This window comes from Aurantimonas aggregata (assembly GCF_010500835.1).
Classification (GTDB): Bacteria; Pseudomonadota; Alphaproteobacteria; order Rhizobiales; family Rhizobiaceae; genus Aurantimonas; species Aurantimonas aggregata.
In genome coordinates this window covers 1-57671 of record NZ_JAAAMJ010000018.1, presented here as the reverse complement: position 1 = coordinate 57671, position 57671 = coordinate 1, and the positions used below count along the sequence as shown (strand labels likewise).

Below are 57671 nucleotides of genomic sequence, written 5' to 3'. Positions count from 1 at the left end.
TCTCGCCGGGATCAGGCGCTCCTTCGAGCGCTACCTCCGCTTCGGCGACGGGCCGCAGGACGCCCTGATGGTCGACAACGCCGACTGGCTCATGGACATCAACTATGTCGCGTTCCTGCGCGATGTGGGACGGCATTTCTCCGTCAACCGCATGCTGTCCTTCGATTCGGTCAAGCTGCGGCTCGACCGCGAGCAGTCGCTGTCGTTCCTCGAATTCAACTACATGATCCTGCAGGCCTACGACTACGTCGAGCTCAGCCGGCGATATGGCTGCCGGCTGCAGATGGGCGGCTCCGACCAGTGGGGCAACATCATCAACGGCATCGATCTCGGCCACCGCATGGGCACGCCGCAGCTCTATGCCCTGACCTCGCCGCTGCTCACCACCTCGTCCGGCGCGAAGATGGGCAAGACCGCCAATGGCGCGGTCTGGCTGAATGCCGACATGCTGAGCCCCTACGATTTCTGGCAGTACTGGCGGAATACCGAGGACGCCGATGTCGGCCGCTTCCTCAAGCTCTACACCACCCTGCCGCTCGACGAGATCGCCCGGCTGGAGGCGCTCGGCGGCTCGGAGATCAACGAGGCCAAGAAGATCCTGGCGAACGCGGTGACGGCCATGCTGCACGGCGAGGCGGCGTCCGACGAGGCCTCCGAGACCGCCCGCAAGACATTCGAGGAGGGCACGCTCGCCGACACGCTGCCGACGATCGAGGTCGACCCGGCGGAATTGCAGGCCGGCATCGGCCTCCTGTCGCTGATCGTGTCGGCCGGCCTTGCCGCCTCCAACGGCGAGGCGCGGCGGTCGATCAAGGGCGGCGCGGTGCGGCTCAACGACCAGCCGGTGGTCGACGAGCGGCAGACGATCGGTCTCGGCGATCTGAACGACGGCGTCGCCAAGCTTTCGGTCGGACGCAAGAAGCACGTTCTCGTCCGCCCGGCCAGCTGAACGCCAGGCCAGACGCAGCCGTCGGTCAGTACTCGAAGATCCGCCGGAAGATCCCGGGCGCGATCGCCGAGATCGGATTGACGGCGAGCGTCGGGTCGCCGAACGGGCCCGCGAGGCGGTAGGTGATCCCGATCAGCCCGCCTTCCGCGCCATTGCCGAGAATGCCGCCGACGAAGGGGATCGCCCCGAACAGCCGGTTCACGCCATAGGCCGGCATGAACGAGCCGGACATGTCGATCTGCCGCGCGGTGTCGTAGATCACGCCCTCGAAGCTCGAGCCGAAGATCGGACCGCGCAGGATGCCGTCATAGGCGACCAGCCGGTTGCCGTCCCAGGAGAGTCCCGTCGAGGCGGTATCAAAGTAGGCCTGGGACACTTCGAGGTCGCGCCCGAGCGCGCCGGCCAGGCTGTTCGGGTCGGCGCGAGATGTACCCACGAGGCTGGCAAGCCTTGGTTCGTCAACCAGCGTGAAGTCGCGGAGCGACAGCGGGCCGCTGATCCTGCCCTCCGGGTTGCCGGTGAGCCGCAACCCCAGCGAGCCGCCGGCCATGCGCTTGTACAGGCCGGCAAAGCGCAGCAGCGCGCCGGCATCTCCCGCGTCGAGCCGGATGGCGCGCCCGACCTCCCCCGGCTCGACGGCCAGGCTCACCGGGCTGCCGCGCGGCGTCGTGGCGGTCAGCGACGTCGCAAGGCCAGCCCGGCCGCCGTTACGGTAGCTGATGGCGGCATCGCGCAGTTCCTCGCCATCGAAGCCCAGAAGCCGGTCGACCTTCACCGAGACGGTCAGATTGCCGGCGGAGCCTCCTCCGCTCGAGCCCGACCAATCCGTCTTCAAGCGTCCCAGCATGGCGCGCGCATCAAGGCTGCTGCCGGACACGGTGACCGCGTAGCCCGAGTCGCTTCGCTCGATCGTCGCCGCGACGGAATCGTCGCGGTTGAAGGCAGCACGCCTCAGCTCCATCCGGCGCAGGCCGGCGGAGTCCAGCTCGACCGTCCCCTGCGCCGAAAAACCTTCGCCCTTCAGCTCCGCGGTCGGCAGGACGATCCGATCGCCCTCCATCGCCATCTCGAAATCGAGTGTCGCCGGCACGCCCGGCCCCTTGCTCCAGCCGATCGCCGGCACCGACAGGCGCGCCGAACCGAGATCCACAGATCCGAGGAATCGCTCGCCGGAGCGGGTAAGACGCGCCGAGACCGGTCCGTCCAGCATGTCGCCGAGCTTCGGCAGCAGGGTCTTGACCTGCGCCCCCTCGAGCGAGGCGGTGACGGTGAGGCTCGGCTCGCCCACCGGGTTCGGTGCTAGCGGCTGCGAGAAGTTGATCGTCGCCGGGACGCCGTCGACCATCGCCTCGACGTCGCCGATTGCCGAACCGGGGGCGACGCTGACGATGCCGGTCATGGCCGAAATGCTGCGGCCGGCGATCGGGCGCTTCAGCGCGACGGCGTCGACATCGGCGACGACCGACCAGCTTTCGAGCCGGACCGAGCCGGCGGTCTGTGGCGCGGCCGGGTCAGCCCGCAAGGGCGGTCGCGGCAAATGGAACGCGACACCGACGCCGAGCTCGGCCCGCCCGGACACCTCGTCGGGCTGCCAGTCGGTCTGGCGAAGTGCCCGCACCGGATCGCGGTTCGCCAACTGCAGCAAGGTCGTCGCGTCGCCGGCAAGGTTCAGTGACAGAAGGGCCGCGGTGCCCTCGTCGGTTCGTCCGAATTCGATCGACGATGGCAAGATCATCACGTCCGCCTCATCGAGGAGCGCTGCAGATTCGATGCTGACGACGGTCATGCTGCCCTTGGCATCGATACGGCCCGTGGCGGATTTCACCAGCGGCATCTCGCCAATGGTGCGGAACGACACGTCCGCGAGGTCGAGCGCCAGTTTGAATTCGTCCTCGGTCGGCCCGGAATCCGGCGTCATGATCGCGCCAAGCCGCTCTATGCTGAGATCGAGGCCGACCGAACCGCTGGTCACCGAGCCACCGGAATCGATATGGGCCAGCACCCAGTTGCGGGCGCCGTCGGCCAGGAAGAACGGCCAGAACGCCTTGACGTCGGGTACCGCCAGGTCGTTCGCGTCCATCCTCAACGTCAGCCGGTCGGTGGGCTCGAAGCCGCTGACCGCCCCGTGCCCGGAAAGCTCGCCGGCACCGACCCGCAGCGCCAGATGCTCCAGATCGATCCGCCCCGTGGCGGTCCGGACCGAACCTTCAAGACCGAACATGGCCGACCGGACAGGTCCCGTGTCACTGCCGATGGTCGACGTCAGCCGCGTCGTCGCGATCTGCACCGGTAGAGCGCCGTCCGCATCGGCAACGAGGCCAATCCGGCCGCCGAATTCCGCGTGTGCGTCGCCTAAATCAAACGCCCCATCCTTCAGGACGATTTCGTCACCGTCCTCGTGGATTGCCAAGCTCAGGGATGCCGAGGGAATGTCCACCGCTTGGCGGCCGCGAAACGTGCCGTCCTTCATGGTGACCGTCGCAACTAGTTCGCGGCCCGCGCCGTCGCTACGCATCGTCACGCGCAACGTCGCGGGAATGTGGATATCAGGAGCGGGCGATTCGCTCGGCGGCTGACTGGTGTCGGTCCCGAGCGTCACTCGGGAAGTTTCAAATTCCAGCCCCGAAAGCTCTCGGCCCGCCGCGTCAAGCTGCACCTCTCCGGATGCTGCAACCGCCTGCTCGCCGAACGTCCCGTTCGTCTCGAGCGTGAAACGCCCGTCTCCGGTTTTCCGGATCGTCAGTTCGGAAATCCCGCCAATCTCGGGGGCATCGATGACAGAGAGATCGGAAACCCTCAGCCGTCTCAGTCCCGTCCTGTCGAGATCGCGAATCGATCGGCCGAGGGAAGCGAATATCGTCGCGGGCGTGGGCAGCGCGCCTGAAGGCTTGGCGTTGATAATCTCCGAAGCGATGCGGACGCCCGAGACCCCTACCCGGTCGACGACGAGCCCGTCGTCGAAGAGCGCCCCCAGACCGATGCCCACCCCGATCCGGTCTGCAGTCGCCACGACCGCGCCGCTGGCCCTGTCGCGCAGTGTCACATCCGCGAAACGCAGACCGAGACCGGCACTGGCGTCGAACCCGACCCGCTGCCGGTCCATCTCGACGATGAAATCGGGACCGAGTGCCGTCGAGATGATCCGCTCGGTCTGCGCCTCGAGTATCTCCTGTCCCGTGTCCGTCCAGAGCAGCAGGGCGATGGCCGCGGCCGCGACGACGAGCAGGATGACCGCGAAGCTGGCGATTCCCGCCAGCAGCCGGATGGCAGCCTTCATCGGGACCGCACGCGGGCGTATAAGCGGACCTCACTGGCGTTTGACGCTGATTGCAGGCTTGGCCGCACGCCGGCAGGTCCTTTCATCGCCGGCCTGAACGCGTCAGGCAACGGCCGGAAATCATCGGAACCCGGGCAAAGCGGGTCGGTCTGCTGCCGGTGACTGCATGTCGCTCCTTTCGCGACTTGCAGATCGATGCCGATCTGTTCGACATGGCCTTCCGTCGTTCCCCATTATGCCGAAAGGATGACTTCATGGCGCTTTCCGTGGGCGATCCCTGCCCTGACTTCTCCCTGCCCGACGATCGAGGCGAGATCGTCTCGCTCGAACAGATGAAGGGCAAGGGCTTTGTCCTCTATTTCTACCCGAAGGACGATACGTCCGGATGCACGCTCGAAGCTGTCGAGTTCGGGGCGCTCAAGCCGGAGTTCGACGCGATCGGCGTGCCGGTATTCGGTGTCTCGCCCGATCCGGTCAAGAAGCACGGCAAGTTCCGCGACAAGCACGATCTGCAGGTCCGTCTCCTGTCGGATGAGGAGAAGTCGCTGATCGGTGCGTTCGGCCTGTGGGTCGAAAAGAGCATGTACGGGCGCAAATACATGGGCGTCGACCGGGCCACCGCTCTGGTCGACAAGGCAGGGACCATCGTCCGCCTGTGGCCGAAGGTGAAGGTGCCGGGCCACGCCGAGGAAGTTCTTGAAGCCGCGCGGCAGATGGCCGCCGACGCATGAGCGATACCGGCGCCATCGACCGGATGCCGTCGACGCTCCGTCAGGCAGCGATCGAGGCGCTGCTTGAGGCCGATCTCGATCGCAAGGTCGAGCGCACCAACACCGCCTGCCGGCTGTGGTTCGGCCGGCGGCTCGGCGTCCACGCGCCGACCGACCCGGCACTGCCCGACCGCCCGGGCCGGCCCGCCGAGCCGATGCTCGTCTCGCCCCGCACCGTCAAGCGCCGCTCCGTCCATACGCCGGCCGGACGCATCGCGATGATCCATGCCCTCGCCCATATCGAGCTGAACGCCATCGACCTTGCGCTCGACATCGTCGCGCGCTTTGCCGCCGAGAAGGTGCCGCGCTCGTTCTTCGATGGTTGGATGACTGTGGCACAGGAGGAGGCCAAGCATTTCGGCCTTTTGTCCCGGCGGCTGGCGGAGCTCGATTCGCACTACGGTGCCCTGCCCGCCCATGATGGCCTGTGGCAGGCGGTGGAAGCGACGTCCCACGATCTCGGCGCCAGGCTGGCCGTCGTGCCGCTGATTCTCGAAGCCCGCGGCCTCGACGTGACGCCGTCGCTGCTGGAAAAGCTCCACGCCGTCGGCGACCGCGAAACGGCTGCGATCCTCGAGATCATCTACAACGACGAGAAGAAGCACGTGGCGATCGGCGCCAAGTGGTTCCGGTTCCTCTGCGCCCGCCAGGGGCACAATCCCGCCGAGCGATTCCAGGAGCTGGTACGCGCCTGTTTCCGCGGCGAGGTGAAGGCGCCGTTCAACGACCGGGCCCGCGCCGAGGCCGGCCTGACGCCGACTTTTTATCGTGCTCTGTCGCCACTTTCGCGCTGATCGCGCGGCTCAGCAGACGGATTGTTAACCCTAACGATCTCTAATCCAACCGTCAGCCGCAGGGACTTCTCCTGCATCGACCCCCGGATTGGACGATGGCAGCAGCACGACACGACCGGACATTCGGCGCGTTCCGGCAGGCGCACACCGTGATCATCGCCCGTGGCGATGAGGTCCGTCATTTCACCATCACCCCGCGTCGTCTGGCCGTCGGCGTGGCACTGGCGGCGACGCTCGCCGTCGCGGCCGTCGCGACGCCCACCTGGTATATGCTGCAGAGCCAGAAGAGCGCTCCCGCTGTGGATGCCCGAATGTCGCTGCAGCGTGAGTACGAGCAGCGGATCGCGGCGCTGCGGACGCAGGTCGATTCGCTCACCAGCCGCCATGCCCTGTCGCAGCGGCTGGTGGAGACCAAGGTCGACGTCCTCCTGGGACAGCAGGAGGAACTGGCGGCTCGCTACGACAGGCTGCTGCCGCTCTTCAATCGTGCCGAGGCATCGGGGCTGATCGCCAAACCCGTGCCGCTGCCGACCGCGAAGCCGGCGCTCGCGGAAGAGCCGGAACTCTCGGCCGACATCGTGCCCGCGACAGACAACGGCGGGCGGGCAGGGTCTCTCGGCGGGAATGTCGATCAGGACCTGCGCACGGGATCGATCACGACCGATGAGCGCCCCGCGAATGGACATGTCGCCGATGCCACGCTTCGCGAGATCGGCCGGGCAATCGACATGGTCGAGTTTCACCAGATTGCCGAGTTGCAGCGCCTTGCCGATTCCGCGCGGGTGCGGACCGTGAAAATCGCAACCGCCCTCAAGACGGCCGGCATCGCGCTCGGCGACAGCGCACCGGAGGCGGCAACCGGCGGCCCGTTCGAGCCGGTGCCCGCCGGATTCGATTTCGACGCGACGGTTTCCGAACTCGACACGGCCTTGACGGCCCTGCAAGCGGTCGGCTCGCTCGCCGCCAGCCTGCCGCTGACCCCGCCGATGGCGCACCGCTACGTTTCCAGTACCTACGGCGTCAGGCCGGATCCGTTTCTGGGCCGCACCGCGCTGCATGCCGGCGTCGACTATGCCCTGCCTCAGGGCACGCCCGTGACGGCGTCCGCCCCCGGAAAAATCGTCCGGGCCGGCCGCGCCGGTGGTTACGGCAACATGGTCGAGATCGACCACGACCGCGGCATCACCACGCGCTACGGCCACCTGTCGAGGATCAGCGTCCGGGTCGGCCAGGAAATCGCCAAGGGCGCGCCGATCGGTGCGGTCGGCTCCACCGGGCGCAGTACCGGTCCGCATCTGCATTACGAGATCCGCCGCGGCGGCAACGCGGTCGACCCGGAACGCTTCTTCCGCATCGGCGACCGGATCGGCACGGTCTCCTGAACGAAAAGAGGGGCCGAACAGCCCCCCTTTCCTGCCTCAGTCGAGATCGCCGGCGGCTTCGTCGCCGCCACGGACGCGGTGTGCCAGGGCCGCTTCCATGAACTCGTCGATGTCGCCATCCAGCACGTCCTGCGGCGAGGTGCATTCGACCCCCGTCCGCAGATCCTTCACCATCTGGTAGGGCTGCAGCACGTAGGAGCGGATCTGGTGGCCCCAGCCGATGTCGCTCTTTGACGCTTCGGTGGCGCTGGCCGCCTCCTCGCGCCGCTTCAGCTCTTCCTCGTAGAGGCGCGAGCGCAGCATTTCCCAGGCCTTGGCCTTGTTCTTGTGCTGCGACCGCTCGGCCTGGCACGACACCGCGATGCCGGTCGCCAGATGGGTGATGCGCACCGCCGAGTCCGTGGTGTTGATGTGCTGCCCGCCGGAGCCCGACGCCCGGTAGGTATCGATGCGCACGTCCGATTCCGACACGTCGATCTCGATCGAATCGTCGACGACCGGATAGACCCAGACCGAGGCGAACGAGGTGTGGCGCCGCGCCTGGCTGTCATAGGGCGAGATCCGAACCAGCCGGTGGACGCCGGATTCGGTCTTCATCCAGCCGTAGGCGTTGTGGCCCTTGAACAAGAGCGTCGCCGACTTGATGCCGGCCTCTTCGCCCGCGTGCTCTTCGAGCACCTCGACCTTCATGCCGGACCGCTCCGCCCAGCGCATGTACATGCGCTGCAGCATCGCCGCCCAGTCCTGACTCTCGGTTCCGCCGGCGCCCGAATGCACTTCGACATAGGTGTCGTTGGCATCGGCCTCGCCGGACAGCAGCGTCTCGATCTGGCGCTTGGCGACTTCGGTCTTGACGTCGCGAATCGCTTTTTCAGCCTCCGAAACGATGTCCGGATCGCCCTCCTCTTCGCCCATGGCGATGAGTTCGACGCTGTCGGCGATCGTCTGCTCGAGACGGCGGATGGAAGCGACGGAGGTCTCGAGCTGCTGGCGCTCGCGCATCAGCGCCTGCGCCTCGGCCGGATCGTCCCAGATGGTGGGATCCTCGGCCTTGTTGTTCAGATGGTCGAGACGCCTGAGGGAGCTATCCCAGTCAAAGATGCCTCCTCAGCAGGCTTACGGCCTGCTTGGTCTCGTCGACAATGGTCTCGATCTCGGCTCGCACGCCGCCATCTCCTGAGGTTCATGCTGATCAATCACGCGACGTCGGGCTTCGGGCCGCGACCGCGCTTCGGTCCGGCGACACCGGCCGAAGCCTGCGTCGCCGGCGGCGTCTATAACGCCGTTCGGTTCAGATGGCTAGAACAGGCCGCCGCCGCCGCCCTGGACGATCGCTTGCTCGGCCTCCTGCGACACCTCGCCGGTGCCGAAGTCCGAGGCGACCTCGTCCATGCCGATGATCTCGTAGGCATCGGACGGACCCGTCCCGGGCTTGAACGCCTCCATGATGACGTCGGCGCCGGTGCCCTCGGCACGCATGCCGGTCGTGCGGTTCACGGCAATCAGTTCCATGCCCTCGGGGGCCTTGAACTCGACCGGCGTCTGCCCCTCGACGGCGTGCTTCATGAACTCGACGAACACCGGTGCGGCGAGCCCGCCACCAGTGGCGCCGTCGCCCATCGGCTGCGGGTTGTCGTAGCCGATGAAGACGCCGGTCACGAGATCCGGCGTAAAGCCGACGAACCACACGTCCTTCTCGTCGTTGGTCGTCCCGGTCTTGCCGGCGATCGGTACGCCGACTTCCTTGACCCGCGTGGCCGTGCCGCGCTGGACGACACCTTCCATCATCGAGGTGATCTGGTAGGCGGTCATCGGATCGAGGACCTGGTTGCGCTCGTCCACCAGTTGAGGTTCGGCCTGGCCATTGTAGTCGCCGACGTTGCACTCGGCGCACTGGCGCTGGTCGTGCTTCAGGATGGTGCGGCCGTAGCGATCCTGCACCCGGTCGATGAGCGAGGGCTGCAGCGAACGCCCGCCATTGGCGATGACCGCATACGCCGACACCATGCGCAGCACGGTCGTCTCGCCGGCACCGAGCGCCATCGGCAGGTAGGGCAAGAGCTTGTCGTAGATGCCGAAGCGCTCGGCATACTGGGCGACGAGATCCATGCCCATGTCCTTGGCGAGGCGCACCGTCATCAGGTTGCGGCTCTTCTCGATGCCGAGACGCAGCGTCGAGGGACCGGCCGAGCCACCGCCGTAGTTCGACGGCTCCCAGAACCCGCCATTGCCATCCGGCAGCGAGATCGGCGCGTCGAGCACGACCGATGCCGGCGTATAGCCATTGTCCAGCGCAGCGGCATAAACGAACGGCTTGAACGAGGAACCCGGCTGCCGATAGGCCTGCGACGCGCGGTTGAACTCGGATTCGGCGAACGAGAACCCGCCGACCATGGCGACGACGCGGCCGGTCGACGGCTCCATCGAAACCAGGGCACCCTGCACCTTCGGCGGCTGGCGCAGCAGCCAGGCCGTCCCCTCGCCCTTCGACTGGACGTAGACCACGTCACCGCGCGACAGCACTTCTGCGGCGGTCCGAACGGTACCCTTGCGCTCTTCGGTGTTGAGGCGGAGCGCCCATTTCATGTCCGGCAGCGCGATCGTCCCGATCTCGCGCTCGGCGCCCCTGGCTCCGGACATGCCGCGGGGCGGCTGAAGCCCGATGTCGACGCGTTCGGATTCGGTCGAGAGCACGACTGCGAGGCGCCATTCCGGCACGTCGGCCAGCGGCTCGACCTTGTCGATCGCCGCCCCCCAGTCGCTGCCGACGTCGACATGCGTCACCGGTCCGCGGAATCCGCGGGCCTGGTCGAACGTCACCAGCCCGTGGTGCAAAGCGGTGCGGGCATGCGCCTGAAGGTCTGGGTCGAGCGTGGTACGGACCGAGAGACCGCCTTCGTAGAGGGCATCGACGCCGTAGCGCTGAACGATCTCGCGGCGCACGTCCTCGGTGAAGAATTCCGACGACGCGAGGTAGGTGCCGGTCGGGCGCGGATTGACGTCGAGCGGCTTGCCTTGCGCTTCCTGCGCCTCGGCCACTTCGATGAAGCCGTTCGAGGTCATCTGGTCGATGACCCAGTTGCGGCGCTCCAGGGCGCTGTCGGTGTTGCGGAACGGGTTGTAGTTCTCGGGCGCCTTGGGGAGCGCGGCCAGATAGGCCGCCTCCTCGACGGTGAGCTCGTTCACCGACTTGTCGAAATAGGCGAGCGATGCGGCAGCGACGCCGTAGGCGCCGAGGCCGAGATAGATCTCGTTGAGGTAGAGCTCGAGGATCTTGTCCTTGGAATAGGCCTGCTCGATCCGCAGCGACAGGATCGCCTCCTTGATCTTGCGATCGAAGGTCCGTTCGTTGGTCAGGAGGAAGTTCTTCGCCACCTGCTGCGTAATCGTCGAGGCGCCCTGCATGCGACCGCCCTTGGCCAGCACCAGCACGGCGCGCGCCACGCCCTCGATGTCGATGCCGGGATGGCTGTAGAAATTCTTGTCCTCGGCCGAGAGGAAGGCGTTCTTGACGAGATTCGGAATCGCCTGGATCGGCAGGAAAAGCCGCCGCTGGCGCGCGTATTCGGCCATCAGCGAGCCGTCCGAGGCATGCACCCGCGTCGTCACCGGCGGCTCGTAATTCGCCAGGACCTGATAGTCGGGCAGGTCTTGCGCCGTCCGCTCCAGGTACCAGGCGATGCCGCCGGCGACGAGGAGGAAGAACACCGCGCCTATCCCGAAGAAATAGCCGAGCAGTCTGATCATCGAAACTCCGTCCGGTCCGGCCTGACGCCTCTACCGGTCCCCAACGCGTCGTCCCCTTGACGAGGCGACCGGCTGCCCAGTGATCCGGCATCGAAGACCTCGACGCGGATCGTGCATTCCGTTGGCTAACCTCTGGGCGTCAAATGCGGCAAGCCCGTGGATGCCACTATGTCCGCCAATCTGAAAGCGGCGAACGTGACGATTTTATCACAGCTAGCCGACTTCCTGCCACTGGCGGCGTCATTCGGTGCCGGAAGCCCGTGCCGCCTGTTCGCCGCGGAAGAACCCGACGATCGCGTCGGCGATCGCTTCCGACACGTCGGCGCGCCATGCCGCATCGGTCAGAAGCTTTTCGTCCTCCCTGTTGGAGAGGAACCCCATCTCGACAAGCACGGAGGGTACGTCTGGCGCCATCAGCACCTGGAAACCGGCCGATCGCTTCGGATTCTTGATCAGCCGGACGTCATTGCGCGCCAGGTCCTCGACCAGCGAGGCGGCGAAATGTTCCGAAAAGCTTACGGTCTCCCGGCGCGTCAGGTCGACCAGTATGTCCACCACGTCAGGCGCGCTGCGTTGCCACTGGGCGCCGGCAAATCGGTCGGCGGCGTTCTCGGTCGCCGCGATCTGCCGCGAGAGTTCGTCCGAGGCGTTTTCGGACAAAGTGTACACCGTCGCCCCGCGCAGCCCCGCGGCCCGGATCGAATCGGCGTGGATCGACACGAACAGATGCGCCTGTTCGCGCCGACCGATCGCGGCGCGCTCGTCGAGCGGGATGAACACGTCCGACTCGCGGGTCAGCACGACCTTCACCCTGGGATGCGTCAGCAGCGCGTCGCGCAGCGAGAACGCCGCGGCGAGATTGATCTCCTTCTCGTAGGTGCCGGATTTGGATACCGCGCCGTTATCGACGCCGCCATGGCCGGGATCGATGACGATGATGAGGTCCCGATCGGCTTCGATGTCGCGGCGCGGTGCCGGCGCCTCCTGCGACGCTGCGGGTGCCGCATCGGCCACCGGCTCCGGCGACGGGACGACGTTCGCCGCGTTTCCGATCGTTAATTTCACGATCTCGCCGCCGGATCGCGCCTGCCGCTCGATTGAACTCACGGCGTCCTGCTTCAGCTCATAGATGAAGCGGTACCGGTCGCTCGCCGCGAGGCCATGGCGAACCGTTGCGACGAAGGCGTTGTCCGGCGGGGTCACGATCGGCACGACGGGCAGCGTGTCAATGAAGTCGATCGCAACCCGGTCGGGATTGACCAGTCGGAGCAGCCGCGTCTCTGCCGCCCCGTTCAGGTCGAACCTCACGCTGTAGCCGGATTCATCGACGCTCTGGTCGAGCCCGGTGATCAGCTTCTCGTCCGCCTCCGCCACCATCGAGGTCGGCGCGACGAGCATCAGCGCGACAAAAAGCGCTGAGCCGAGGCGGATCGCATGAGAGCGGACGTTGCAGGTCATTCCCACCATTTGCTTCGGATGGACCGTAGGTGCCGGCGGCGAATCGTGCGGACCGGCTACGCTTCGAAACCGGAGAAAGATGATCACACTGGGGCGGGCGACGCAGCGGCGCAGACGCAAGCCCTGTCTGTATGTGCCAGTATCCACCGGAACTTGCCTCGGGCTTGGCCCACAGGGCCGCCGCGCAAGGTCCATCACGGTATCGCCCTTGTCTCTTGGTGCTGCGCAGCCTAAAAGCGGAAGTGAGGCTTAGTGTGACACGGATATGTGTCGTCGCCGAGTCGGAGCCCCTGCCGCAGCGGATTTCCCACTGTCCGACGGCGATCTTCATGGGCGCGACGACCCCCCGCGGCATTCGACCACGTCATCGGGCCTCGTGGAAGATTTTCGACCGACGCTGGAGCCTTCGTCCAGCCGGTTGTTCAGCGATGCGGACATGCACTGTGCCAACAGCAACGGTCCGCTCGTTCCGTCGGCCGCCACAGCGGCCATCCAGTTGTTGCAGGTCGTGATTTTGTCGCCAGCCTCCAGATCCCCATCGACGCAGCCAGTCCGGACCTCACGGCCCGGATTTGCGTCTTGCCGGGGACGGACGCGGTTGACGCTAGCGGCCGATACGGGCTCGCGCCCAGCGATCGACGGTCCGGCACGCATTGCCTCCCCGCGATCCCGCGCGAGCGCCCGGGAGAATTTGCATGGCAAACAAGATGCTGATCGACGCCTCCCATCCGGAGGAAACCCGCGTCGTCGTCGTACGCGGTAGCCGGATCGAGGAATTCGACTTCGAGTCGGAACACAAGAAGCAGCTCAAGGGAAACATCTACCTCGCCAAGGTGACGCGGGTCGAACCGTCGCTCCAGGCCGCTTTCGTCGAGTACGGCGGCAACCGCCACGGCTTCCTCGCCTTCAACGAGATCCACCCCGACTACTACCAGATCCCCAAGGCCGACCGGCAGGCGCTGATCGAGGAAGACCTCGCTCGGGCCGAGGAAGAGGAAATCGCCGAGGACGCCAAGGTCGCCCGCAGTCAGCAGAACAAGCGACCGGCCCGCAGCCGCGCCGCCGAGCGCGACGACAATGACGGCGACAGCGTCTCCGAGGAAATCGAGGAAGCCGGCAACGCGTCCGAGACAGGCCATTCGGGCGAGGATCGCCGCGACGACGAGAACCACGAGGCGCGCTCCGGCGACGCCGACGAGAACGGTGACGACGAGAACGGCGACGACGAGGCTTCCGGCTCGAACGAAGCCGACACTGAGTCCGGCGACAAGGGTGGCGAGCGCGAGCAGCGCAACCGTCGGCGTGGCCGCGGTCGCCGCAACCGTTCGCGCACGGGCGACGACGACCACGCCGACGAGAACGGCGAGGAAGAGGAGATCGACGAGGTCGGCTCCGAGGACGCGATGGAGGAAGTCCCCGTCCGCCAGGTCCGCCCGCGCCGCCAGTACAAGATCCAGGAGGTGATCAAGCGCCGCCAGATCCTGCTCGTCCAGGTCGTCAAGGAAGAGCGCGGCAATAAGGGCGCCGCCCTCACCACCTATCTGTCTCTGGCCGGACGCTATTCGGTGCTGATGCCGAACACCGCGCGCGGTGGCGGCATTTCCCGCAAGATCACCAACGCCGTCGACCGCAAGCGCCTCAAGGACGTGGTGCGCGAACTCGAAGTGCCGCGCGGCATGGGCATCATCCTGCGCACCGCCGGTGCCAACCGCACCAAGGCCGAGGTCAAGCGCGACTACGAATATCTGATGCGGCTCTGGGAGACGGTGCGCAACGTCACGCTGTCCTCGATCGCCCCTGCCCTCGTCTATGAGGAAGGCAGCCTGATCAAGCGGTCGATCCGCGACCTCTACAACAAGGACATCGACCAGATCCTGGTCGCCGGCGAAGGCGGCTACCGCGAGGCCAAGGACTTCATGCGGATGCTGATGCCGAGCCAGGCAAAGGCCGTGCAGCCGTACCGCGACCCGACGCCGATCTTCGCGCGCCAGGGCATCGAGGGGCAGCTCGACCGCATGCTGCAGCCGCACGTCACGCTGAAGTCCGGCGGCTACATCATCATCAACCAGACCGAGGCGCTCGTCGCCATCGACGTCAACTCCGGCCGCTCCACCAAGGAGCATTCGATCGAGGACACTGCCTACCAGACCAATCTGGAAGCGGCGGAGGAAGTCGCGCGCCAGCTGCGGCTGCGCGATCTCGCCGGCCTGATCGTCATCGACTTCATCGACATGGAAGAGAAGCGCAACAACCGCGCCGTCGAGAAGAAGATGAAGGATTGCCTGAAGAGCGATCGCGCCCGCATCCAGGTCGGGCGGATCTCGCATTTCGGCCTGATGGAAATGAGCCGCCAGCGCATCCGCGCCAGCGTGCTCGAATCCACCATGCAGACCTGCCCGGTTTGCGAGGGCACGGGCCACATCCGCTCCGCCTCGTCGCTGGCGCTGCACGTGCTGCGCACGATCGAGGAGCACCTGCAGAAGCATTCGAGCCACGACCTCATCGTCAAGGTTCCGACGGCGACGGCGCTCTACGTCCTCAACGAGAAGCGCAAGCGCATCGAGGAACTCGAGCGGCTCTATGGCCTGCGGATCATGATCGAGGCGGACGAGAGCGCCGGGCGCCAGGGCATCCAGATCGACCATGGTGCGGAAGCGCCGCGGGCGCCGATGCCGATGGAAGCGATCCAGTCCGATGAGGTCGCGGCGATCGACGCCGCCGAGGAAGCCGCCGACGAAGAGGCGGCACGGGCAGCGGCGGTCGACATTGCCGAGTCCGACGAGCATGAGGCCGAAGCCGAAGGCCGGGTCGAGGAGGCCGCCGACAGCAGCGAAAGCGGCCGGCCGCGGCGTCGCAGGCGTCGGGGCCGCCGGCGGGACGGTGACAAGTCCGAGACGGAGGCCACCTCCTCGGAGGACAATAACGGCGCCTTCGCCGAGGACGATGATAACGAGACCGATTCTGCCGAGCCGCATCACGCGGTGGCGAGCGACGATGACGAGCGGGGTCGCCGCCGGCGCCGGCGCGGTCGCCGTGGCGGCCGTCGCAACCGCGAGGACACGCCGGAAAACGGCGAATCGGGTGATGCGGAAACGCCGATCGCCGCGACGGTCTTCGTCGCCGACGGGACGGAGGATCGGGCCAATGCCGATCAGTTCTTCCCGGATGCTCCGGTGGCCGCCGTCAGCGAAGCCGAGCCGGTCCATGCGGTTGCGGAGGAAGCCCTAGCGGCAGAGCCGGTGGAGGAATTCGCCGGCCAGGCAGAGGTGACCGTCGAACCGGTCGCCAACGATGATCGCCAGGACGCTCCGATGGAGATCGCATCCAGTGGCGATGCCGGCGAAGCGACCGCTGCCAACGACGACCTGCCGACGACCGAAGCCGAGCCGGCTTCGGCACCGAAGGATCCGGTGGTGACCTCCGGCAGCAGTGCTGAGTCGGGCAAGGAAGAAGACAAACCGCGCCGCACCGGCTGGTGGGCCCGCCGCAGCTTCTTCTGATCGCCTCCGGCATCAGGCACTGAATCGAAAGGGCGGCCATGTGGCCGCCCTTTTTTGTTTTCACGCATCCCGAAGCGGCGGACCGCAGCAGGGGTCAGCCGCGCAGCAGTGCCTGCATCCGGTCGAGCGCCTCGCCGAGGCTGGCATGGTCGCAGGCGTAGGAGAGCCGCACGAACCCCTCGCCGCGACGCTGGTCAAAATCCGTGCCGGGCGTGATCGCCACGTGGCAGCGCTCGAGAATGGATTTGGCGAACGCCGTAGAGCCGATCGCCCCCTCGGGGATACGGGCATAGGCGTAGAACGCGCCGTCGATCGGCGCGATGTCCCGATAGCCGAGGCCGGGCAGCCGCGCCGCCAGGAGGTCGCGGTTGCGGATATAGCCGGTACGCACCGCGTCGAGTTCGTCGCGTGAGTCGAATACCGCGGTGGCCGCGACCTGCGACATCTCCGGTGCCGAGATGTAGAGGCTCTGGCCGATCCGCTCGGCGGCCCGCACCAGGCTCGGCGGCAGCACCAGCCAGCCGATGCGCCATCCGGTCATGCAGTAGTATTTCGAGAACGAGTTGACGACCAGCGGGCTGTCGGAGAACGCCAGCGCCGTCTCCTCCGCCTGGCCATAGGTCAGGCCGTGATAGATCTCGTCGGAGATGAAGCGGATGCCGGCGGCATCGGCATATTCCACCAGCCGCCGCAGCTCGTCGCGGGGTGTCATCGTGCCGGTGGGGTTGGCCGGGCTGGCGACCAGAACGCCGGCGACGGGGCCTGACTCGTGCAGATGCCGCAAATGGTCGGCGGTAAAAACGTAACCGGTCGAGGCGTCGACCTCGTGCTCCACCGGCACCAGCCCCAGCGCCTTCAGGATGTTCCGGTACGCCGGATAGCCGGGCGCCGCGATGGCGATCCGGTCGCCGGGATCGAAAGCCGCGAGAAAGGCCAGGTTGAAGCCGGCGGACGATCCCGTGGTGACCATGATCCGCTCGGACGCGACGCTCTGTCCGTACGCGTCCTGATAATGCCGGGCGATCCGCTCGCGCAGGTCACCGCGGCCAAGCGCATCCGTATAGGCGACACGGCCATGGTCGAGCATCAGCCGCGCCGCGTCGCGTGCAGCCTGCGGCGCAGGCGCCGCCGGCTGGCCGACGGCGAGCGAGATCACGTTCTCGCCGCGCGCGATCATCCGGTTGGCCTCGGCGAGCACGTCCATCGCCCGGAACGGATCGATCTCGGAGCGGCGGGAAGCGGTGAGCGCGCGGGTTGGGGTCACGGGCGGTTCCAGTCTGTGGGTGATGGCATCGCGGCGAACGCCGAGGGTCGACTTCATAGACGCGATCGGTCGTCGTCAGCTAGGGTGGCATGGCAGACAGAACGCACCGTCCGCTTCGCTTTCCCTCAAATTCGCCGGATTGCCGTGACGAAACATCGAAAGACGCGCCGTGCTCAAGCAGCAAACGTCGTTCGAATGACGGCCGACACCGAGGTCCTTTGAATGAAACGCCCTCTGCATCGCCTCTGCCGGCATGTCGCCGTGCTCGCCACCGCATTGTCGGTCGCTCTCACGCCCGTCTCGGCGCAGTCCCGCAGCGAGAAGGCCAGCCTGCCGGTCGTGCGCGACGCCGAGATCGAAGCACTGGTCGCCGACTATGCCCGCCCGATCCTCAAGGCGGCAGGGCTGTCGCGGTCCGGAATCCAGATCGTGCTGGTCAACTCTCCGGGCTTCAACGCCTTCGTCGCGGGTCGGCGCATCTTCATCAACACCGGCGCGATCACCGCGACGGAGACGCCCAACCAGCTGATCGGCATCATTGCCCACGAGATCGGCCATCTCGCCGGCGGTCACCAGCAGCGGCTGCGCGAGCAGCTCGAGCGGTCCCAGACGATTGCCATCGTGGCGGGACTTTTGGGTGCCGGCATCGCGGTGGCCGGTGCCAGCACCGGCGCGGGTGGGGCGGCGCAGGCCGGCGCCGGCCTGATGTCCGGCGGCAGTGCCGCGGCGCAGCGCAGCCTCCTCAGCTACCAGCGCGGCGAGGAATCGGCCGCCGACCGCACCGCCCTCACCTATCTCGACCGGACCGGCCAGTCCGGCAAAGGCCTGCTCGAAACCTTCTCGACGCTCGACCGCAACAATCTGTTTGCCGCAGCGCGATCGAACTATCTGTCGTCGCACCCGATGCCGCGGGACCGCATCGCGGCCCTCGAAGCGGCGGCCCGCGAAAGCCAGCATTTCGGCCGTGCCGATCCACCGGCTCTGGTCGAACGACACAATCTCGCCCGCGCGAAGATCGCGGCCTATAACGGCGGCATGGGCGACGTGCGGCGGCTGTTCGCGCGCGATCCGCGCGGGCTTCCGGCGCTTTACGGCGACGCGATCGCCACGCAACTCGCCGGCTCGACCGCCTCGGCCTTGCAGAAGATCGATGCGCTGATCGCGGCTCGCCCCAACAATCCCTGGTTCCACGAGATGCGCGGCGAGACGCTGATGGCGGCAGGCCGGGCGTCGGAAGCCGCGGCCGCCTATTCCCGGGCGGTCAAGCTCGACGGCACCGGCTCCGGCCTGCTCAAGGCGCAGGTCGGCCAGGCCATCGTCTCCGGCGGCGACCGCTCGCAGATGCCGAAGGCCATCGAGTTGATCCGCGGGGGGCTTCAGTCGGACCCCGCCAATGCGTCGGCCTACCGTTTTCTGGCCATGGCCTATGGCCAGCTCGGCGAGGTCGGACAGGCCGAACTTGCCACGGCCGAGGGCTACTGGCACGGCGGCAACATTCGCCAGGCCCAGATTTTCGCCACCCGTGCGCAGCAGAAGCTCAAGCGCGGCTCGCCCTCGTGGCTGCAGGCCCAGGACATCATCCAGACCAAGCCGCGGTCATGACCACAAGGAATTCACCCAACGTGACACGACAGACCCTTCTCGCGGCGGCCGCAAGCCTCGCGCTCGCCCTGCCTGCTGCGGCCCAGACAGCCCAGCCCCGGTTCGACACGGAAGCGACGCAAGAGATCGAGTCGATCATCCATCGGTATCTGGTCGAGCACCCGGAAGTGCTGCTGGAGGCCCTCGACGCGCTCGAAGCCAAGCGGGCGACCGAGCAGATGGCGTCGCAGAAGGATGCGATCGAGGAACATAGCACCGCGCTCTTCGCCTCTCCCGAGGGCACGGTTCTCGGCAATCCCGATGGCGACGTCACGCTGGTCGAATTCTTCGACTACAATTGCGGCTACTGCAAACAGGCACAGGCGGACGTCGACGCCCTGCTCGCGGCGGATCCCGACATCCGCTTCGTGCTCAAGGAGATCTCGGTACTCGGGCCCCAGTCGCTGGCAGCCTCGCGGGTGAGCCTTGCTGTCCGTGAACTGGCCCCGGAACGCTATGGCGAGTTCCAGCGCACCCTGCTCGGATCGCGCGGCGTCGCCGACGAAGCGGCAGCAATGGGCGTGGCGGAGGATCTGGGCATCGAAACGGCTCCCTTGCGCACGGCGATGTCTTCCCCCGCGGTCTCAGCGGCGCTGGCCGAATCGAACGAACTCGCCGAAGGCTTGGCGATCAACGGCACGCCGAGTTACGTCCTTGCCGACGGCATCCTGGCCGGCGCGGTCGGCAAGGAGGCGCTCGCGGCCGGCATTGCCAATGTCCGCGCGTGCGGAAGCACCAGCTGCTGACGTCAGGCGCGCGAAACAGGCAGCCGACGCTTTCCCCGGCGGCACGATGGCTCTATACGGACAGGCAAGCGCGTCGGGCACGCGCGGCCGTTCCGAAACAGAACGAGGGTCGATGACCTCGACGATCTACATCCTCAACGGACCGAACCTCAACACGCTCGGCCGGCGCGAACCCGCGATCTATGGCTCGGCGACGCTCGCCGATGTCGAGCGCCGTTGTATCGAGGTCGGCGAAGCTGCCGGGTTCGACATCGTCTTCCGGCAGTCGAACCATGAGGGTGAACTGGTCGACTGGATCCATCAGGCCCGCGACGAGGCGGCGGCAATCATCATCAATGCCGGTGCCTACACCCACACGTCCCTCGCCATTCACGACGCGCTTCGTTATTTCGACAAGCCGATCGTGGAAGTGCACATTTCGAACATCCACGCGCGCGAAGAGATTCGGCACAAGAGCCTCATCGCGCCGATCGCGCTGGGCATGATCGTCGGGTTCGGGCCGGTTGGCTACGAGATCGCGATCGCTGCCCTCAAGTCGCGCCTCACTTAGAGCATCGGGTCCGAGCGGCCGAAGGAAAAAGATGTCCAGAGAAGATCACAACCTCGACCCCGCGCTGGTGCGCGAGCTGGCGACCATCCTGAACGACACCGACCTGACGGAGATCGAGATCGAGCGCGGGTCGGTCCGGGTGCGCGTGTCGCGCCAGAAGGACTATCCGCAGCCGATGCAGTACATGCAGGCCCCTCAGCCGATGCAGCAGGCCCTCGCCCCCGCGTCGCAGCCGGCGCCCGCGGCACCGACCGGGCCTGAGCCCGGCACCGTGCCTTCGCCGATGGTCGGCACGGTCTATCTCGCTTCCGCACCTGGCGCGAAGAACTTCATCGAGGTCGGGCAGCAGGTCGCCGAAGGCGAGACGGTGCTGATCATCGAGGCGATGAAGACCATGAACCAGATCCCGGCGCCTCGCGCCGGTCGGATCACCCGCATCTGCGTCGAGAACGCCCAGCCCGTGGAATACGGCGAAGCGCTCGTCGTGATCGCGTAAGGGGCCAGCATGTTCAAGAAGGTCCTGATCGCCAACCGCGGCGAGATCGCGCTGCGGGTCCTGAGGGCCTGCAAGGAACTCGGCATCCCCACTGTGGCGGTGCACTCGACCGCCGACAACACCGCCATGCATGTGCGTCTTGCCGATGAAAGCGTCTGCATCGGCCCGCCGCCGTCGCGCGACAGCTATCTCAACATTCCCTCGATCGTGGCGGCCTGCGAGATCTCCGGCGCCGATGCGGTGCATCCCGGCTACGGCTTTCTGTCGGAAAACGCCCGCTTCGCCGACATCCTCGACGCCCACAACATCACCTTCATCGGCCCGACCGCCGAGCACATCCGGATCATGGGCGACAAGATCGAGGCCAAGCGCACCGCAATGCGCCTCGGCATCCCGGTCGTACCCGGCTCGCCCGGCGCCGTGACTGACGACGACGAGGCACTGCGGATAGCCGACGATATCGGCTTCCCGGTCCTCGTGAAGGCTTCCGCCGGTGGCGGTGGCCGCGGCATGAAGGTGGCACGCTCGCGCGCCGACCTTTCGGTCGCCCTGTCCACCGCTCGGACCGAAGCGGGCGCCGCTTTCGGCGACGACGCCGTCTATATCGAGAAATATCTCGAGAAGCCGCGCCATATCGAGGTGCAGGTCTTCGGCGACGGCAAGGGCAATGCCATCCATCTCGGCGAGCGCGACTGCTCCTTGCAGCGTCGCCACCAGAAGGTCTGGGAAGAAGCCAATTCGCCGGCCTTGACCGAGGAGCAGCGCGCATCGATCGGCGGGATCTGCGCCGATGCGATCGCCAAGCTCGGCTATCGCGGCGCCGGCACGATCGAGTTCCTCTACGAGAACGGCGAGTTCTTCTTCATCGAGATGAACACCCGCCTGCAGGTCGAGCACCCGGTCACCGAGGCGATCACCGGCCTCGACCTCGTCCACGAACAGATCCGCGTCGCCGCCGGCCAGGGCCTGTCGATCACCCAGTCGGAGATCGTCTTCTCGGGGCACGCCATCGAGTGCCGGATCAACGCCGAGGATCCGAAGACCTTCGCCCCGTCGCCGGGCACGATCACCCATTATCACACGCCGGGCGGCCTCGGCGTTCGCGTCGATTCGGGTGTCTATCAGGGCTATGCGATCCCGCCCTTCTACGACAGCCTGATCGGCAAGCTGATCGTTCACGGCCGCAACCGCGCCGAATGCATGATGCGCCTGCGCCGGGCGCTCGACGAGATCGTCGTAGACGGGGTCAAGACGACGCTGCCGCTGTTCCGCGATCTCGTCGACAACCCCGACATCGGCGCCGGTGACTACGACATCCACTGGCTGGAGAACTACCTGGCCGCCGGCGGAGCCGGGTAATCATGGTTCGGCGGGGCGGTCAGCGGTTCGAGATCACGCCGGCCATCCTTCTGAAGGCCTATGCGTGCGGCATCTTCCCGATGGCCGAGAGCGCCGACGACCCGCGCATCTTCTGGATCGACCCGACCGAGCGCGGCATCCTGCCGCTGGATCAGTTCCATCTGTCGCGCAGCCTGCGCAAGACGATCCGGCGGCAGCCGTTCGAGATCCGCATCGACACGGCGTTCCCCGCCGTCGTCGATGCCTGCGCCGAGCCGGCACCCGGGCGCACCCAGACCTGGATCAACAGCCAGATCCGCGCGCTCTATCTGGAACTCTTCCGGGAAGGTTTCGCGCATTCCGTCGAGGCGTGGGAGGGCGTGCACCTCGTCGGCGGTCTCTACGGCGTGTCGCTGGGTGCGGCCTTCTTCGGCGAGAGCATGTTCTCGCGCCGCACCGACGCCTCGAAGATCACGCTGGCGTATCTATGCGACCGGCTCAGGCGCGGCGGTTACCAGCTGCTCGACACCCAGTTCCTGACGGAACATCTGGCGAGCTTCGGGGCGATCGAAATCCCCCGTGACGACTACCAGCTCCTGCTCGAGGACGCCGTCGCCGCGGACGCGACATTTCACCCTTCCGGTGCGGGAACCGCCGAGTCGGTCTTACAGTCCTTCAGCCAGACGTCGTAGACCGGGTGCTCCACGGCGTTGAGGCCGGGAGAATCGGCAAACATCCAGCCGGAGAAGATCTGCCGGATCTCCCGGTCGAGCGTGATCTCGTCGACCTCGATGAACGCATCGGTCCGGGTCGCCTCGCCCTCGGCGCTGGTGTAGCAGACCTTCGGCGTGACCTGCAGCGACCCGAACTGCACCGTCTCGTCGATATAGACGTCGAAGCTGGTGATCCGGCCGGTGATCTTGTCCAGACCGGAAAACACCGCCACCGGGTTCTCGACACGCTGCTGCGCGCTGGCGGGGGCGCATGCCATGACCATCAGCGCAGCAAGGATCGACGTCGGGAGGCGGCGCTTCATCGGATGACCTTCAGTCGGCACGGGCGCAAGGGCCTGTGTCACAGGGCGTGCCACGCAATTGCGGCGGAGGCTGGGACGGATAGCCGGACGGACCCGACCGGCAACCAACCACGGCGGGCGCGGACCGCGTCCGCTCGTCCTGAACGGCAGCCAAACCTGTCAGGGCGTCCAGGCGTCGTAGTCGCCGGTGACGCGCGGCCGGTCGGCCGGGTTGAGCAGCGAGCCCTTCGGCCGGTAGGCCTTGCCGGTGCCGGTGAAGTTCGGCAGATGCGGCTTCTCCCAGGCGTGCGGGCGGTAGTCTTCCACGGTCGGCGGCGTGTCGACGCGGTGATGCATCCAGCCGTTCCAGCCGGGCGGGATCATCGAGGGCTCGGCAGGACCGTTGTAGATGACCCAGCGCTTCGAGCCGTCGGCGTTCTCGTGATAGACGTTGCCGAACTCGTCCGTGCCGACGTTGCGGCCGAACCGCCAAGTGTAGAACCTCGTGCCGATCGTCTGACCGTTCCACCAGGTGAAGATCTGCAGCAGCCAGTCTTTCATGGCGATCCCAATCCGTCTCGATGCCGGGACCTTATGCTGCCCCGCTGGTGAAATGTCCATTGCCGGGCTTGGCGGCTCACCCGAGCGGCTTTTCGTAGATCGCCGCCGGAATGCCCGAATCCGCCGCACCGCAATTCGCCGTCGAACCGGTCTTGGCGAATCCCCGGGCGCGATAGAAGCGAATGGCCGGTTCGTTGGCCTCCTCCACCTCCAGCCGGAGTCGGTCCGCCTGCGGAAACGACTCGATGATCTCGGCAAGCAGGGCGCTGCCCAATCCGCTGCCCTGGCAGTCGGGATGGACGTAGAGCTGGTGCAGCACGACGGTCTTGCCGTCCGGCCCGGCAGCCGCGGCGAAGGCCATGCCGCCGATGCGCTCGCCGTCGTCGCCGACCACGAATTCGGCGTTCAGCTTGCCGAGGCGTGACTTGAGCGCGTCGACCGAGTGCCACGAGCCGGTGATCTCGGCCACGCGATCGGCGCCGTAGATGCCGTCATAGGTGGCGTGCCAGGTCTCGCCGAGCAGCACGCTGACTGCTTCCAGGTCGCGCAGGCCTGCGGTGCGAACGTAGAAGGTCATTCGACGCCGAGCTTCGCCTTGACCAGTGCGTTGACCGCGCCGGGGCTCGCCTTGCCGCCGGTCGCCTTCATCACCTGGCCGACGAACCAGCCGGCCATCGACGGCTTCGCCTTGGCCTGCTCGACCTTGTCCGGGTTGGCGGCGATCACTTCATCCACCGCAGCCTCGATCGCGCCTGTGTCGGTGACCTGGCGCATGCCGCGCGCCTCGACCACTTCCCGCGGATCGCCGCCTTCGGCCCAGACGATCTCGAATAGCTCCTTGGCGATCTTGCCCGAGATCACTTCCTCGCGGATGAGGTCGAGGATGGTGCCCAGCTGCGCGGCCGAGACGGGACTGGACTCGATCGACTTGCCGTCCTTGTTCAGTGCGCCGAGCAGATCGTTGATCACCCAGTTCGCCGCCTGCTTGCCGTCGCGTCCTTCGGCGACCTTTTCGAAGTAGTCCGCAATCGCCTTTTCCGAGACGAGGATCGAGGCGTCATAGGCCGATAGGCCCGCATCGGCGATCAGCCGGTTGCGCTTCTCGTCCGGCAGCTCCGGCAGTTCCTTCAGCAGCGCGTCGATATAGGCCTGGTCGAACTCCAGCGGCAGGAGATCCGGATCGGGGAAATAGCGATAGTCGTGCGCGTCTTCCTTGCTGCGCATCGCCCGCGTCTCGCCCTTCACCGGGTCGAACAGCCGCGTCTCCTGGTCGATCGTGCCGCCATCCTCGAGGATCGCGATCTGGCGTCGTGCCTCGGAATCGATTGACTGGCCGACGAAGCGGATCGAGTTGACGTTCTTGATCTCGCAGCGCGTGCCGAAGGCGCCGCCGGGACGTCGCACCGAGACGTTGACGTCGGCGCGCATGGAGCCTTCGTCCATGTTGCCGTCGCAGGTGCCGAGATAGCGCAGGATGGTCCGCAGCTTGGTCAGGAAGGCCTTCGCCTCGTCGGCCGAGCGCATGTCGGGCTTGGAGACGATCTCCATCAGGGCGACGCCGGAACGGTTTAGGTCGACGAACGACATCGTCGCATGCTGGTCGTGCAGCGACTTGCCGGCATCCTGTTCGAGATGCAGCCGCTCGACGCCGACCTCGATCGTCTCGAACTCGCCTTTCGAGTCGGGCCCGACCGCGACCGAGACGATCCCCTCCCCGACAATCGGGTCCTTGAACTGGGAGATCTGGTACCCCTGCGGCAGGTCCGGGTAGAAATAGTTCTTCCGGTCGAACACCGACCGGTGCCGGATCTCGGCCTTGAGACCGAGCCCGGTTCGGATCGCCTGGCGAACGCATTCCTCGTTGATCACCGGCAGCATGCCCGGCATCGCGGCATCGACCAGGCTGACATGGTCGTTCGGCGCGCCGCCGAAGCTCGTCGAGGCGCCGGAGAACAGCTTCGACTCCGACAGGACCTGCGCATGGACTTCCATGCCGACGATGATCTCCCAGTCCCCGGTAGCGCCGGCGACGAAGTTCTTCGGATCGGGCGTGCGGGTGTCGACGAGGGTCATGGCGTATCCGGAAACCTGCTGAGGAGCGTGCTAGTTCGCTAGAGGAAAGGCCGAAGGGGTTCAAGCGCGCCGGCGGTCAGCTTCCCACGGCTTTGTCCCGTCTGCTGCGATCTGCTTTTCTATATGCTAGTTTTGAGCTGCCTTCTTCAAGGAGCGGTTCATGAGCGCCCTCACCGAGACACGGCCATCGTCAGTTCTTCCCACAGACCTGACGATCGCCGCCTTCTTTGAATGGCTGGAAGGCCAGCCGAGACGGTTCGAGCTCGTGGACGGGGCGCCGCAGATGCAACCATTCGTGAAGCGGTCGCACTCTCGGATCGTCGGCAATCTCGACCATATGCTTCAGACACAGATCGACCGGTCGGCCTTCCTCGTCCACCAGGGCGACTTCGCGATACAGACGGGTCCCCGATCAATCCGCTACGCCGACATTATGGTCGAGCCGGCAGGAGGACCGCCCGGCGGCCGCACGACCGACAGCGCCGTACTCATCGTCGAAGTTCTGTCCGAGTCGACGGCCCCGGAGGATTTCGGACCCAAGCGCGTCGAATACCAAGCCCTGAAGGCGCTTCAAACCTATCTCGTCGTGGATCAGGAGACGCCCCGTATCTGGCAGTGGGATCGCGGTTACGACGGCAAATGGTCCGCGCATGCGACGATCGTTACCGCCGGTGCAGTTAAGGTGGCGGCCCTGGCCTGTGATCTTCCGCTAGATGAAATCTATTTTGGCATCCCTTCGGCCGCGAACAATTCGCAGGACTGAGTCAGCCAGCCCCTAGTGCCGCGATGATCGCGGCGCGCTCGTCCTCGAGGCTTCCCTTCGCCGCCGGCCGTCCGGCCTTGCGATACCAGTAGGCGGCATTGTCGGGATCGCCCTCGACGCGATGAAGATGCGCGTGGATCCAGGCCGCTTCGGCCGAGGGATCGTCCTGCACCACGGCGTGCGCGCCCAGCCAGTCGCCGGCCGCCAGGCAGTCGAGGGCCTCGCGCAGCTGGCTCATCGGCTCACCACCACTTTGCCGGCTCGAAGCGGCCAGCCGCCTCTTCGATCACCGAGCCTAGCGAGAACAGCGTTTCCTCGTCGAACGGCCGGCCGATCAGCTGCAGCCCGAGCGGCAGCCCTTCCGCCGTCAGCCCCGCCGGCACGGCGATGCCGGGAAGGCCGGCCATGTTCACCGTGACGGTGAAGATGTCGTTGAGGTACATCTTGACCGGATCGGACGCCATGTCCTGATCGGCGATGCCGAAGGCCGCCGACGGCGTCGCCGGCGTCAGCAACGCGTCGATACCGTCGGCATACACCGTCTCGAAGTCGCGCTTGATCAGCGTGCGAACCTTCTGCGCCTGCAGGTAATAGGCGTCGTAATAGCCGGCCGACAGCACGTAGGTGCCGATCATGATGCGGCGCTTGACCTCGCGGCCGAAGCCTTCGGCCCGCGTCCGCTCGTACATCTCCGTCAGGTCCTTGCCGGGCACGCGCAGGCCGTAGCGCACGCCGTCATAGCGCGCGAGGTTCGACGAGGCTTCGGCCGGGGCGACGATGTAGTAGGCGGGCAGCGCGTATTTCGTGTGCGGCAGCGAGACGTCGACGATCTCGGCGCCGGCGTCCTTCAGCCAGGCGATACCCTGCTGCCAGAGCGCCTCGATCTCGGCGGGCATGCCGTCGACGCGGTATTCCTTCGGCACGCCGATCCGCAGCCCCTTCACCGAACGGCCCACGGCGGCCTCGTAGTCGGGCACCGGGCGGTCGACGGAGGTCGTGTCCTTGGGATCGACCGACGCCATCGAGCGCAGCATGATCGCCGCGTCGCGAACATCGCGGCCGATCGGGCCGGCCTGGTCGAGCGAGGAGGCAAAGGCGACGATGCCCCAGCGCGAGCAGCGCCCGTAGGTCGGCTTGATGCCGACCGTGCCGGTGAGGGCCGCAGGCTGGCGGATCGATCCGCCAGTGTCGGTCGCCGTAGCACCGGCGGCCAGATGCGCCGCGACCGCCGCCGCCGAGCCACCGGACGAACCGCCGGGTACGAGGTCGACATTCGACCCCTTGCGGCGCCAGGGGTTCTTCACCGGTCCGTAGCAGGAGCTCTCGTTGGAGGAGCCCATGGCGAACTCGTCCATGTTGAGCTTGCCCAGCATCACCGCGCCGTCCGCCCACAGATTGGCAGTCACGGTCGATTCGTAGCGCGGCTCGAAGCCTTTCAGGATCTTGCTGCAGGCCTGCGTATGGACGCCCTCGGTAGCGTAGAGATCCTTGATGCCTAGCGGAATGCCTTCGAGTGGCCCTGCCTCGCCCTTCGCGAGGCGTTCGTCCGACCGCGCTGCCATCGCCAGCGCCTTGTCCGGCGTCGGCATGACATAGGCGTTGAGCTGCTCGTTGGCCGCTTCGATTGCCGAAACGTAGGCCTGCGTGAGTTCGGTGGCGGAGAACGCCTTCGCCTTCAGCTTGTCGCGGGCCTCGGCGATGGTCAGGGATGTCAGATCGGTCATCGGGGCAGCATCTTTTCGTAAAAGCGACTGAATTCGGAATTAGGGTAGTCGAGGAAGGCGCCACGTCGTGTGAAGCCGGCGCGTTCGTAGAGCGCCCAAGCCGGTTCGAAGCCGGTCGTGCCGCCGGTTTCCAGGACGAGCCGCTCGAGCTTCTGGCGAATGGCCTCCGCCTCGATCGCCTGCAGCAGGCGCCAGCCGATGCCGGTGCCGCGCATGGCGGGGATGGAGAACATCCGCTTCACCTCGCCGAGCGAGGCGTCGTGACGGCGCAGCGCGCCCATTCCCACCACGGCCTGGGCATCGTCCCGCGCGACGAAGACGGTGGTGTCATCACCCGCCATCTGTTCCGCCGTCATCTGGAACTGGAACTCCGGCGGCGACAAGGGCCTCAGATGGGCGTTCAGATCGGCCACCAGCGCCCGAATTGCATCCCGCAGGGGCGTCTCGACGGCGATGGACACGGCCATGCGGCGCTACTCCACGACCTTCGGCACGACGAAGAAATGATCCTCGCTCGCCGGCGCATTGGCGACGATGTCGTCCGCCTTGCCGCCGTCGGTCACTTCGTCCTGGCGCTTCCGCATCACCATCGGGATCACCGAGGTCATCGGCTCCACCCCCGCGACGTCGACCTCGCCGAGCTGTTCGACGAAGCCGAGGATGGCGTTGAGTTCGCCCTCCATCGCTGCGACATCCTCGTCGGTGACGGCGATGCGGGCCAGGCGGGCAACCCGGCGGACGGTGGCGGTATCGACGGACATGGCGGTCCTTGCGAACTGTATGATTATCTGGCGCGAGCTATAGCGACGCGGCCGTAAGGAGGCAACGCCGGCCTCCCCCGGCGCTGCCGCGACGCAAAGTCGTGACCGTCGTCAGACCTCGAAGGCGACGCCGATCGCCGGGTTGCGGACCCTGCCGGCGTCGCCCTCCATCGCCTCGACGAACTTGTCGGGACTGGCGTCGAGCAGCGGGATCGTTCCCCAGTGGATCGGGACGATCATGTCGAAGTTGAAATAGCGGCGGCAGGCAAGCGCCGCGACGGCGGCGCCCATGGTGAAGCGGTCGCCGACCGGCACCATGGCGATCTTCGGCGCATGCAGCTCCTCGATCAGCGCCATGTCGGCGAAGATGTCGGTGTCGCCCATGTGGTAGACGGTCGGCCCGTCATTGAAGTGGAAGACCAGGCCATTCGGCATGCCGAGATAGGTGACGCCGCCATTTTCCTCGATGTTGGCAGAGGAGTGGAAGGCCTGCGTCAGGGTCACGGTGAAGTCGTCAAAGGCGACGGTGCCCCCGGTGTTCATCGGCTCGACCGACTCGACGCCCTTGGCGTTCAGCCAGTTCGCCAGTTCGTAGGTCGCCACCAGCTTGCAGCCGGTCCGCTTCGCGATGTCGACCGTGTCGCCGACATGGTCGCCATGGCCGTGGCTGAGGACGATGTGGGTAGCGCCGTTGGCGGCGTCCTCGACCGAGCCCTTGAAATGCGGATTACCGGTGAGGAACGGGTCGATCAGAATGACCGCGGACCCGGCCTCGATCCGAAAGGCGGAATGGCCGAAATAGGTGATCTTCATGGGGGCGCTCCTGCGGCTGGACGAGGCGGGCGGCCGCCCTGTCCGAGCCGCCACTGCGCGTGCTAAGTGCGCGGCCGCGGCCCGGCGTCAAGACGACCGGGCGGGATCCGGCGTCTTCCGCCACCGACCAGACGGAGACAGTGCGTCCCATGCCGGTACTGACGCTCGAGGAATTTGCCGCCACCGTTCCGTCCGGCCGGACGATTGCGGGATTCGACCTCGGCACCAAGACGATCGGGCTGGCGATCTCCGATCTCGGCCAGCGCTTCGCGACGCCCCGCAAGGTCATTAGCCGCACGAAGTTCACCGCCGACGTGGCGGCGCTGCAGGTGGCTCTCGCCGCCGATCGCGTCGCCGGAATCGTCATCGGCCTGCCCCTCAACATGGATGGGTCGGAAGGCCCCCGCGCGCAGTCGACGCGGGCGTTCGTGCGCAACTATGTCCGGCTGGACGAGCGGCCGCTGATGTTCTGGGACGAGCGCCTGTCGACCGTGGCGGCCGAGCGCGGCCTCCTGGAAGCGGACGTCTCCCGCGCCAAGCGGGCGACCCGCATCGACTCGGCGGCGGCCTCCTTCATTCTGCAGGGCGCGCTGGACCGGTTGACGCTGCTGCGGTCTTAGGCGACCGGCTCCGCGGCGCCGCGCTGACGCCACCAGGCGGCGATCCGGCGACGGCGGCGGAACGCGATGATCGCGCCGAGGATGACGCTGTCGACGACCAGCGCCTTGGCGATCATCGGCGGGATTTCCGCCGGGTCGATGCCCAGCATCTCGCCGTAGATGCCGAAGACATGGTCATGCAGCGCCCGCGAGAAGACCAGGTCGCTGACGTCGTTGAGCGACAGGAAATACCAGCTCCAGAAGATCGCCAGCGGTGCCAGCCATAGAACGAGCAGAGTGCGCATCAGCCTTGATCGCTTTCGCTGGAGTGACGCCGCTCGCGTCGTGGCAGTGCATCGCGCCGTGCCGCCTCGATCGCCCGCATCGCTGCGTCGAACTCGCGGTCGCCGGTGTCGTCGATGGAGACCAGATGATCGAACAGCAGCGCGCCGAAGCTGAGGGCCAGCGCAAAGAGGAAGCCCGGTCCCTCGCCGAACAGGCCGGCGAGCGGTGAACCGGAAAGGGAAGCGGCGACGTAGAGACCGAAGAACGCCGTCAGCAGGCTGGCCGCGATCGGCTCGGCCCGTTCGGCGTTGCCACGAGGCGCGGCATGCAGCCATGCCAGAGTGGCGCCGAGCCCGGTCGCGAGCGATGCGAGGATCGCCGCGAAAGCGGCTGCATCGGGTGCGGCAAGACCGAGCGGAAGCGGTAGCGGCAGAGCGGCGACAAACCCGGCGACGCCGTCCGGCGCTGTCAGAAGGCCCGTCTCGCGCAGCAGGCCGGCGGCGCTGACCGCGCTAAAGCCCGCCCAGGCGCTGAGTGCGAGGGTGGTCAGCATGCGCTGCATGGAACCCTCCTTCCGTCATGGTTACCGATCCGTTAACGCCAGTGTCGCCCTCGGCCGGTCGGGCCGCAATCGAAACCACTCATTAACCTTAATGACGCCTTTTTCCGTGAGACTACATCTCCGAGAGTCGACGCCGGGGAAGGCGAAAGGTTCCAGGTGGAGTGATTAGCGGATCGGCGGGAACAGATCATCGACGAGGGCGCGGGAATCGTGCCGACGATCCAGCATCCCGTAGGTATGGCGGAAGACCCCGCCAAGCCGCGTCTCGGCGAAGGCTTCGGCAGCCCGACCGAGGCCGAGCCGGCACATCGCCGCCGTCGCGGCGGCCAGCGCCATCTGTTCCGCCAGCAGCCGGCAGGCACCCTCGTCCGATGCCGCCATGGCCATCGCGGCCCTCAGGACGCCAGGGGTCTGGCCGGCCGTCTCGCCCATGTCCGCGGCAATCATCGCGATGACAGCCTCGAAGGCCGCCGGGTCTCGCCGCAGGATCCGCGCCAGATCGAGCGCGATGACGTTGCCGGAGCCCTCCCAGATCGCGTTCACCGGTGCCTCGCGATAGGCACGGGCGAGCCGACCATCCTCGACATAGCCATTGCCGCCGAGGCACTCCATCGCCTCGTAGACGAGCGCCGGCGCCATCTTGCAGATCCAGTATTTGGCGACGGGCGTCATGACACGCGCATAGGCGACGTCGGCTTCTGTCCGCTTCGCCGCCCCGTCGAAGGCCTCGGCGAGGCGGAAGGCCAGCACCGACGCGGCGGCGACGTCGAGCGCCATGTCGGCGAGTACCCGGGTCATCTGCGGCTGGTCGACGAGAACCTTGCCGAACACGCTTCGCTCGCGGCAGTGATGGACCGCTTCGCTGAGCGCGCCCCGCATCAGCCCGGCCGAGGCCAGCGCGCAATCGAGCCGGGTCAGCGTCACCATCTCGATGATCGTCCGGACGCCGGCGCCCTCCGCGCCGAGCCGCGTCGCGTCGGCATCGACGAACTCGACCTCCGACGAGGCATTGGAGCGGTTGCCGAGTTTGTCCTTCAGGCGCTGGAAGTGCAGCCCGTTGAGCGATCCGTCATCCCGCCGGCGCGGCATCAGGAAGCACGTCGGCCCCTCCCCGGTCTGCGCCAGTACCAGGAAGCCGTCCGACATCGGCGCGGAGGTGAACCATTTGTGGCCGGTGACCCGGTAGTTGCCGTCGCCTTCCGCCACCGCGGTCGTGGTGTTCGCCCGCACGTCCGTGCCGCCCTGCTTCTCGGTCATGCCCATGCCGAGCGTGACGCCCGCCTTGCTCAGCGGCGGCTTGACGCCCGGGTCGTACTGGCGGGTCGCGATCACCGGCATCCAGGCGGCGCGGACCGCAGGCGCGGCGGCGATCGCGGCGACCGAGGCGCTGGTCATGGTGATGGGGCAGAGATGGCCGCACTCCACGCCGGCGGTCATGTAGAAGCGGGCGGCGCGGCTGCGGTGGCGACGCCCCTCTTCTTCCTCGGGGCCGCTCCAGACCGAAGCATGCAGCCCGTCGGCGATCGAGCGCCGCATCAGCGCGTGGTAGGCGGGGTGGTAGTCGACGAGTTCGAGGCGCCGGCCCTTTTCGTCGAATCGACGCAGCTTTGGGATCTCGGTGTTGGCCAGCCGCGCCAGATCATGCGCCTCGAACGAGCCGCAGAAGCGGCCATGGCGCTCAAGCGCCTGGCGCGTCGGGTCCGCGAGATCGCCCGTCAGTAGCTGGAGCAGCGGGTCGCTGCGATAGGCGTTGAAGCCCGGATAGTCCGACGACTGGTTGAAAACCGTGTGGGTCTGGAATTTCGTATCGGCCACGCGTTCTTCCCTTCGGATGTAACGGAGCGATCCTTGCCGCAATTCCTGCAATTGCCTATAGGCGTCGTCCTGATGAACGCACCAGACACACCCCCGATCTTCCCGCATCGCCACCTTCTCGGCATGGCAAACCTGTTGCCCCACGAGATCGACCAGTTGCTCGATCTCGCCGAAGCGGAGGTCGAAGTCAGTCGGCGGCGCGACAAGAAGCGCAGCGTCCTCAGGGGGCGCACCCAGATCAACCTGTTCTTCGAGGCATCGACGCGCACCCAGGCCTCCTTCGAGCTGGCCGGCAAGCGTCTCGGCGCCGACGTCATGAACATGTCGGTCGCCAACTCCTCGGTGAAGAAGGGGGAGACCCTCCTCGACACGGCGATGACGCTGAACGCCATGCGGCCGGACGTGCTGATCGTGCGCCACCATGCGGCCGGTGCGGTCGCGCTGCTGGCGCAGAAGGTCGGCTGCTCCGTCATCAACGCCGGCGACGGCGCGCACGAGCATCCGACCCAGGCCCTGCTCGATGCGCTGACGATCCGCCGCCACAAGGGCCGGATCGCCCGGCTGACAGTGGCGATCTGCGGCGACGTCCTGCACAGCCGCGTCGCCCGATCGAATATCCTTCTCCTCAACGCCCTCGGCGCCAGCGTGCGCGTCGTCGCACCGTCGACGCTGCTGCCGGCCGGCATTGAGCAGATGGGCGTCACGGTGTTTCGCGACATGCGCGAGGGGCTGAAGGACGCCGACGTGGTGATGATGCTGCGGCTGCAGCGCGAGCGCATGGCCGGTTCCTTCGTGCCCTCGGTTCGCGAATATTTCCATTATTACGGCCTCGATGCGGAAAAGCTCGCCTTCGCCCGGCCGGATGCGCTGGTCATGCATCCGGGCCCGATGAACCGCGGCGTCGAGATCTCGTCCGAAGTTGCGGACGGGCCGCAAAGCGTCATCGAGGAGCAGGTGGAGATGGGCGTCGCCGTCCGCATGGCGGTGATCCAGGCGCTGCTGCCGGGCCTCGGGAGCAACGCATGACGCGCCCGCTCGTCCTCGAGGGCATCCGCATCGTCGATCCCGATCGCGGCGTGGATGCCGCCGGCACGGTGATTGTCATCGACGGGAAGATCGCGGCGGCCGGCGCCGACGCGCTCAACCAGGGGCATCCCGAGGGCGCCGAGGTCGTCGACGGGCGACGGTTCACCGCCCTGCCCGGGCTGGTCGATGCCCGCGTCTTCATCGGCGAGCCGGGCGGCGAGCACCGCGAGACGATCCGTTCGGCGAGCCGTGCCGCGGCCGCCGGCGGCGTCACCTCGATCCTAACGATGCCGGACACCGATCCGGTCGTCGACCACGTCGCGCTCGCCGAGTTCGTCATGCGCACCGCGAGGGAAACCGCCGAGATCAACGTCTTCCCGGCCGCGGCGCTGACGCGCGGGCTGCTCGGGCAGGAAATGACCGAAATCGGGCTTCTCGGGGCCGCCGGCGTCCGGGCTTTTACGGAAGGGCGCAAGACCATCGCCAACCCGGCGTTGCTGCGCCGGATCATGACCTATGCGCGCGATTTCGACGCGCTGGTCATGCACGAGACGCAGGATGCCGAACTCACCGGCTCGGGCGTGATGACTGAAGGCCTGCTGGCTTCCTGGCTCGGCCTGCCCGGCGTGCCGCGCGAGGCCGAGGTGATCCCGCTGGAGCGCGACCTTCGCCTCGCCGAACTCACGGGCTGCCGCTATCACGCCGCCAAGATCTCGACCGCGGCGTCCGCCGACGCGGTCAGGCGCGCCAAGGCCCGCGGCCTGTCCGTCACCGCCGGTGTCTCGATCAACCATCTGGCGCTGAACGAGAACGACATCGGCGAGTACCGCACCTATTTCCGCCTGTCGCCGCCGCTGCGCCCCGAAGATGACCGCAAGGCCATGGTCGAGGCGGTCGCCGACGGCACGATCGACATCATCGTCTCCTCGCACGATCCCCATGACGAGGACGGAAAGCGCCATCCCTTCGCGGAGGCCGAGGTTGGCGCCATCGGCCTGGAAACGCTGTTCGCCGCGGCGCTACGGCTGCACCATGACGGTTCGCTGTCGCTCATGCGCGCCATCGAAACATTGACGACGGCGCCTGCTAGGTTGCTCAAGCTCGATCGCGGGACATTACGGCCCGGGCGCCCGGCCGACATCGCGATCGTCGACCTCGATGCGCCGTTCATCTACAGCAAGGCCGACATCCGCTCACAGTCGAAGAATACCGCCTTCGAGAACGCCCGCTTCCAGGGTCGGGTCTTGCGGACGATCGTCGCTGGCCGCACAGTCTTCACCGCGACAGACGGGGACTGAGCGTTTGGGGAGCGGGGAACAGATGTGGCTGATCGCGCTGGCATGCCTTGCCGGCGGCTATCTTTCCGGCTCGATTCCCTTCGGCCTGGTCTTCGCCCGGTTGTTCGGCCTCGGTGACCTGCGCCAGATCGGTTCGGGCAATATCGGCGCCACCAATGCGCTGCGCACCGGCAACAAGGCGATGGCAGCGCTGACGCTTGCCGGCGACGTCCTGAAGGGAACCGTCCCGGTGCTCGTCGCCTCGCGCTGGGGCAACGAAGCTGCCGCCGTCGCCGGCCTTGGCGCCTTTCTCGGTCATCTCTTCCCGGTCTGGCTGGGCTTCAAGGGTGGCAAGGGCGTTGCCACCTATCTCGGCATCCTGCTGGGCATGGCGCCGGTCGGTGTCCTGGTCTTTGCTGCCGTCTGGCTGTCCGTGGCGGCGATCTGGCGCTACTCCTCGCTGGCCGCGCTTGCCGCGACTCTGGTCGTGCCGATCGCCTGCGTCCTCCTCGGCTACAACGCCGCAGCGGTGCTTACAGCCGTCCTGACGCTGATCGTCTACCTGAAGCATCACGCCAATATCCGTCGGCTGCTTGCCGGCACGGAGGGCAAGATCGGGGCCAAGGGTTGAGCGGCGGTGCGGCTCCCCGGCGCGGTGTCGTCCTGCCGGACGAGACGCGTCTGGCATGGCTGCAGTTGATCCGTAGCGACAATGTTGGCCCCGTCACCTTCCGCACCCTGATCAACCGCTTCGGTGGCGCGGAAGCCGCGCTGGCCGCTCTGCCCGACCTTGCCGCACGTGGCGGCCGGCGCATCCGAGTCGCCAGCCGCGGAGCGGCGGAAGAGGAGCTTGCGCGCGCGACACGGCTCGGTGCCCGCTTCGTCTGCCTCGGCGAGCCCGACTATCCGGCGCTGCTCCGCTCATTCGATCAGGCGCCGCCGGTGCTTGCCGTGATGGGTGACATGGAGACCGCCCAGTTGCCCGCCGTCGCGATGGTCGGTGCCCGCAATGCCTCGCTGTCGGGGATCAAGCTGACCCGCACGCTCGCCGCCGAACTCGGCGCAGCCGGCTATGCTGTCGTCTCCGGCCTTGCCCGCGGCATCGACGCCGCCGCCCACGAGGCGGCGCTCGAGACCGGCACGATCGGAGTCTTCGCGGGCGGCCTCGACAAGCCCTATCCGAGTGAGCATCGCCCCTTGATGCGGCGGATCGTCGATGGCGGCGGCTGCCTCGTTTCGGAAATGCCGTTCGGCTGGGAGCCGAGGGCCATCGACTTTCCCCGTCGCAATCGACTGGTCGCCGGTCTCTGCCTGGGGCTCGTCGTGGTCGAGGCGGCGATGCGGTCGGGCTCGCTGATCAGCGCCCGCCTCGCGGCGGAAATGGGACGGCTCGTCTTCGCCGTGCCGGGATCACCGCTCGACCCGCGCGCTGCCGGAACGAATCGGCTGCTGAAGGACGGCGCGACGCTGGTCACCGAGGCGGCCGACGTCATTGCGGCGCTGCGGCCGCTGGACGCCCGCATGCGGAGCGACGACATCGCCTTGGAGGAGCCCGCCGGCCACGAACCACCGGACGAGCCAGCGCAGGGCGAGCGCGAGCGGATCGTCGAGACGCTAGGCCCGACGCCGGTCGCGATCGACGACATTATCGCCCATACCGGCTCGCGGCCCGGCGCGGTCCAACTCGTCCTGCTCGAACTCGACCTCGCCGGCCGTCTCGAACGACATCCGGACGGCAAGGTCTCTCTACTGCTTTGACCGCTTGCCGCGGGAAGCGAGCTGTCGATCCGCCTCCAGCCGGGCCATCTCCATGAGATATCCGAGGACCGACCCCTCCGGTGCACCGGATACCACCCTCAGTTGCTCCAGCATGTCGCGCACATACTGGAGATTTGCTCGCGGATCCTGGGAGTTCGATGACATGGACGGTGCAACTTCCTGAAACGAGGGGTTCCCGGTGCGCCGGTTGCGCAGACACGAATACGCGCCCTGGTTATATACTTAAGGTTATTCCCGCAGAGGTTGCAACCAGATTTGGGCCACGCAGGCGTCGGGGTTGACCCTGCGGCTGCGACTGTCCATGTGACGGGACGGCGCTCGCCTCTCCTCATTCGGCAGCTCAGCTGGCTGTCATGCGTCGCCCCCTCAGCTCTCGGGATCGTTTTCTCATGGATGTCGTCATCGTTGAATCGCCGGCCAAAGCGAAGACGATCAACAAGTATCTCGGCGGCAACTTCCAGGTTCTCGCTTCCTACGGACACGTGCGCGATCTGCCGGCCAAGGACGGCTCCGTCCGGCCGGACGAGGATTTTGCTATGGACTGGGAGGTCGCCAAGCTCTCCCAGAAGCGGCTGAACGAGATCGCCCAGGCGGTGAAGAAGGCCGACCGCGTCGTCCTCGCCACCGATCCGGACAGGGAGGGCGAAGCGATCTCGTGGCACGTGCTCGAGGTCCTGCGCCAGAAGAAGGTGATCGGCACCAAGCCGGTGAGCCGCGTCGTCTTCAACGCCATCACCAAGAAGGCGGTCCTGGACGCGATGGCCAACCCGCGGCAGATCGACGAGCCGCTGGTCGACGCCTATCTGGCCCGCCGCGCCCTGGACTATCTGGTCGGCTTCACGCTCTCGCCGGTGCTCTGGCGCAAGCTGCCCGGCGCCCGTTCGGCCGGCCGCGTCCAGTCGGTGGCACTGCGCCTCGTCTGCGACCGCGAGGCCGAGATCGAGGTCTTCAAGCCGCAGGAATACTGGCAGCTCAGCGCGTTGCTGGCGACGCCGCGCGGCGACGAGTTCCGTGCCCGCCTGACCGCCTTCGCCGGCGACAAGCTGCAGAAGATGTCCATCGGCGACGAGGCACGGGCGACGCTGATGCGCACCATGCTGGAAGGCGCGACCTACCGCGTCGACAGCATCGAAGCCAAGCCCACCCGCCGCAATCCCGGCCCGCCCTTCACCACGTCGACGTTGCAGCAGGCGGCCTCCGCCAAGCTCGGTTTCTCGGCCTCCCGCACCATGCAAGTGGCGCAGCGTCTCTATGAAGGCATTGATGTCGGCGGCGAGACCGTCGGCCTGATCACCTACATGCGGACCGACGGCGTGCAGATCGCGCCCGAGGCCATCGAGTCGGCGCGGCAGGCCATCGCCACGACCTTCGGCCCGCGCTACGTCCCCGACAAGCCACGCTTCTACGCCACCAAGGCGAAGAACGCACAGGAAGCGCACGAGGCCATCCGCCCGACCGAATTCAGCCGCCAGCCGAAGGATGTCGAGCGCTTCCTCGATCGAGACCAGGCGCGGCTCTACGACCTGATCTGGAAGCGCACAATCGCCAGCCAGATGTCGGCTGCCGAGATCGAGCGGACCACCGCCGAGATCGTCGCCGAGGGCGACGGCAAGACCGCACGCCTTCGCGCCACCGGTTCGGTCATCAAGTTCGACGGCTTCATCGGCGCCTATGTCGAGCATCGCGACGACAGCGTCGCGCCGGCTGCCGGCGAGGACGACGACGAGTCGGCGCGGCTGCCCGAAATCCGCTCGGCCGAGGATCTGGCCCGCCGCGCGGTCGACGCCTCGCAGCATTTCACCGAGCCGCCGCCGCGCTATTCGGAGGCCTCGCTGATCAAGAAGATGGAAGAACTCGGTATCGGCCGACCCTCCACCTATGCCGCGACGCTGCAGACGCTGGAGGACCGCGATTACATCGTCCAGGACAAGCGCAAGTTGTTGCCGCAGGCCAAGGGCCGGTTGGTCACCGCCTTCCTGCACAATTTCTTCGAGCGCTACGTCGAGTACGACTTCACCGCCGGCCTGGAGGAAAAGCTCGACCGGATCTCGGCGGGCGAGCTCGCCTGGAAGGACGTCCTGCGGGAGTTCTGGCTGGACTTCTCCTCGCATGTCGACGGCACCAAGGAGCTGCGGGTCTCCAATGTCCTCGACGCGCTGAACGTCGAACTCGGGCCACTGGTCTTCCCGGCGCGCGAGGACGGCACCGATCCGCGGGCCTGCCCGCGCTGCGGCGAGGGCCAGCTGTCGCTGAAGCTTGGCAAGTTCGGCGCCTTCGTCGGCTGCTCCAACTATCCCGATTGCGGCTTCACCCGGCAGCTCGGCACGAGCTTCTCCGCCGATGCGGCGGGCGACGACCAGGCGGACGGACCAAAGGAACTCGGCGCCGATCCCGCGACCGAAGAAATGGTGACGCTGCGCAGCGGCCGGTTCGGCCCCTACGTCCAGCGCGGCGAGGGCAAGGAAGCCAAGCGTTCGTCCCTGCCGAAGGGCTGGGAGGTCGCCGACATGGATCTCGAGAAGGCGCTGCGGCTCCTGTCGCTGCCGCGCGAGGTCGGCTTGCATCCCGAATCCGGCAAGCCGATCCTTGCCGGGCTGGGCCGCTACGGGCCGTTCCTGCAGCATGACGGCATGTACGCCAATCTCGAGACCATCCAGGACGTGTTCGAGGTCGGCCTCAACCGCGCCGTGACGGTGATCGCCGAGAAGAAGGAAAAGGGTGGCCGCGGTCGTGGCACCCCGGCGGCGCTCGCGACGCTTGGCGAGCACCCGGATTTTGGTGGCCAGATCACAGTTCGTGACGGCCGTTTCGGGCCCTATGTCAATGTCGGCAAGATCAACGCCACGCTGCCGAAGAGCAAGGACCCGGCGAGCGTCACGCTGGCCGAGGCGATCGTCCTGTTGAACGAACGCGCCGAGAAGACTGGCAAGGGCGGCCCGGCCAAGAAGGCTGCCGCCAAGAAGCCGGCCGCGAAGAAGGCACCGGCCAAGAAGGCGGCGGCAACCGACCGCAAGGCACCGGCGAAGAAGGCTGCCGCCAAGGCGCCGGCGAAATCAGCCGCCAAGACTGCAGCAAAGAAGCCGGCCAAGGTCGCCGCCAGCGGCGGCGATACTGTGCCCTGGGATGCGGACTAGGCCATGGCGAGGCGACAACCCGGGGCCGATGCCCGGCCGGAACTGACCCGCGAGGCGGTGCTGCGGTTCATCGCAGAGAATCCCGGCCACGCGTCGAAGCGTGACGTCGCCAAGGCCTTCGGCATCAAGGGCGACGACCGGCTGGTCCTGAAGAACCTTCTCAGCGATCTGCAGGCCGAGGGCGTGCTGGCGGGCGGGCGCAAGCGCTTCATCACGCCCGGCGCGCTCCCGAGCATTGCCGTTCTGGAGATTCGCGGCCGCGACGATGACGGCGGGCTTCTGGCCGAGCCAGTCAGCTGGGACGAGGCGCAGGACGGCGAACGCCCGCGCATCCCGGTCATCCAGCAGCGCGACAAGGCACCGGCGGCCGGTCTCGGCGAACGCATCCTCGCCCGCATCGAGACCGACGAGCACGGCCTTCGCACCGCCCGCGTCGTGCGTGTGTTGGAGCGCCGCAAGTCGTTGTCGGTCGGGGTGTTCCGGGCACGCCCGGGTGGCGGCGGCAGGGTCGAGCCGGTCGAACGCAAGCAGCCAGAATACACCGTCGCCCCGGGCGACGAAAAGGGTGCCAAGGACGGCGACCTGGTCGAGGTCGAACCCGGTCAGCGCACCCGCATCGGACTGCCGACCGCGTCCGTCATCTCCGTCGTCGGCTCGATGAACTCCGAGCGCGCGATCTCGACGATCGCGCTCCACGTCCACTCGATCCCCCACGTCTTTCCGCAGAGCGTCCTCGCCGATGCCGACAAGGCCGGCCCGGCGACCATGGATTCGCGAGAGGACTGGCGCGATCTGCCGCTCATCACCATCGACCCGGCGGATGCCAAGGACCACGACGACGCGGTGCACGCGACGGACGATTCCGATCCCGCCAATGTCGGCGGCATGATCGTCACCGTGGCGATCGCCGACGTCGCCTATTACGTCCGCTCTGGCTCCAAGCTCGATTCCGAGGCCCGGCTGCGCGGCAACTCGGTGTACTTTCCCGATCGCGTCATCCCGATGCTGCCCGAGCGAATCTCCAACGATCTCTGCTCGCTGAAGGAGGGTGTCGACCGCCCTGCCCTTGCCGTGCGGATGGTGATCGGCGCGGACGGCGAAAAGCGCGGTCATGCTTTCCACCGCATCATGATGCGCAGCCATGCCAAGCTCGCCTACGAGGAAGCCCAGGCGGCGATCGACGGCCAGCCGGGCGAGGCCGCGGCGCCGATGCTCGAGCCCGTCCTGAAGCCGCTATGGAAGGCCTATGGGCTGGTCGGGCGGGCACGTGAGCGCCGCCAGCCGCTCGATCTCGACCTGCCCGAGAAGAAGATCAAGCTGGACGAGACCGGCCGCGTCGACCGTGTCCTCGTGCCGGAGCGCCTCGATGCCCACCGGCTGATCGAGGAGTTCATGATCCTCGCCAATGTCGCGGCGGCCGAGACGCTGGAGCAGAAGCGCCAGGCGCTGATCTACCGCGCCCACGACGCTCCCTCGCTGTCCAAGCTCGAGGCGCTGCGGGACTTCCTGCGGACGCTGGAGATTTCGCTCGCGAAGGCCGGCACGCTCCGGCCGTCGCACTTCAACAGCATCCTGCGGCAGGTGAAGGCCAGCGAGCACGAGACACTGGTCAACGAGGTGGTGCTGCGCTCGCAGTCGCAGGCCGCCTATTCGCCCCAGAACATCGGCCATTTCGGCCTCAACCTGGTGCGCTACGCCCATTTCACCTCGCCGATCCGCCGCTATGCCGACCTCATCGTCCACCGCGCGCTGATCACCGCGCTCAAGCTCGGCGACGGCGGCCTGAGCCGCGAGGACGAGGAGAGCCTGGAGCAGACCGCCGAGGAGATCTCGCGCGCCGAACGCCGCGCCATGGCGGCGGAACGCGACACGGTCGACCGGCTGATCGCCCATCATCTGGCCGAGCGGCTGGGCGAGGAGTTTGCCGGGCGCATCACCGGCGTGACGCGAGCCGGGCTTTTTGTCGTGCTGCCGGCCTACGGTGCGGACGGGTTCGTCCCTATATCCACGCTCGGGGCGGAATATTTCCACCACGACGAGGTCGGCCACGCGCTGGTCGGCGAACGCAGCGGCCATGGCTACCGGCTCGGCGACGCGGTCGAGATCAAGCTGGTCAATGCCCTGCCGCTGGCAGGCTCGATGCAGTTCGAGATGCTCACCGAGCCGCGCCAGCTGCCCGGATCGACCGCGTCCTTCCACAAGGCCCAACGGCGGGGCCCCAAGGGACGCGACAAGAACGTGGCCGCGAAGACGAGGAAAAGACGATGAACCAGCCCATGAGCGCCGGCACCTTCGAGACGCGCGCCAACAGCCGCGAGGGCGAGCGGCCGCTCTGGCCGGCTCTGGTCAACGGTTTCCGCAGCCGCTGCCCGAACTGTGGAAAAGGCAAGCTCTTCAAGGGCTTCCTCAAGAGCGTTGATTCGTGTTCCGAGTGCGGGCAGGAGATCCATCACCACCGCGCCGACGATCTACCACCGTATCTCACCATTTTCATCGTCGGCCACGTCGTCGTTGCCGGCTTCATGGCGCTCGACGAGACCGTTGCCCTCTCTATGTGGACGCAGCTGGCGATCTGGGTGCCGATCACGATCGCGATGTCGCTGGCTCTGATGCAGCCGCTGAAGGGCGCGACGATCGCCCTGCAATGGTCGCTGCGCCTTGGCGGCTTCGGCGGCGAGGAAGACGCGGACCGGGTCGGGTGACCACCGAGGCTGCGCTGGAGGCACTTGAAGCCGAACGTGCGCGCCTGAGTCTTGCTCGTCCGAACGGGCCGCTTCTGCGGCCCCGCGACGCTGGCACGCTGATCGTCGTCGACCGGACCGGGCCGGTGCCGCGCCTGCTGATGGGACGCCGCTCGCCCGGCCATGTCTTCATGCCCGGTCACTACGTCTTCCCCGGCGGCCGCGTCGATCCGGAGGATCTGCGGCTCGCCGCCTCGTTCACGCTGCCGGAGAACGCGCTCGCCCGCCTGTGCGCCGGGCCGCCCTCGCGGTTCGACGCGCGCCGCGCCACCGCCGTCGCCCTCGCCGCCATCCGGGAGACCTTCGAGGAAACGGGCGCCATGGTCGGCGCCACCGGCGTGCCGGTATCCTTATCCGGTCACTGGCAGAGCTTTGCGGCACGGGCGATTCGCCCGGCGCCGGAATTGCTCGTGCCACTGGCCCGCGCCATCACGCCTCCCGGGCCGCCGCGGCGATATGACACCCGTTTCTTCTGCGTCGATGCGAGTGCCATGGGCGGTGTCATGGCCGGGGAGCCGCCGACCGATGAGCTCGAGGCCGTCGGATGGTTTCCGTTGGACGAAATCGGGCGGTTGACGATCGCGACGATCACACGGCGGGTGCTCGCCGACCTCGAAATACGATTAGCCGACGATTCCTTTCTGGACGCGTCGCGTCCGATGCCCTTTTACCGTTCTGTGCGCGGCCGCTTCGTCCGCGACCTGCTCTGAACGAGAGGCCCTCGGGCGATGGACAAGTGGACGCCGGCTGACATCGTCGCCGAGGCGGAGGCAGAGATCACCGAGATCGACTGGATCGCGGCAGGCGCCGCGATCGCCTCGATCAGTGCCGTCGGCATCGCGCTGGGCCTCGGCTTGCCGCTGCTGAGCGTCATCCTCGAGCGGCGCGGCATCTCCGCGACCATGATCGGGGCGAACACGGCCGTCGCCGGCGCGGCCTCGCTCCTCGCGGCCCCGTTGATCACGCCCATCGCACGAGTGATCGGGGTGCGGGTCTCGATGCTCGCCGCCATCGTCCTCTGCGGCTTCTCGGCCATCGGCTTCTATCTCGCGACAGCGTTCTGGATGTGGTTCCCGCTACGGCTGGTGTTCCACTTCTCGATTACCGCGCTCTTCGTCCTCTCGGAGTTCTGGATCAACGCTGCTGCACCGCCCGGCAGACGCGGCTTCATCCTCGGCATCTATGCGACCGTTCTGTCGCTCGGCTTCGCCGCCGGCCCCTGGATCTTCTCGCAGGTCGGCTCCAGCGGCTTCCTGCCCTTCGGCATCGGCGCCGGCGTGATTTTCGCCTCGGCGATTCCGCTGTTCTTCGCCTGGAACCGTCAGCCGCTCCTTGGCAAGCACCAGAGCGGCGCCTTCTGGCGGTTCATCTTTTCCGTGCCGACCGCTACCGGCGCCGTGCTGGTGTTCGGCGCAGTCGAGGCCGGCGGCTTCGCGCTCTTCCCGATCTATGGCGAGCGGATCGGCTTCCCCGAAGCGTCGGCGGCCCTGCTGCTGACTGCGATCGGGCTCGGCAACGTCCTCATGCAGATCCCGATCGGCCTCGTCTCGGACAAGGTCGCCGACCGGCGGCAGCTGCTCTCGCTCTTCGCCTTCGTCGGGCTGGTGGGCACGCTCTGCCTGCCGCTCCTGGCTGAAAGCTGGTGGCTGATGGCGGGCGTGCTGTTCCTCTGGGGCGGCGTCGTCGCCGGCCTCTACACGGTCGGTCTGGCGCATCTCGGATCGAAGCTCTCCGGTTCCGACCTCGCCTCCGCCAACGCCGCCTTCATCTTCTGCTATTCGGCCGGCATGCTGGTCGGGCCACAGGCGATCGGCTCGTCGATGGACCTCTTCGGCAACAACGGCTTCTCCTGGGCGCTCGCCGTATTTTTCGCCGCCTACCTCGCGCTGACGCTCGTCCGCCTCGCGCTGAGCCGGTACCGGACTTGACTTGGCGGCGCGCGTGGCTATGGTCCCGCTGAAATCCGCCGACGCGATGCGCCGGCGCATTGGCGCGTGGCGCGCCTGCCGCATCTGCGGCGCGCGCACGGGTCGACAGAAGTTTTCAGCCGCGCTATCGGCAAACGGACGGGACCCTGGCGGTCCGGTCGGCGCGGCGCGCATCAGCGAACGGACAGGGCGATGGCCAAGGCAACGACGATCAAGATCAAGCTCCTCTCGACGGCCGACACCGGCTTCTTCTACGTGACGAAGAAGAACAGCCGTACGATGACCGACAAGATGACCAAGACGAAGTACGACCCGATCGCGCGCAAGCACGTCGAGTTCAAGGAAGCCAAGATCAAGTAGGCTTCCGTCGTCGTCCGACAGATGATGGCGCCGCTCCGGCAACGGGGCGGCGTTTTTCGTGCGCCTGCAATCGGGTGTCGTGCGTCTGGGACTGGTAATGCGCCTGGGATCCGTCAGGATCGGGCCATCGACGTAGGAAAGGCCGCGTAGGCCGCTTTAAGCCAGGGCCGACCGGACCGCGCTCCCGGAGCGGTCGAGCCCGAACGGTGAAGCGGTCCCTTGCTCCCACGACAGCGCGTCGGAGCGAAAATGGCCGGCCGGCTTGATGCGACGGTACGAGGAAACCGTCATTGCATGAAGCCGACCGGCCCCCCACGGGACCCAGGAGATGCGGCGGACCTGAGCATTCCATGGGGTAGCTGTGAAGATCTCGGGATCCCCCTTGACCTCCGATTTCGACGTGACACTCGCTCAGAACCGATTCGAATGCAACGAGATTGGCCGCACTGTCTTGTGAACTTTAATTAATGGTTAAGGACGTTTCCGCGCCGCCGATCCCGTTGGCGAAGCTCAGGCTGCGACCTGGACTTCCACCCGGTTCCGCCCTCCCCGCTTGGCGGCATAGAGCGCCGCATCGGCGCGCTTCAGCAGCGACAGATTGTCATCCCTGCCGGGCTCGAAGACCGCCAGCCCTTCGCTGACCGTCACCATGATCGCCTCTCCCTCCACGACGAACGGCTTCTCGCAGACGCATTGGCGGATTCGCTCGGCGATGGCGCCCGCGGTGCTGGCGTCCGCCTCGATCATCAGGATGGCGAACTCCTCCCCGCCGAAGCGGCAGGCAAGGTCGCTGGAGCGCAGGCACTGCGACAGGCGGGTCGCGAACTCCTTGAGCACGCGGTCCCCGACATCGTGACCCCAATTGTCGTTGATGCGCTTGAAATGGTCGATGTCGGCCATCAGCAGGGCGAAGCCGACGCCGGTGTCCTCAGCCGCCGCAACAGCCCGGGCCATGTGGGTTTCGAGGAAGCGACGGTTGTGGAGACCGGTGAGCGGATCGGACACTGCCAGCTGGATGGTTCGCTGCACCGAGTTGCGCAGCCCGTCGTCGTAGCGCTTGCGCCGGATCTGCGTCCTGATCCGGGCGACGAGCTCGTTGCGGTCGATCGGCCGGTGGATGTAGTCGTTGCCGCCGAGTTCCAGCGCACGCGCGAGCTTCATCTCGTTGTCCGACCGCGCGCTGGCAGGATCGGCGTGAGCCGGCTGGCCTCGTTGGAGCGCAGCTGCGAGATCAGCCGCAACGGGTCGACGCCCTTCCCGTCCATGTCGATCAAGAGGACATCCGTTTGGCCTGCGGCGGCGGCATCGATGAAGTCCGACGCGTCGTCGATTATGTCGACGGACGCGACCCCCTTGAGGTGACGGCGGATGCGCTGGCCATGTTCGGCCGATTCGCTGAACAGCAGCACGTGCGGGGGTGGCTGCAGCAGGTCCGGCCGGAAATGCGTATCGGCCGCCATCAGGCTGACGGTAGTCTCGGCGCGGCGCCGCAGCTCGTCGGTGACGAATTTCAGCCGCGTCAGGCTGCGGACACGGGAGAACAGCGCGAGGTCGCGCACCGGCTTGGTCAGGAAGTCGTCGGCACCGGCCTCGAGCCCCGTTAGTCGATCGGAAGCCTGGTCGAGCGCGGTGATCAGGACGACCGGCAGATGCGTCGTGCGCGGGTCTGCCTTCAGCCGGCGACAGACCTCGAACCCGTCCATTCCGGGCATCATCACGTCGAGGAGCACGAGATCGACAGACTCGGTCTGGCAGATTCGCAGCGCGTCCGGGCCGTTGGTGGCCGTGACGACCTGATAGTATTCCGCCGTCAGACGTGCATCGAGAAGCTTCACGTTCAGCTCGATGTCGTCGACGAGGAGAATACGGGCCGTCATCGCAGATCTCAGCTCTCACCCAGGAACGAACGGATCGTCTCGATGAACTTCACCACCGATATCGGCTTCGAGATATAGGCCTCGCAGCCGCCCTGGCGGATGCGCTCCTCGTCGCCCTTCATGGCAAAGGCCGTGACCGCGATGATCGGGATCTTGAACAGCTCCGGATCGCTCTTCAGCTGGCGCGTGACATCCAGTCCCGAGATCTCGGGAAGCTGGATGTCCATCAGGATCAGGTCCGGCCGGTGTTCGCGCGCCAGGTCGACGGCGGTCAGCCCGCTGCGCGTCTGCACCGTCGCGTAGCCGTGCGCCTCGATGAGGTCACGGAAGAGCTTCATGTTGAGCTCGTTGTCTTCGACGATCATCACGGTCTTGGCCATCGGGCACTCCTCGCCTCGACCCTCACATGGTCTTCGGCTATTCAGGGTCTCTTCTAGCGGGAACTGATTTAAGAAGTGGGAATCGATCGGTTGCGGTCTCTTAACGATAACAATCGGTTACCTGGCAGTTCCCGGCAAGCCACGGTCAGCCGCGAGACCGCTGATTCCGTTGCGGTTCAGGCACTTGGCTTCATCGCGGCCGATCGGCCCCTGCTCGACCGCTTCCTCGCCGTGACCGGCATCAACGTCGCCGAGTTGCGCGCCGCCGCCGCGACGCCCGGTTTTCTCGCCGGCGTCCTTGATTTCGTGCTCGCCCACGAACCCACCCTGATGGCCTTCGCCGCGGACCAGTCGCTCGACCCCGCCCTTGTGGTGGCTGCACGCGAAGCCCTTGCCGACAGCTTCGGCGCGACGCCGCGATGAGCCGGCGCAGCGTAACCCAAGGACCGCGAGTCGGCGAGATCATGCAGTCGCACGAGGCGCTGCTCGTCCTCGACATCGACGAGGTGGTTCTCGAATTCATCGCGCCGTTCCAGGAACTTCTCGCCGAGCATGGAGCGCACCTGAGCGCCGAGAGCTTCCGCCTGACCGGCAATGTCCGCTCGCTGTCGACCGGGGCGGCGTTGACCGGCTCCGAACTCGACCAGGTAACGATGCGTCTCTACGAGGATCAGCAGGAGCGCCAGAAGGTGGTGCCGGGCGCGGTCGAATCGCTCGGGCGCCTCGCCGGCACGGCCGACATCGTGTTTCTCACCGCCATGACGCCCTCCTTCTATCCCCATCGGCGGGCGTTGCTGGATCGCGAGGGTCTCGCCTTCCCGATGATCGCGACGGAGCGCTCCAAGGGCGCCGTCGTCGCGGAACTCGGCGTGCGCTGGAAGGGCCCGCTGATCTTCGCCGACGATCTGCCGCCCAATCTCGTCTCGGTGCAGCGCAGCTATCCGGCTGCCCACTTGATCCATCTGATGGCCAACGAGGCCTTTCGCCCGCATCTGCCGCCGTTGCCGAACGGCGCGCTCGCCGCCGCCGACTGGGCTGAGGCCGAATCGCTGATTCTCGCGATCCTCGACGGCGAACCGGCCCGGACCCGCGGCGCCGCATAGCAGCGCTGCTTTCGCCGCGATTTCCCTCCGTGGGCGGCTGGGCTATCCTGCCCGCCAGCAACTCGCCCCGAGTCCGACATGTCCGCCCCATCACCCTTGCGCTTCTGCCGGGACTGCCTCGTCCGCCAGGGCGCGAACGGGCGCCGCTGCACGTCTTGCGGCAGCCCCCGGGTCGCGGATCACCCGGAACTCGCCGATCTCGCCATCGCCCATCTCGACTGCGATGCGTTCTATGCCAGCGTCGAGAAGCGCGACCGGCCGGAGTTGCTGCATCGGCCGGTGATCATCGGTGGCGGGCAGCGCGGTGTCGTCTCGACCGCCTGCTACATCGCTCGCATCCGCGGCGTGCGCTCCGCCATGCCGATGTTCAAGGCGCTGAAGCTCTGCCCTGACGCCGTGGTTTTATCGCCCGACATGGCGAAATACGCCGGCGTCGGCCGCGAGGTCCGGGCGATGATGCTGGCGGTCACTCCGCTGGTCGAGCCGCTGTCGATCGACGAGGCGTTTCTCGACCTGTCCGGCACGGAGCGCCTGCATGGCGAACCCGCGGCGATGACGCTCGCCCGGCTCGCGGCCCGCGTCGAGAAAGACCTCGGCATCACCGTCTCGATCGGCCTGTCGCACAACAAGTTCCTCGCCAAGGTGGCGAGCGACCTTGAGAAGCCGCGCGGCTTCTCGGTGATCGGGCGAAAGGAAACCCTCGCCTTCCTCGCCGACAAGCCGGTGACGAAGATCTGGGGCGTCGGCGGCGCCATGGAACGTTCGCTCGCCGGCGACGGCATCACCAGCATCGGCCAGTTGCAGACCATGGACGAGGCCGGGCTGATGCGGCGCTATGGCCAGATGGGTCAGCGCCTGTATCGGCTGTCCCGCGGCATCGACACGCGAAAGGTCGATCCGAGCAGCGAGATGAAGAGCATCTCGGCGGAAACCACCTTCAACAGTGACCTGTCCGCCGCCGCCGACCTGGTGCCGCTGCTGCGCGCCCTCAGCGAAAAGGTCGCGCGGCGCCTGAAGGCGACGGACCTGTCGGCGATGACGATCGTCCTGAAGCTGAAGAGCGCCGGCTTCCGCATCCGGACGCGCAATTTCAAGCTCGGCCAGCCAACGCGGCTTGCCGACCGGATATTCGCAACGGGCCGGATGCTGCTGGAGAAGGAGATCGACGGCACGCGCTTCCGGCTGATCGGCATCGGCTGCTCGGACTTCCACCCGGCGGTGATGGCCGACCCCGACGATCTCGTCGATCCGGGCGCCGCCAAGCGCGCCAAGGCGGAGGCGGCGCTCGACCGGTTGCGCGACCGCTTTGGCCAGAGCGCAATCGAAACCGGCTATACGTTCGGCCGGACGGCACGAAAGCACGTCGCGACCTCCGGCACCTTTCGCTCGAAGCCGGTCGAGGCGCCGGACGACGACGCCAGTTAGGGCCCGGCGACGCGCCCGGACCGATTCCGCCGCCTAGCAGGTTCCATTGCCTACAGGAGCTCGACGTCGAGCACGCCGGGCGCGGCCTTCACCGCGCTCGCCATCTGCGGCGAGACGCGGTAGCGACCGGGCAACGTGATCTCCACCTCCCGCTCGCCGGCGTCGCGCACCAGGATCACCGAAACCTCGCTGTCGCCGTCGGTCTGCAACTGGCTGCGGACCAGTTGCAGGGGCGCCGCGTCGCGCATGAAGATGCGCAGCGCCTTCTGCATGCGCACCGCCTCGTCCTCCAGCGACTGCACCGACTGCACGCGCAGCGAGATGCCTTCCGGGCGTTCCTCCGCGGAAACCGTGACGATCACCGAGGCGCCCGGCTCCAGCATGTCGCGGAAGGCGTAGAGCACCTCGGAGAACAGCACGACCTCGTACTGGCCGCTCGGATCGGACAGCTGGACGATGCCGATCTTGCCGCCGGTCCGCGTCTTGCGCTCCTGGCGCGAGGTGACCGTTCCGGCGAGCTTGCCGGCGCTGGCGCCGCGCTTCACCCCGGCGGTGACCTCAGCATGGGTCTGGACGCGCAGGCGCTTCAGCGTCGCCTTGTATTCGTCGAGCGGGTGCGCCGAGATGTAGAAGCCGATCGCCTGGAATTCCCGCAGCAGCTTCTCGGCCGACGTCCAGAGCGGCGCCGGGTTGAGCCGCAGCGGCTCCGGCGCGTCGCCGGCGGAGCCGAACATGTCGTGCTGGCCGGAGGTGCGGCCCTCGTGGACGCGCAACGCGTAAGAAGCCATCAGCTCGATATTGGCGGTCAGGACCGCGCGATCGTGGCCGAAGCAGTCGAGCGCGCCGGCGGCGATCAGGAATTCCAGCGTCCGCTTGTTGACGATCTTCGGGTCGATGCGGGCGCAGAAATCCTCCAGCGAGGCGTATTCGCCCTCACCGCGGCGCTCGACGATGTGCTCGACCGCCTGCTCGCCGATGCCCTTGATCGCCGCCAGCGCGTAGAGGATCCGGTCCTCGCCGACCTCGAACGCCTTGTGCGAGGTCTGCACCGAGGGCGCCACCACCGTGATTCCCAGCCGTTGGGCATCCATGCGGAAATCGTTGAGCTTGTCGGTGTTGCCGCAATCGAGCGTCATCGACGCGGCGAGGAACTCGACCGGGTAGTTCGCCTTCAGATAGGCCGTCTGATAGGCGATCAGCGCGTAGGCCGCCGCGTGGCTCTTGTTGAAGCCGTAATCGGCGAACTTGGCGAGCAGATCGAAGATCATGTTCGCATGGGCTTTCTCGAGCCCGTTGGCGACGGCGCCCTCGACGAAGCGCACGCGCTGCTGGTCCATCTCGGCGCGGATCTTCTTGCCCATCGCGCGGCGCAGCAGGTCGGCTTCGCCGAGCGAGTAGCCAGCGAGGACCTGGGCGATCTGCATCACCTGTTCTTGGTAGATGATGACGCCCTGGGTCTCCTGCAGGATCGGCACGATCTTCGGATGGATGACGTCGACTTCCTCGTCGCCATGCTTGCGGGCGTTGTAGGTCGGGATGTTCTCCATCGGGCCCGGCCGGTAGAGCGCGACCAGGGCGATGATGTCCTCGAAGCGGTCGGGCCGCATGCCGATCAGCGCCTTGCGCATGCCGACCGATTCCACCTGAAAGACCCCGACAGTTTCGCCGCGGGTCAGCATCTCGTAGCTCTTGGCATCGTCCAGCGGGATCGCCGCAAGATCGATATCGATGCCCTTGCGGGCGATCAACGACACCGCCTTCTGCAGCGTCGTCAGCGTCTTCAGGCCGAGAAAGTCGAACTTGACCAGGCCCGCCGGTTCCACCCACTTCATGTTGTACTGGGTGACCGGCATGTCGGAGCGCGGGTCGCGATACATCGGCACGAGCTTCGACAGCGGCCGGTCGCCAATGACGATGCCGGCGGCGTGGGTCGAGGCGTGGCGGTAGAGCCCCTCGAGCTTCAGCGCGATGGAGATCAGCCGGTCGACGATCTCCTCCTTCTCGCGGGCTTCCTGCAGCCGCGGCTCCTCGACCAGCGCCTGCGCCAGCGTCACCGGGTTGGCCGGGTTCTGCGGCACCAGCTTGCAGAGCTTGTCGACATGGCCGTAGGACATTTCGAGCACGCGCCCGACGTCGCGCAGCACGGCGCGCGCCTGCAGCGTTCCGAAGGTGATGATCTGCCCGACCTGGTCGCGGCCGTATTTGCCTTGGACGTAGCGGATGACCTCCTCGCGCCGATCCTGGCAGAAGTCGATGTCGAAATCCGGCATCGACACGCGGTCCGGGTTGAGGAAGCGCTCGAACAGCAGCGAAAAGCGCAGCGGATCGAGATCGGTAATGGTCAGCGAATAGGCGACCAGCGAGCCGGCACCGGAACCACGGCCGGGCCCAACCGGGATGCCCTGCGCCTTGGCCCATTTGATGAAGTCCGCAACGATCAGGAAGTAGCCCGGAAACTTCATCCGCTCGATGATCGTCAGCTCGAAGTCGAGGCGGGCGCGGTAGCTCTCCTCGGTCTCGCCCGGCGCAAGCCCGAGCGTCGCCAGCCGCTTCTCCAGCCCCTCGAAGGCCTGGCGGCGCAGTTCACCGACTTCGGCCGCATCGGCCTCGACCGGATCGGCGTCGGCGCCGGCAAAGCGCGGCAGGATCGGCGCGCGGGTGCGCGGCCGATACGAACAGCGGCGGGCAACCTCGATGGTGTTCTGCAGGGCTTCCGGCAGGTCGGCGAACAGAACCGCCATCTCGCCCTGGGTCTTCAGGCAGTGATCGCGCGACAGCCGGCGGCGATCCTCCTGGCTGACCAGGCGGTTGCTGGCGACCGCGAGCAGCGCGTCATGCGCATCGAAATCGTCGGGGCAATAGAAGAACGGCTCGTTGGTCGCCACCAGCGGCAGCGCCATGTCGTAGGCGATCTGGATCGTTTCCGCCTCCACGCGGCGGCTCCGCCCCTCCTGGCGCTGCAGCTCGACATAGAGCCGGTCGCCGAAGCAGGCCGCGAGTCGCTCGAGCCGGGCCCGGGCGAGCGGGCCGCGGTCGCCGGCGAGCGCGAGACCGATCGGCCCGAGCGGACCGCCGGTCAGGCAGATCACGTCCCCGCAATGCGCCTCGATCCACTCGACCGGCACATGCGGCCGCTGGGTGTCGGGGTGGCCGAGATAGGCCAGCGAGACGATCTCGACGAGGTTGGCATAACCCGCCTCGCTCGTCGCGATCAGAACCAGGGGCGCCATCGGCAGTGCGTTGCGGTCGCCGCGCCCGCCCCGGCCTTCGGTGATCGTGTCGCCGAAATCGACGTCGAGTTGGCAGCCGACGATCGGCTGCAGCCCGGCCTTCGCGGCCTTTTCGGAAAACTCCAGCGCGCCGAACAGATTATTTGTGTCGGCGATGCCGATCGCAGGCGCCTCGTCGGCAACGGCGAACTTGATGATCTGGTCGAGCTTCAGCGCGCCTTCGAGCAGCGAGAAGGCGCTGTGCACCCGCAGGTGAATGAAGCGGGGGCTGTCACCGATGTGATCGCTCATCCGGAAGCTCCTGGGTCACGGGCGCCCCAGGTCGTCGCCCCGAGGAGCCCCTTGGCGGCATCAGTCCCGCTGTCCTACCCGCTCCGCCGCCGCCCGGTAAGAGCGCGCACGAACCGTCCCCAGGAAAGCGACCGGTCAGACCGCGTGGACGAGAAGCGTGAGGCTGAACACGAAACCGGACAGGGCGGCCAGCGACAGGAGATCCTTGGTGATTTCGAGCATCTTCGTTCCCTTTTTGTTCTATGTTCGCCATCTGTTCCTCTCGTAGCGGCAATGTCAAGCGCCAGGCGCACGAAAGCGTGGCCTAGCGAGAGACGAGCGATGTCGAAGGGTTTGGAGATCGCCGACGAATGCCGGCGCTATGTCGAGACCGTCGGCGGTCAGCCGAACTGGTGGGGCACGATCCGCCCCTGCTCGATGGTGATCGAGCGATCCATTCGTGCCGCCAGCTCGTGATTGTGCGTGGCGATCAGGGCCGCGACGCCGGACTGGCGGACCAGCGCGGTCAGCGCGTCGAAGACGTAGCCCGCTGTCGTCGGATCGAGATTGCCGGTCGGCTCGTCGGCCAGCAGCACGTGCGGCGAATTGGCGACGGCACGGGCGATCGCCACGCGCTGTTGCTCGCCGCCGGACAACTCGGCCGGGCGGTGCAAGGCGCGCTTGCCGATCCGCATGTAGTCAAGCAGTTCCTGCGCCCTTGCTTCCGCGGCGACGCGGCCGAGCCCGAGAATCATCTGCGGCAGCATGACGTTCTCGAGGGCCGAGAACTCCGGCAGCAGATGATGGAACTGGTAGACGAATCCGATCGACCGGCGCCGCATCTGCGTGCGGCGATCATCGCCAAGACTGCCGCAGGCCTCGCCGCCGACATAGACCTCGCCGGTGTCGGGTTTCTCGAGCAGGCCGGCAATGTGCAGCAGGGTCGACTTGCCGGCACCGGACGGCGCGACGAGCGCGATCATCTCGCCGGCGTGCACTTCCACCTCGGCTCCGTCGAGGATCGTGAGCTTGCCCTCGCCTTCCTTGAAATGTCGACCGACCGCCTCGAGCCGCAGCGCAACAGTGTCAGTCATCATTCGTACCGCAATGCCTCGACCGGATCGAGCCGGGACGCCTGCCACGACGGCAGGATCGTCGCGACGAAGGAAAGGCCGACCGCCATCAGGACGACCAGCACGACCTCCGACACGTCGATCTCCGCCGGCAGCTGGCTGAGAAAATAGAATTCAGGATTGAACAGCGTGGTCCCCGAGAGCCAGGAGAAGAACAGCCTGATGTTCTCGATGTTGAGGCAGAACGCCGTGCCGAGGATCAACCCCGCGAGCGTCCCGGCCAACCCGATCGAGGCGCCGGTGATCAGGAACACCCGCATCACCGCGCCCTTGGTCGCACCCATCGTGCGCAGGATGGCGATGTCCCGGCCCTTGTCCTTCACCAGCATGAAGAGGCCCGAGATGATGTTCAGCGCCGCCACGAGAATGATCAGCGTCAGGATGATGAACATGACGTTCCGCTCGACCTGCAGCGCCGAGAAGAACGACTCGTTCTGGGTCTGCCAAGTGACGGTGTAGGCCGGGCGCTGTGCCGCCGCCTCGATCTGCGGCTGCAGCAGGCGCACCGCGTCGGGATCGTCGACGAACAGCTCGATCGACTGGGCCTGATCCTCCTGGTTGAAGAACAGCTGGGCCTCGGTCAGCGGCATGTAGACATAGGCCGCGTCGTATTCCGACAGGCCGATCTCGAAGATCGCCGTGACCGGATAGGCCTTGACCCTCGGGGTCGTGCCCAGCGGCGTCACGTCGCCCTCGGGCGACACGAGGGTGATGTTGTCGTCGAGCCGCAGGCCGAGCGCTTCGGCAAGACGGATGCCGATGGCGACGCCGCCACCCGTGTCGAAATCCGTCAGCGTTCCCTGGCGGATGTTCTCCGAGATCGGCGCCAGCTCATCGAGGTCGGCGCCGCGCACGCCCTTTACCAGCGCGCCGGTGCTGGTGGTGGCGGGGCCGGAGGCCAGCACCTGCCCCTGCACCAGCGGCATGGCGAAATCGACGCCCGGCACCGTTGCGACGCGCTGTGCGACGACGTCGAAATCGCGCAGCGGCTGGTCGATCGGATAAAGGATGACGTGGCCGTTGACGCCGAGGATCCGGGTCAGCAGCTCGCCGCGGAAACCGTTCATCACCGACATGACGATGATCAGCGCCGCGACGCCCAGCATGATGCCGATGAAAGAGAAGCCGGCGATCACCGAGACGCCGGCGTCCCGCCGGCGCGCCCGCAGATAGCGCCCGGCGATCATCCATTCGAAGCGGGAGAACGGCCGGGTCGAGCCGCGCTTCTGCGCCGGCGCGGCCGGTGCGAGCGTCGCTTCCGTCAAGCCAGCACCCGGTCCAGGACCGCCGCGATCGGCAGCGTCTCGCGTTCGCCGGTGGCCCGATCCTTGATCTCGGCCTCGCCCGACTTGGCTCCGCGCGGGCCGACGATCAGCTGCAGCGGCAGACCGATCAGGTCCATCGTGGCGAATTTCGCGCCGGCGCGGGTTTCCTGGTCGTCATAGAGCACCTCGACGCCAGCGGCCTCGAGCTGCGCGTAGAGCTCGTCGCAGACGCGGTCGCAATCGGCATCGCCCGGCTTCATGTTGATCAGCCCGACGTCGAAGGGCGCAACCGATTTCGGCCAGATGATACCGTTTTCGTCATGCGAGGCCTCGATGATCGCCGCGAGCAACCGGCTCGGGCCGATCCCGTAGGATCCCATGTGGACGGGAACATCCTTCCCGTCCGGGCCGGTGACGACAGCATTCATCGGCGCGGAGTACTTGGTGCCGAAGTGGAAAATATGGCCGACCTCGATGCCGCGGGCGGCGAGCCGCTCGTCCTCCGGCAAGGCGTCCCAAACGGCCGTCTCGTGCATCTCGTCCGTCGCCGCGTAGGGGGTCGTCCAGGTGTCGACAATCGCCCGCAGGGCCGTCGGATCGCTGAAATCGACGTCGGCGCCAGGAACCGGCAGGCCGAGATAGTCGCGGTGGCAGAACACCTCGCTCTCGCCGGTGGCGGCGAGGATGATGAATTCGTGGCTGAGGTCGCCGCCGATCGGACCGGTATCGGCCCGCATCGGGATGGCCTTCAGGCCGCACCGCTCGAAGGTCCGCAGATACGCGACGAACATCCGATCGTAGGACGCGCGCGCCGATTCGAAGTCGAGGTCGAAGGAATAGGCGTCCTTCATCAGGAACTCACGGCTGCGCATCACGCCGAAGCGCGGGCGTACCTCGTCCCGGAACTTCCACTGGAGATGGTAGAGGTTGAGCGGCAGGTCCTTGTAGGAGCGAACCGAGGACCGGAAGATGTCGGTGACCATCTCCTCGTTGGTCGGCCCGAACAGCAGGTCGCGGCCGTGGCGATCCTCGATGCGCAGCATCTCCTTGCCGTAATCCTCGTAGCGCCCGCTCTCGCGCCACAGGTCGGCGGACTGAATCGTCGGCATCAGCAGTTCGATAGCGCCGGAGCGGTTCTGCTCCTCGCGCACGATGTCGCAGACCTTGTCCAGCACGCGCTTGCCGAGCGGCAGGAACGAATAGATGCCCGCCGCCTGCTGCCGGATCATCCCGGCCCGTAGCATCAGACGATGCGATACGATCTCGGCTTCCTTCGGCGTTTCCTTGAGAATCGGCAGAAAATATCGCGACAGGCGCATGATGAGTCCGGTCAGATCCAGGGTCGGCGGCCACGTGGGCCACGGAGCCGCCTCATAACTGGTAGACTGCAGAATGGAAAGGCAGGATGGACCGGACGCAGGAAGCGCAGAACGGCAGTCGAAGCGATGACATCAAAATTTGACATCGCCGCAAATTTCGCGTGACAACACGCGGCGGTCTGGCTAACGTCCGGCCTTATAAAGAAGGCGCCCGTGAGGCGCCGACTGCGGTCTAGTCTCGGGAGGACGCGGTTTCCGGCGCGACACATCGTCGCAGCCCCGAACAAAGTCTTCGGTGTGAAATCCAGGCACGCAACCTCAACCATGCAAGGCGAAAGCCTTGCATTTTTTTTGCCCTCCGCTTTTGCCGGTTCCGCTTCCTGATCGTCCATAGGCCGATCACGGCGTCGGCTCATACCAACGTGCGCGATAGCTGACTCTGTAGGGGTTCCCAAGGCGGGCGAAGTCTGAATCGATGGAGGCAAACGGAGGTTTGCCATGGCTTCAGCGATCCCGCTTCGTTCCGATTTCAACGGACCCG

Annotated in this window: 48 protein-coding genes and 1 pseudogene (1 of these 49 running past the window's edge); 26 read left to right on the top strand and 23 right to left on the bottom strand. The window is 66.8% G+C overall.

Annotated features, from left to right (window positions below):
* Positions 1-949 carry the 3' portion of a tyrosine--tRNA ligase gene (tyrS, locus tag GTW51_RS18260; RefSeq protein ID WP_163045500.1) on the top strand. Its footprint begins 305 nt before the window's first position, so only the last 949 of its 1254 coding nucleotides appear in the window; its start codon lies beyond the left edge, outside the window; its stop codon occupies positions 947-949.
* A 25-nt stretch (positions 950-974) separates the two neighbouring features.
* Here tyrS and GTW51_RS18255 read toward each other — a convergent pair whose 3' ends face one another.
* Positions 975-4226 carry an AsmA-like C-terminal region-containing protein gene (locus GTW51_RS18255; RefSeq protein ID WP_163045499.1) on the bottom strand — a complete coding sequence of 1084 codons (3252 nt, stop codon included), beginning with the start codon at positions 4224-4226 and terminating at the stop codon, positions 975-977.
* A gap of 254 nt (positions 4227-4480) precedes the next feature.
* On the opposite strand from GTW51_RS18255, the gene GTW51_RS18250 reads away from it, so the two are divergent.
* The 3 genes from GTW51_RS18250 (at position 4481) to GTW51_RS18240 (ending at position 7172) form a co-directional block, all read left to right on the top strand.
* Positions 4481-4957 carry a peroxiredoxin gene (locus GTW51_RS18250; RefSeq protein ID WP_163045498.1) on the top strand — a complete coding sequence of 159 codons (477 nt, stop codon included), beginning with the start codon at positions 4481-4483 and terminating at the stop codon, positions 4955-4957.
* Positions 4954-5790: a ferritin-like domain-containing protein gene (locus GTW51_RS18245; protein ID WP_163045497.1), complete on the top strand. Its 837-nt coding sequence runs from the start codon at positions 4954-4956 to the stop codon at positions 5788-5790. Before GTW51_RS18250 ends, GTW51_RS18245 begins: the two co-directional genes overlap by 4 nt.
* A 95-nt stretch (positions 5791-5885) precedes the next feature.
* Positions 5886-7172: a M23 family metallopeptidase gene (locus GTW51_RS18240; RefSeq protein WP_163045496.1), complete on the top strand. Its 1287-nt coding sequence runs from the start codon at positions 5886-5888 to the stop codon at positions 7170-7172.
* Between the two features lie 36 nt (positions 7173-7208).
* On the opposite strand, the gene prfB is transcribed toward GTW51_RS18240, so the two are convergent.
* From prfB to GTW51_RS18225, 3 genes are all read right to left on the bottom strand, one after another.
* Positions 7209-8337, bottom strand: a protein-coding gene (prfB, locus tag GTW51_RS18235) for a peptide chain release factor 2 (RefSeq protein ID WP_163045495.1) whose coding sequence is annotated in 2 segments (ribosomal slippage) — positions 7209-8270 and positions 8272-8337 — 1128 coding nt in all. Because the reading frame shifts where the segments join, the coding sequence is not laid out codon by codon here.
* A 134-nt stretch (positions 8338-8471) separates the two neighbouring features.
* Positions 8472-10919, bottom strand: a complete 2448-nt coding sequence (locus GTW51_RS18230) for a penicillin-binding protein 1A (protein WP_163045494.1) — start codon at positions 10917-10919, stop codon at positions 8472-8474.
* Positions 10920-11159: 240 nt separating this feature from the next.
* Positions 11160-12377 (bottom strand): N-acetylmuramoyl-L-alanine amidase, encoded by a 1218-nt coding sequence (locus tag GTW51_RS18225; protein ID WP_246233255.1) that lies wholly within the window; start codon positions 12375-12377, stop codon positions 11160-11162.
* A gap of 695 nt (positions 12378-13072) precedes the next feature.
* On the opposite strand from GTW51_RS18225, the gene GTW51_RS18220 reads away from it, so the two are divergent.
* On the top strand, positions 13073-15877 hold the full coding sequence (locus tag GTW51_RS18220; RefSeq protein ID WP_163045493.1) for an Rne/Rng family ribonuclease: 2805 nt from the start codon (positions 13073-13075) through the stop codon (positions 15875-15877).
* A 94-nt stretch (positions 15878-15971) separates the two neighbouring features.
* Here GTW51_RS18220 and GTW51_RS18215 read toward each other — a convergent pair whose 3' ends face one another.
* Positions 15972-17081 (bottom strand): pyridoxal phosphate-dependent aminotransferase, encoded by a 1110-nt coding sequence (locus tag GTW51_RS18215; RefSeq protein ID WP_163045520.1) that lies wholly within the window; start codon positions 17079-17081, stop codon positions 15972-15974.
* Positions 17082-17363: 282 nt separating this feature from the next.
* On the opposite strand from GTW51_RS18215, the gene GTW51_RS18210 reads away from it, so the two are divergent.
* The 6 genes from GTW51_RS18210 (at position 17364) to aat (ending at position 22604) form a co-directional block, all read left to right on the top strand.
* Positions 17364-18743, top strand: a complete 1380-nt coding sequence (locus GTW51_RS18210; RefSeq protein ID WP_163045492.1) for a M48 family metalloprotease — start codon at positions 17364-17366, stop codon at positions 18741-18743.
* 20 nt (positions 18744-18763) lie between these two features.
* Positions 18764-19528: a DsbA family protein gene (locus GTW51_RS18205; protein ID WP_343034057.1), complete on the top strand. Its 765-nt coding sequence runs from the start codon at positions 18764-18766 to the stop codon at positions 19526-19528.
* A gap of 112 nt (positions 19529-19640) precedes the next feature.
* Positions 19641-20078 (top strand): type II 3-dehydroquinate dehydratase, encoded by a 438-nt coding sequence (gene aroQ / locus GTW51_RS18200; protein WP_163045490.1) that lies wholly within the window; start codon positions 19641-19643, stop codon positions 20076-20078.
* A gap of 31 nt (positions 20079-20109) precedes the next feature.
* Positions 20110-20574, top strand: a complete 465-nt coding sequence (accB, locus tag GTW51_RS18195) for an acetyl-CoA carboxylase biotin carboxyl carrier protein (RefSeq protein ID WP_163045489.1) — start codon at positions 20110-20112, stop codon at positions 20572-20574.
* A 9-nt stretch (positions 20575-20583) separates the two neighbouring features.
* The gene (gene accC, locus GTW51_RS18190) at positions 20584-21933 is read left to right on the top strand and encodes an acetyl-CoA carboxylase biotin carboxylase subunit (protein ID WP_163045488.1); all 1350 of its coding nucleotides are present in this window, start codon (positions 20584-20586) and stop codon (positions 21931-21933) included.
* A gap of 2 nt (positions 21934-21935) precedes the next feature.
* A complete protein-coding gene (gene aat / locus GTW51_RS18185) occupies positions 21936-22604 on the top strand; it encodes a leucyl/phenylalanyl-tRNA--protein transferase (protein WP_163045487.1) in 669 nt (222 codons plus the stop codon).
* Here aat and GTW51_RS18180 read toward each other — a convergent pair.
* From GTW51_RS18180 to gatB, 4 genes are all read right to left on the bottom strand, one after another.
* On the bottom strand, positions 22544-22909 hold the full coding sequence (locus GTW51_RS18180) for a DUF2155 domain-containing protein (RefSeq protein ID WP_246233260.1): 366 nt from the start codon (positions 22907-22909) through the stop codon (positions 22544-22546). The genes aat and GTW51_RS18180 overlap by 61 nt on opposite strands.
* 198 nt (positions 22910-23107) lie before the next feature.
* A complete protein-coding gene (locus GTW51_RS18175) occupies positions 23108-23488 on the bottom strand; it encodes an NADH:ubiquinone oxidoreductase subunit NDUFA12 (protein WP_163045485.1) in 381 nt (126 codons plus the stop codon).
* A gap of 76 nt (positions 23489-23564) precedes the next feature.
* Entirely contained in the window at positions 23565-24065 is a 501-nt protein-coding gene (locus GTW51_RS18170; protein ID WP_163045484.1) for a GNAT family N-acetyltransferase, read from the bottom strand.
* Positions 24062-25561 (bottom strand): Asp-tRNA(Asn)/Glu-tRNA(Gln) amidotransferase subunit GatB, encoded by a 1500-nt coding sequence (gatB, locus tag GTW51_RS18165; RefSeq protein WP_163045483.1) that lies wholly within the window; start codon positions 25559-25561, stop codon positions 24062-24064. The genes GTW51_RS18170 and gatB overlap by 4 nt, the downstream gene beginning before the upstream one ends.
* A gap of 160 nt (positions 25562-25721) precedes the next feature.
* Between gatB and GTW51_RS18160 the strand changes: the two genes are divergently transcribed.
* Positions 25722-26324, top strand: coding sequence for a Uma2 family endonuclease (locus GTW51_RS18160; RefSeq protein ID WP_163045482.1), 603 nt, complete (start codon positions 25722-25724; stop codon positions 26322-26324).
* Position 26325: 1 nt separating this feature from the next.
* Here GTW51_RS18160 and GTW51_RS18155 read toward each other — a convergent pair whose 3' ends face one another.
* The 5 genes from GTW51_RS18155 to GTW51_RS18135 form a co-directional block, all read right to left on the bottom strand.
* A complete protein-coding gene (locus GTW51_RS18155; protein ID WP_163045481.1) occupies positions 26326-26562 on the bottom strand; it encodes a hypothetical protein in 237 nt (78 codons plus the stop codon).
* A 4-nt stretch (positions 26563-26566) separates the two neighbouring features.
* A complete protein-coding gene (gatA, locus tag GTW51_RS18150; RefSeq protein ID WP_163045480.1) occupies positions 26567-28048 on the bottom strand; it encodes an Asp-tRNA(Asn)/Glu-tRNA(Gln) amidotransferase subunit GatA in 1482 nt (493 codons plus the stop codon).
* On the bottom strand, positions 28045-28515 hold the full coding sequence (locus GTW51_RS18145) for a GNAT family N-acetyltransferase (RefSeq protein WP_163045479.1): 471 nt from the start codon (positions 28513-28515) through the stop codon (positions 28045-28047). Before GTW51_RS18145 ends, gatA begins: the two co-directional genes overlap by 4 nt.
* Before the next feature lie 6 nt (positions 28516-28521).
* Positions 28522-28809: an Asp-tRNA(Asn)/Glu-tRNA(Gln) amidotransferase subunit GatC gene (gene gatC / locus GTW51_RS18140; protein ID WP_163045478.1), complete on the bottom strand. Its 288-nt coding sequence runs from the start codon at positions 28807-28809 to the stop codon at positions 28522-28524.
* A 111-nt stretch (positions 28810-28920) separates the two neighbouring features.
* Positions 28921-29622 carry a metal-dependent hydrolase gene (locus GTW51_RS18135; protein WP_163045477.1) on the bottom strand — a complete coding sequence of 234 codons (702 nt, stop codon included), beginning with the start codon at positions 29620-29622 and terminating at the stop codon, positions 28921-28923.
* Positions 29623-29771: 149 nt separating this feature from the next.
* Here GTW51_RS18135 and ruvX point away from each other — a divergent pair, with 149 nt between their 5' ends.
* The gene (ruvX, locus tag GTW51_RS18130; RefSeq protein ID WP_163045476.1) at positions 29772-30242 is read left to right on the top strand and encodes a Holliday junction resolvase RuvX; all 471 of its coding nucleotides are present in this window, start codon (positions 29772-29774) and stop codon (positions 30240-30242) included.
* On the opposite strand, the gene GTW51_RS18125 is transcribed toward ruvX, so the two are convergent.
* From GTW51_RS18125 to GTW51_RS18115, 3 genes are all read right to left on the bottom strand, one after another.
* The gene (locus tag GTW51_RS18125) at positions 30239-30526 is read right to left on the bottom strand and encodes a DUF6105 family protein (protein ID WP_163045475.1); all 288 of its coding nucleotides are present in this window, start codon (positions 30524-30526) and stop codon (positions 30239-30241) included. The genes ruvX and GTW51_RS18125 overlap by 4 nt on opposite strands.
* A complete protein-coding gene (locus GTW51_RS18120; protein ID WP_163045474.1) occupies positions 30526-31068 on the bottom strand; it encodes a hypothetical protein in 543 nt (180 codons plus the stop codon). Before GTW51_RS18120 ends, GTW51_RS18125 begins: the two co-directional genes overlap by 1 nt.
* Positions 31069-31233: 165 nt before the next feature.
* Positions 31234-32883 carry an acyl-CoA dehydrogenase family protein gene (locus GTW51_RS18115; RefSeq protein WP_343034056.1) on the bottom strand — a complete coding sequence of 550 codons (1650 nt, stop codon included), beginning with the start codon at positions 32881-32883 and terminating at the stop codon, positions 31234-31236.
* Between the two features lie 72 nt (positions 32884-32955).
* Here GTW51_RS18115 and GTW51_RS18110 point away from each other — a divergent pair, with 72 nt between their 5' ends.
* From GTW51_RS18110 to rpmG, 10 genes are all read left to right on the top strand, one after another.
* Positions 32956-33909, top strand: coding sequence for an aspartate carbamoyltransferase catalytic subunit (locus tag GTW51_RS18110; RefSeq protein ID WP_163045472.1), 954 nt, complete (start codon positions 32956-32958; stop codon positions 33907-33909).
* A complete protein-coding gene (locus tag GTW51_RS18105) occupies positions 33906-35207 on the top strand; it encodes a dihydroorotase (protein WP_163045471.1) in 1302 nt (433 codons plus the stop codon). Before GTW51_RS18110 ends, GTW51_RS18105 begins: the two co-directional genes overlap by 4 nt.
* Positions 35208-35229: 22 nt before the next feature.
* Positions 35230-35817: a glycerol-3-phosphate 1-O-acyltransferase PlsY gene (gene plsY, locus GTW51_RS18100; RefSeq protein ID WP_163045470.1), complete on the top strand. Its 588-nt coding sequence runs from the start codon at positions 35230-35232 to the stop codon at positions 35815-35817.
* Positions 35814-36944: a DNA-processing protein DprA gene (dprA, locus tag GTW51_RS18095; RefSeq protein WP_163045469.1), complete on the top strand. Its 1131-nt coding sequence runs from the start codon at positions 35814-35816 to the stop codon at positions 36942-36944. Before plsY ends, dprA begins: the two co-directional genes overlap by 4 nt.
* Positions 36945-37354: 410 nt before the next feature.
* Entirely contained in the window at positions 37355-40099 is a 2745-nt protein-coding gene (gene topA / locus GTW51_RS18090) for a type I DNA topoisomerase (protein ID WP_163045468.1), read from the top strand.
* Between the two features lie 3 nt (positions 40100-40102).
* On the top strand, positions 40103-42367 hold the full coding sequence (gene rnr / locus GTW51_RS18085; RefSeq protein WP_163045467.1) for a ribonuclease R: 2265 nt from the start codon (positions 40103-40105) through the stop codon (positions 42365-42367).
* A complete protein-coding gene (locus tag GTW51_RS18080) occupies positions 42364-42801 on the top strand; it encodes a DUF983 domain-containing protein (RefSeq protein WP_163045466.1) in 438 nt (145 codons plus the stop codon). The genes rnr and GTW51_RS18080 overlap by 4 nt, the downstream gene beginning before the upstream one ends.
* A complete protein-coding gene (locus GTW51_RS18075; RefSeq protein WP_343034055.1) occupies positions 42798-43550 on the top strand; it encodes an NUDIX hydrolase in 753 nt (250 codons plus the stop codon). The genes GTW51_RS18080 and GTW51_RS18075 overlap by 4 nt, the downstream gene beginning before the upstream one ends.
* Positions 43551-43568: 18 nt before the next feature.
* The gene (locus GTW51_RS18070; protein WP_163045464.1) at positions 43569-44768 is read left to right on the top strand and encodes an MFS transporter; all 1200 of its coding nucleotides are present in this window, start codon (positions 43569-43571) and stop codon (positions 44766-44768) included.
* Positions 44769-44960: 192 nt separating this feature from the next.
* On the top strand, positions 44961-45128 hold the full coding sequence (gene rpmG, locus GTW51_RS18065) for a 50S ribosomal protein L33 (RefSeq protein WP_163045463.1): 168 nt from the start codon (positions 44961-44963) through the stop codon (positions 45126-45128).
* Between the two features lie 510 nt (positions 45129-45638).
* On the opposite strand, the pseudogene GTW51_RS18060 reads toward rpmG, so the two are convergent.
* Together GTW51_RS18060 and GTW51_RS18055 are read right to left on the bottom strand one after the other, a co-directional pair.
* A pseudogene (locus GTW51_RS18060) lies at positions 45639-47005 on the bottom strand (PleD family two-component system response regulator).
* A gap of 8 nt (positions 47006-47013) precedes the next feature.
* On the bottom strand, positions 47014-47385 hold the full coding sequence (locus GTW51_RS18055; protein WP_163045462.1) for a response regulator: 372 nt from the start codon (positions 47383-47385) through the stop codon (positions 47014-47016).
* A gap of 81 nt (positions 47386-47466) precedes the next feature.
* Between GTW51_RS18055 and GTW51_RS18050 the strand changes: the two genes are divergently transcribed.
* From GTW51_RS18050 to GTW51_RS18040, 3 genes are all read left to right on the top strand, one after another.
* Positions 47467-47808 (top strand): DUF3572 domain-containing protein, encoded by a 342-nt coding sequence (locus tag GTW51_RS18050; RefSeq protein ID WP_425483284.1) that lies wholly within the window; start codon positions 47467-47469, stop codon positions 47806-47808.
* A 41-nt stretch (positions 47809-47849) separates the two neighbouring features.
* The gene (locus tag GTW51_RS18045) at positions 47850-48488 is read left to right on the top strand and encodes a hypothetical protein (RefSeq protein ID WP_246233254.1); all 639 of its coding nucleotides are present in this window, start codon (positions 47850-47852) and stop codon (positions 48486-48488) included.
* Between the two features lie 78 nt (positions 48489-48566).
* Positions 48567-49913: a DNA polymerase IV gene (locus GTW51_RS18040; RefSeq protein ID WP_163045460.1), complete on the top strand. Its 1347-nt coding sequence runs from the start codon at positions 48567-48569 to the stop codon at positions 49911-49913.
* A gap of 50 nt (positions 49914-49963) precedes the next feature.
* Here GTW51_RS18040 and dnaE read toward each other — a convergent pair whose 3' ends face one another.
* The 4 genes from dnaE to proS form a co-directional block, all read right to left on the bottom strand.
* Positions 49964-53434, bottom strand: a complete 3471-nt coding sequence (gene dnaE / locus GTW51_RS18035) for a DNA polymerase III subunit alpha (RefSeq protein ID WP_163045459.1) — start codon at positions 53432-53434, stop codon at positions 49964-49966.
* 380 nt (positions 53435-53814) lie between these two features.
* Positions 53815-54507, bottom strand: a complete 693-nt coding sequence (locus GTW51_RS18030; RefSeq protein ID WP_163045458.1) for an ABC transporter ATP-binding protein — start codon at positions 54505-54507, stop codon at positions 53815-53817.
* Positions 54507-55733 carry a lipoprotein-releasing ABC transporter permease subunit gene (locus GTW51_RS18025; RefSeq protein WP_163045518.1) on the bottom strand — a complete coding sequence of 409 codons (1227 nt, stop codon included), beginning with the start codon at positions 55731-55733 and terminating at the stop codon, positions 54507-54509. Before GTW51_RS18025 ends, GTW51_RS18030 begins: the two co-directional genes overlap by 1 nt.
* A gap of 74 nt (positions 55734-55807) precedes the next feature.
* On the bottom strand, positions 55808-57130 hold the full coding sequence (gene proS / locus GTW51_RS18020) for a proline--tRNA ligase (RefSeq protein ID WP_163045457.1): 1323 nt from the start codon (positions 57128-57130) through the stop codon (positions 55808-55810).
* Positions 57131-57671: the final 541 nt, after the last annotated feature.

Bases quoted from the DNA above. Each gene is read 5' to 3' on its own strand.
- GTW51_RS18255 (WP_163045499.1), bottom strand. From the start codon at position 4,226: ATGAAGGCTGCCATCCGGCTGCTGGCGGGAATCGCCAGCTTCGCGGTC.
- GTW51_RS18250 (WP_163045498.1), top strand. From the start codon at position 4,481: ATGGCGCTTTCCGTGGGCGATCCCTGCCCTGACTTCTCCCTGCCCGAC.
- GTW51_RS18245 (WP_163045497.1), top strand. From the start codon at position 4,954: ATGAGCGATACCGGCGCCATCGACCGGATGCCGTCGACGCTCCGTCAG.
- GTW51_RS18240 (WP_163045496.1), top strand. From the start codon at position 5,886: ATGGCAGCAGCACGACACGACCGGACATTCGGCGCGTTCCGGCAGGCG.
- GTW51_RS18230 (WP_163045494.1), bottom strand. From the start codon at position 10,919: ATGATCAGACTGCTCGGCTATTTCTTCGGGATAGGCGCGGTGTTCTTC.
- GTW51_RS18225 (WP_246233255.1), bottom strand. From the start codon at position 12,377: ATGACCTGCAACGTCCGCTCTCATGCGATCCGCCTCGGCTCAGCGCTT.
- GTW51_RS18220 (WP_163045493.1), top strand. From the start codon at position 13,073: ATGGCAAACAAGATGCTGATCGACGCCTCCCATCCGGAGGAAACCCGC.
- GTW51_RS18215 (WP_163045520.1), bottom strand. From the start codon at position 17,081: ATGGACGTGCTCGCCGAGGCCAACCGGATGATCGCGCGCGGCGAGAAC.
- GTW51_RS18210 (WP_163045492.1), top strand. From the start codon at position 17,364: ATGAAACGCCCTCTGCATCGCCTCTGCCGGCATGTCGCCGTGCTCGCC.
- aroQ (WP_163045490.1), top strand. From the start codon at position 19,641: ATGACCTCGACGATCTACATCCTCAACGGACCGAACCTCAACACGCTC.
- accB (WP_163045489.1), top strand. From the start codon at position 20,110: ATGTCCAGAGAAGATCACAACCTCGACCCCGCGCTGGTGCGCGAGCTG.
- accC (WP_163045488.1), top strand. From the start codon at position 20,584: ATGTTCAAGAAGGTCCTGATCGCCAACCGCGGCGAGATCGCGCTGCGG.
- aat (WP_163045487.1), top strand. From the start codon at position 21,936: ATGGTTCGGCGGGGCGGTCAGCGGTTCGAGATCACGCCGGCCATCCTT.
- GTW51_RS18180 (WP_246233260.1), bottom strand. From the start codon at position 22,909: ATGGTCATGGCATGCGCCCCCGCCAGCGCGCAGCAGCGTGTCGAGAAC.
- GTW51_RS18175 (WP_163045485.1), bottom strand. From the start codon at position 23,488: ATGAAAGACTGGCTGCTGCAGATCTTCACCTGGTGGAACGGTCAGACG.
- GTW51_RS18170 (WP_163045484.1), bottom strand. From the start codon at position 24,065: ATGACCTTCTACGTTCGCACCGCAGGCCTGCGCGACCTGGAAGCAGTC.
- gatB (WP_163045483.1), bottom strand. From the start codon at position 25,561: ATGACCCTCGTCGACACCCGCACGCCCGATCCGAAGAACTTCGTCGCC.
- GTW51_RS18160 (WP_163045482.1), top strand. From the start codon at position 25,722: ATGAGCGCCCTCACCGAGACACGGCCATCGTCAGTTCTTCCCACAGAC.
- GTW51_RS18155 (WP_163045481.1), bottom strand. From the start codon at position 26,562: ATGAGCCAGCTGCGCGAGGCCCTCGACTGCCTGGCGGCCGGCGACTGG.
- gatA (WP_163045480.1), bottom strand. From the start codon at position 28,048: ATGACCGATCTGACATCCCTGACCATCGCCGAGGCCCGCGACAAGCTG.
- GTW51_RS18145 (WP_163045479.1), bottom strand. From the start codon at position 28,515: ATGGCCGTGTCCATCGCCGTCGAGACGCCCCTGCGGGATGCAATTCGG.
- gatC (WP_163045478.1), bottom strand. From the start codon at position 28,809: ATGTCCGTCGATACCGCCACCGTCCGCCGGGTTGCCCGCCTGGCCCGC.
- GTW51_RS18135 (WP_163045477.1), bottom strand. From the start codon at position 29,622: ATGAAGATCACCTATTTCGGCCATTCCGCCTTTCGGATCGAGGCCGGG.
- ruvX (WP_163045476.1), top strand. From the start codon at position 29,772: ATGCCGGTACTGACGCTCGAGGAATTTGCCGCCACCGTTCCGTCCGGC.
- GTW51_RS18125 (WP_163045475.1), bottom strand. From the start codon at position 30,526: ATGCGCACTCTGCTCGTTCTATGGCTGGCACCGCTGGCGATCTTCTGG.
- GTW51_RS18120 (WP_163045474.1), bottom strand. From the start codon at position 31,068: ATGCAGCGCATGCTGACCACCCTCGCACTCAGCGCCTGGGCGGGCTTT.
- GTW51_RS18110 (WP_163045472.1), top strand. From the start codon at position 32,956: ATGAACGCACCAGACACACCCCCGATCTTCCCGCATCGCCACCTTCTC.
- GTW51_RS18105 (WP_163045471.1), top strand. From the start codon at position 33,906: ATGACGCGCCCGCTCGTCCTCGAGGGCATCCGCATCGTCGATCCCGAT.
- plsY (WP_163045470.1), top strand. From the start codon at position 35,230: ATGTGGCTGATCGCGCTGGCATGCCTTGCCGGCGGCTATCTTTCCGGC.
- topA (WP_163045468.1), top strand. From the start codon at position 37,355: ATGGATGTCGTCATCGTTGAATCGCCGGCCAAAGCGAAGACGATCAAC.
- rnr (WP_163045467.1), top strand. From the start codon at position 40,103: ATGGCGAGGCGACAACCCGGGGCCGATGCCCGGCCGGAACTGACCCGC.
- GTW51_RS18080 (WP_163045466.1), top strand. From the start codon at position 42,364: ATGAACCAGCCCATGAGCGCCGGCACCTTCGAGACGCGCGCCAACAGC.
- GTW51_RS18070 (WP_163045464.1), top strand. From the start codon at position 43,569: ATGGACAAGTGGACGCCGGCTGACATCGTCGCCGAGGCGGAGGCAGAG.
- rpmG (WP_163045463.1), top strand. From the start codon at position 44,961: ATGGCCAAGGCAACGACGATCAAGATCAAGCTCCTCTCGACGGCCGAC.
- GTW51_RS18055 (WP_163045462.1), bottom strand. From the start codon at position 47,385: ATGGCCAAGACCGTGATGATCGTCGAAGACAACGAGCTCAACATGAAG.
- GTW51_RS18045 (WP_246233254.1), top strand. From the start codon at position 47,850: ATGCAGTCGCACGAGGCGCTGCTCGTCCTCGACATCGACGAGGTGGTT.
- GTW51_RS18040 (WP_163045460.1), top strand. From the start codon at position 48,567: ATGTCCGCCCCATCACCCTTGCGCTTCTGCCGGGACTGCCTCGTCCGC.
- dnaE (WP_163045459.1), bottom strand. From the start codon at position 53,434: ATGAGCGATCACATCGGTGACAGCCCCCGCTTCATTCACCTGCGGGTG.
- GTW51_RS18030 (WP_163045458.1), bottom strand. From the start codon at position 54,507: ATGACTGACACTGTTGCGCTGCGGCTCGAGGCGGTCGGTCGACATTTC.
- GTW51_RS18025 (WP_163045518.1), bottom strand. From the start codon at position 55,733: ATGATCGCCGGGCGCTATCTGCGGGCGCGCCGGCGGGACGCCGGCGTC.
- proS (WP_163045457.1), bottom strand. From the start codon at position 57,130: ATGCGCCTGTCGCGATATTTTCTGCCGATTCTCAAGGAAACGCCGAAG.